Origin of the sequence: Candidatus Nitrosopumilus salarius BD31 (assembly GCF_000242875.2) — an archaeon.
Lineage (GTDB): Archaea > Thermoproteota > Nitrososphaeria > Nitrososphaerales > Nitrosopumilaceae > Nitrosopumilus > Nitrosopumilus salarius.
This window is the reverse complement of record NZ_AEXL02000087.1, coordinates 1-54,578: the sequence shown is the minus strand read 5'-3', so window position 1 is coordinate 54,578 and position 54,578 is coordinate 1. Positions and strand designations below refer to the sequence as shown.

At 33.2% G+C, this 54,578-nt stretch carries 65 protein-coding genes and 1 other RNA gene; 29 read left to right on the top strand and 37 right to left on the bottom strand.

Features of this window, described 5'->3' with window-relative positions; genetic code table 11:
* A partial coding sequence (locus BD31_RS04250; RefSeq protein ID WP_008298998.1) for a hypothetical protein occupies positions 1 to 187 on the bottom strand: 187 nt, incomplete at its 3' end.
* A gap of 102 nt (positions 188 to 289) precedes the next feature.
* Between BD31_RS04250 and BD31_RS04245 the strand changes: the two genes are divergently transcribed.
* Positions 290 to 1,144: a DUF6775 family putative metallopeptidase gene (locus tag BD31_RS04245; protein WP_306459941.1), complete on the top strand. Its 855-nt coding sequence runs from the start codon at positions 290 to 292 to the stop codon at positions 1,142 to 1,144.
* Here the strand turns inward: BD31_RS04245 and BD31_RS04240 are convergent.
* A complete protein-coding gene (locus tag BD31_RS04240) occupies positions 1,141 to 2,049 on the bottom strand; it encodes a lactate/malate family dehydrogenase (protein WP_008298926.1) in 909 nt (302 codons plus the stop codon). The genes BD31_RS04245 and BD31_RS04240 overlap by 4 nt on opposite strands.
* Before the next feature lie 13 nt (positions 2,050 to 2,062).
* Positions 2,063 to 2,494, bottom strand: coding sequence for a universal stress protein (locus BD31_RS04235; RefSeq protein WP_052319562.1), 432 nt, complete (start codon positions 2,492 to 2,494; stop codon positions 2,063 to 2,065).
* A 157-nt stretch (positions 2,495 to 2,651) separates the two neighbouring features.
* Between BD31_RS04235 and BD31_RS04230 the strand changes: the two genes are divergently transcribed.
* Positions 2,652 to 3,506 (top strand): CBS domain-containing protein, encoded by an 855-nt coding sequence (locus BD31_RS04230; RefSeq protein WP_008298919.1) that lies wholly within the window; start codon positions 2,652 to 2,654, stop codon positions 3,504 to 3,506.
* Between the two features lie 47 nt (positions 3,507 to 3,553).
* On the opposite strand, the gene BD31_RS04225 is transcribed toward BD31_RS04230, so the two are convergent.
* Positions 3,554 to 3,985 (bottom strand): universal stress protein, encoded by a 432-nt coding sequence (locus tag BD31_RS04225; protein ID WP_008298977.1) that lies wholly within the window; start codon positions 3,983 to 3,985, stop codon positions 3,554 to 3,556.
* A 110-nt stretch (positions 3,986 to 4,095) separates the two neighbouring features.
* Here BD31_RS04225 and BD31_RS04220 point away from each other — a divergent pair, with 110 nt between their 5' ends.
* The 3 genes from BD31_RS04220 (at position 4,096) to BD31_RS04205 (ending at position 6,302) form a co-directional block, all read left to right on the top strand.
* Positions 4,096 to 4,533 (top strand): CBS domain-containing protein, encoded by a 438-nt coding sequence (locus tag BD31_RS04220; RefSeq protein ID WP_008299024.1) that lies wholly within the window; start codon positions 4,096 to 4,098, stop codon positions 4,531 to 4,533.
* 47 nt (positions 4,534 to 4,580) lie between these two features.
* Positions 4,581 to 5,582, top strand: a complete 1,002-nt coding sequence (gene trxB / locus BD31_RS04215) for a thioredoxin-disulfide reductase (RefSeq protein WP_048097436.1) — start codon at positions 4,581 to 4,583, stop codon at positions 5,580 to 5,582.
* A 246-nt stretch (positions 5,583 to 5,828) separates the two neighbouring features.
* Positions 5,829 to 6,302 (top strand): hypothetical protein, encoded by a 474-nt coding sequence (locus BD31_RS04205; RefSeq protein WP_008299043.1) that lies wholly within the window; start codon positions 5,829 to 5,831, stop codon positions 6,300 to 6,302.
* Positions 6,303 to 6,304: 2 nt separating this feature from the next.
* Here BD31_RS04205 and BD31_RS04200 read toward each other — a convergent pair whose 3' ends face one another.
* From BD31_RS04200 to serB, 6 genes are all read right to left on the bottom strand, one after another.
* Positions 6,305 to 7,297: a cysteine synthase family protein gene (locus BD31_RS04200; protein ID WP_008298952.1), complete on the bottom strand. Its 993-nt coding sequence runs from the start codon at positions 7,295 to 7,297 to the stop codon at positions 6,305 to 6,307.
* A 7-nt stretch (positions 7,298 to 7,304) separates the two neighbouring features.
* Positions 7,305 to 7,541 (bottom strand): sulfurtransferase TusA family protein, encoded by a 237-nt coding sequence (locus tag BD31_RS04195; RefSeq protein ID WP_008298931.1) that lies wholly within the window; start codon positions 7,539 to 7,541, stop codon positions 7,305 to 7,307.
* 134 nt (positions 7,542 to 7,675) lie between these two features.
* The gene (locus tag BD31_RS04190) at positions 7,676 to 7,924 is read right to left on the bottom strand and encodes an Lrp/AsnC ligand binding domain-containing protein (RefSeq protein ID WP_008299014.1); all 249 of its coding nucleotides are present in this window, start codon (positions 7,922 to 7,924) and stop codon (positions 7,676 to 7,678) included.
* Between the two features lie 73 nt (positions 7,925 to 7,997).
* Positions 7,998 to 8,933: a PHP-associated domain-containing protein gene (locus tag BD31_RS04185; protein ID WP_008298950.1), complete on the bottom strand. Its 936-nt coding sequence runs from the start codon at positions 8,931 to 8,933 to the stop codon at positions 7,998 to 8,000.
* A gap of 25 nt (positions 8,934 to 8,958) precedes the next feature.
* Positions 8,959 to 9,684, bottom strand: a complete 726-nt coding sequence (gene cofE / locus BD31_RS04180) for a coenzyme F420-0:L-glutamate ligase (RefSeq protein ID WP_008298946.1) — start codon at positions 9,682 to 9,684, stop codon at positions 8,959 to 8,961.
* A 35-nt stretch (positions 9,685 to 9,719) separates the two neighbouring features.
* Positions 9,720 to 10,370: a phosphoserine phosphatase SerB gene (serB, locus tag BD31_RS04175; RefSeq protein ID WP_008298969.1), complete on the bottom strand. Its 651-nt coding sequence runs from the start codon at positions 10,368 to 10,370 to the stop codon at positions 9,720 to 9,722.
* Positions 10,371 to 10,474: 104 nt separating this feature from the next.
* Here serB and BD31_RS04170 point away from each other — a divergent pair, with 104 nt between their 5' ends.
* Together BD31_RS04170 and proS are read left to right on the top strand one after the other, a co-directional pair.
* Entirely contained in the window at positions 10,475 to 10,765 is a 291-nt protein-coding gene (locus BD31_RS04170; RefSeq protein WP_008298923.1) for a hypothetical protein, read from the top strand.
* Between the two features lie 60 nt (positions 10,766 to 10,825).
* Positions 10,826 to 12,268: a proline--tRNA ligase gene (proS, locus tag BD31_RS04165; RefSeq protein WP_008299035.1), complete on the top strand. Its 1,443-nt coding sequence runs from the start codon at positions 10,826 to 10,828 to the stop codon at positions 12,266 to 12,268.
* Between the two features lie 7 nt (positions 12,269 to 12,275).
* Here proS and BD31_RS04160 read toward each other — a convergent pair whose 3' ends face one another.
* Complete coding sequence (locus BD31_RS04160) at positions 12,276 to 12,632, bottom strand: DUF6659 family protein (RefSeq protein ID WP_008299002.1); 357 nt, start codon at positions 12,630 to 12,632, stop codon at positions 12,276 to 12,278.
* Between the two features lie 92 nt (positions 12,633 to 12,724).
* Here BD31_RS04160 and egtB point away from each other — a divergent pair, with 92 nt between their 5' ends.
* Positions 12,725 to 14,035 (top strand): ergothioneine biosynthesis protein EgtB, encoded by a 1,311-nt coding sequence (gene egtB, locus BD31_RS04155; protein ID WP_008299022.1) that lies wholly within the window; start codon positions 12,725 to 12,727, stop codon positions 14,033 to 14,035.
* Here the strand turns inward: egtB and egtD are convergent.
* Entirely contained in the window at positions 14,032 to 15,054 is a 1,023-nt protein-coding gene (gene egtD / locus BD31_RS04150) for an L-histidine N(alpha)-methyltransferase (protein ID WP_008299048.1), read from the bottom strand. The two genes, egtB and egtD, sit on opposite strands and share 4 nt — an antisense overlap.
* A 94-nt stretch (positions 15,055 to 15,148) precedes the next feature.
* Between egtD and BD31_RS04145 the strand changes: the two genes are divergently transcribed.
* Complete coding sequence (locus BD31_RS04145; protein WP_008299000.1) at positions 15,149 to 16,114, top strand: ABC transporter ATP-binding protein; 966 nt, start codon at positions 15,149 to 15,151, stop codon at positions 16,112 to 16,114.
* On the opposite strand, the gene BD31_RS04140 is transcribed toward BD31_RS04145, so the two are convergent.
* Entirely contained in the window at positions 16,111 to 19,635 is a 3,525-nt protein-coding gene (locus BD31_RS04140; RefSeq protein ID WP_008299031.1) for a chromosome segregation SMC family protein, read from the bottom strand. The genes BD31_RS04145 and BD31_RS04140 overlap by 4 nt on opposite strands.
* A 177-nt stretch (positions 19,636 to 19,812) precedes the next feature.
* Here BD31_RS04140 and BD31_RS04135 point away from each other — a divergent pair, with 177 nt between their 5' ends.
* Positions 19,813 to 20,550 (top strand): carbon-nitrogen hydrolase family protein, encoded by a 738-nt coding sequence (locus tag BD31_RS04135; RefSeq protein WP_008298992.1) that lies wholly within the window; start codon positions 19,813 to 19,815, stop codon positions 20,548 to 20,550.
* Here the strand turns inward: BD31_RS04135 and BD31_RS04130 are convergent, their stop codons facing one another.
* Positions 20,551 to 21,645: an inositol-3-phosphate synthase gene (locus tag BD31_RS04130; protein WP_008299016.1), complete on the bottom strand. Its 1,095-nt coding sequence runs from the start codon at positions 21,643 to 21,645 to the stop codon at positions 20,551 to 20,553.
* A gap of 103 nt (positions 21,646 to 21,748) precedes the next feature.
* On the opposite strand from BD31_RS04130, the gene BD31_RS04125 reads away from it, so the two are divergent.
* The 3 genes from BD31_RS04125 to BD31_RS04115 are packed head-to-tail and all read left to right on the top strand — an operon-like array spanning position 21,749 to position 24,119.
* Positions 21,749 to 22,696 carry a deoxyhypusine synthase gene (locus BD31_RS04125; protein ID WP_008298943.1) on the top strand — a complete coding sequence of 316 codons (948 nt, stop codon included), beginning with the start codon at positions 21,749 to 21,751 and terminating at the stop codon, positions 22,694 to 22,696.
* 41 nt (positions 22,697 to 22,737) lie between these two features.
* On the top strand, positions 22,738 to 23,451 hold the full coding sequence (locus BD31_RS04120; protein WP_008299006.1) for a proteasome assembly chaperone family protein: 714 nt from the start codon (positions 22,738 to 22,740) through the stop codon (positions 23,449 to 23,451).
* A gap of 47 nt (positions 23,452 to 23,498) precedes the next feature.
* Positions 23,499 to 24,119, top strand: a complete 621-nt coding sequence (locus BD31_RS04115; RefSeq protein ID WP_008298917.1) for a LysE family transporter — start codon at positions 23,499 to 23,501, stop codon at positions 24,117 to 24,119.
* Between the two features lie 216 nt (positions 24,120 to 24,335).
* On the opposite strand, the gene BD31_RS11645 is transcribed toward BD31_RS04115, so the two are convergent.
* The 9 genes from BD31_RS11645 to BD31_RS04075 form a co-directional block, all read right to left on the bottom strand.
* Positions 24,336 to 24,989 carry a DNA-binding protein gene (locus BD31_RS11645; protein WP_238536063.1) on the bottom strand — a complete coding sequence of 218 codons (654 nt, stop codon included), beginning with the start codon at positions 24,987 to 24,989 and terminating at the stop codon, positions 24,336 to 24,338.
* 50 nt (positions 24,990 to 25,039) lie between these two features.
* Positions 25,040 to 25,279 carry a hypothetical protein gene (locus tag BD31_RS04100; protein WP_008298956.1) on the bottom strand — a complete coding sequence of 80 codons (240 nt, stop codon included), beginning with the start codon at positions 25,277 to 25,279 and terminating at the stop codon, positions 25,040 to 25,042.
* An 82-nt stretch (positions 25,280 to 25,361) separates the two neighbouring features.
* Positions 25,362 to 26,078, bottom strand: coding sequence for a peptidase (locus tag BD31_RS04095; RefSeq protein ID WP_100222184.1), 717 nt, complete (start codon positions 26,076 to 26,078; stop codon positions 25,362 to 25,364).
* 44 nt (positions 26,079 to 26,122) lie between these two features.
* Positions 26,123 to 26,950 (bottom strand): hypothetical protein, encoded by an 828-nt coding sequence (locus tag BD31_RS04090; RefSeq protein WP_238536062.1) that lies wholly within the window; start codon positions 26,948 to 26,950, stop codon positions 26,123 to 26,125.
* A 320-nt stretch (positions 26,951 to 27,270) separates the two neighbouring features.
* Positions 27,271 to 28,743 (bottom strand): thrombospondin type 3 repeat-containing protein, encoded by a 1,473-nt coding sequence (locus tag BD31_RS04085; protein WP_008298963.1) that lies wholly within the window; start codon positions 28,741 to 28,743, stop codon positions 27,271 to 27,273.
* Positions 28,744 to 28,970: 227 nt separating this feature from the next.
* The gene (locus tag BD31_RS10040; protein ID WP_008298978.1) at positions 28,971 to 29,147 is read right to left on the bottom strand and encodes a hypothetical protein; all 177 of its coding nucleotides are present in this window, start codon (positions 29,145 to 29,147) and stop codon (positions 28,971 to 28,973) included.
* A gap of 1,060 nt (positions 29,148 to 30,207) precedes the next feature.
* Positions 30,208 to 31,458: a hypothetical protein gene (locus BD31_RS04080; RefSeq protein ID WP_158641223.1), complete on the bottom strand. Its 1,251-nt coding sequence runs from the start codon at positions 31,456 to 31,458 to the stop codon at positions 30,208 to 30,210.
* Positions 31,459 to 31,578: 120 nt separating this feature from the next.
* On the bottom strand, positions 31,579 to 31,716 hold the full coding sequence (locus BD31_RS10285; protein WP_008298990.1) for a hypothetical protein: 138 nt from the start codon (positions 31,714 to 31,716) through the stop codon (positions 31,579 to 31,581).
* 62 nt (positions 31,717 to 31,778) lie between these two features.
* Positions 31,779 to 32,420, bottom strand: coding sequence for a hypothetical protein (locus BD31_RS04075; RefSeq protein ID WP_008298932.1), 642 nt, complete (start codon positions 32,418 to 32,420; stop codon positions 31,779 to 31,781).
* Positions 32,421 to 32,609: 189 nt separating this feature from the next.
* Between BD31_RS04075 and BD31_RS04070 the strand changes: the two genes are divergently transcribed.
* Together BD31_RS04070 and dinB are read left to right on the top strand one after the other, a co-directional pair.
* A complete protein-coding gene (locus BD31_RS04070; protein WP_008298985.1) occupies positions 32,610 to 33,245 on the top strand; it encodes a Snf7 family protein in 636 nt (211 codons plus the stop codon).
* A gap of 179 nt (positions 33,246 to 33,424) precedes the next feature.
* On the top strand, positions 33,425 to 34,519 hold the full coding sequence (gene dinB, locus BD31_RS04065) for a DNA polymerase IV (RefSeq protein ID WP_008299039.1): 1,095 nt from the start codon (positions 33,425 to 33,427) through the stop codon (positions 34,517 to 34,519).
* Here dinB and BD31_RS10715 read toward each other — a convergent pair.
* The 5 genes from BD31_RS10715 to BD31_RS04045 all read right to left on the bottom strand — a co-directional run bounded on the left by BD31_RS10715 (position 34,516) and on the right by BD31_RS04045 (position 37,046).
* Positions 34,516 to 34,779 carry a hypothetical protein gene (locus BD31_RS10715; RefSeq protein ID WP_238536061.1) on the bottom strand — a complete coding sequence of 88 codons (264 nt, stop codon included), beginning with the start codon at positions 34,777 to 34,779 and terminating at the stop codon, positions 34,516 to 34,518. The two genes, dinB and BD31_RS10715, sit on opposite strands and share 4 nt — an antisense overlap.
* A gap of 11 nt (positions 34,780 to 34,790) precedes the next feature.
* Positions 34,791 to 35,444 carry a thaumarchaeosortase gene (gene artG, locus BD31_RS04060; RefSeq protein ID WP_008298954.1) on the bottom strand — a complete coding sequence of 218 codons (654 nt, stop codon included), beginning with the start codon at positions 35,442 to 35,444 and terminating at the stop codon, positions 34,791 to 34,793.
* Between the two features lie 238 nt (positions 35,445 to 35,682).
* Positions 35,683 to 36,162 (bottom strand): hypothetical protein, encoded by a 480-nt coding sequence (locus tag BD31_RS04055; protein ID WP_008298968.1) that lies wholly within the window; start codon positions 36,160 to 36,162, stop codon positions 35,683 to 35,685.
* Complete coding sequence (locus BD31_RS04050) at positions 36,163 to 36,819, bottom strand: DsbA family protein (protein ID WP_008298983.1); 657 nt, start codon at positions 36,817 to 36,819, stop codon at positions 36,163 to 36,165.
* Between the two features lie 32 nt (positions 36,820 to 36,851).
* Positions 36,852 to 37,046, bottom strand: a complete 195-nt coding sequence (locus BD31_RS04045) for a hypothetical protein (protein WP_008299025.1) — start codon at positions 37,044 to 37,046, stop codon at positions 36,852 to 36,854.
* 50 nt (positions 37,047 to 37,096) lie between these two features.
* On the opposite strand from BD31_RS04045, the gene BD31_RS04040 reads away from it, so the two are divergent.
* On the top strand, positions 37,097 to 37,384 hold the full coding sequence (locus tag BD31_RS04040; RefSeq protein ID WP_008299008.1) for a hypothetical protein: 288 nt from the start codon (positions 37,097 to 37,099) through the stop codon (positions 37,382 to 37,384).
* On the opposite strand, the gene BD31_RS04035 is transcribed toward BD31_RS04040, so the two are convergent.
* Positions 37,381 to 37,749, bottom strand: a complete 369-nt coding sequence (locus tag BD31_RS04035) for a C2H2-type zinc finger protein (RefSeq protein WP_008298971.1) — start codon at positions 37,747 to 37,749, stop codon at positions 37,381 to 37,383. The genes BD31_RS04040 and BD31_RS04035 overlap by 4 nt on opposite strands.
* An 83-nt stretch (positions 37,750 to 37,832) precedes the next feature.
* Between BD31_RS04035 and BD31_RS04030 the strand changes: the two genes are divergently transcribed.
* From BD31_RS04030 to BD31_RS04020, 3 genes are all read left to right on the top strand, one after another.
* Positions 37,833 to 38,219 (top strand): hypothetical protein, encoded by a 387-nt coding sequence (locus BD31_RS04030; protein WP_008298989.1) that lies wholly within the window; start codon positions 37,833 to 37,835, stop codon positions 38,217 to 38,219.
* Positions 38,220 to 38,237: 18 nt separating this feature from the next.
* On the top strand, positions 38,238 to 39,110 hold the full coding sequence (locus tag BD31_RS04025; protein WP_008299027.1) for an NAD(P)-dependent oxidoreductase: 873 nt from the start codon (positions 38,238 to 38,240) through the stop codon (positions 39,108 to 39,110).
* Between the two features lie 66 nt (positions 39,111 to 39,176).
* Entirely contained in the window at positions 39,177 to 39,938 is a 762-nt protein-coding gene (locus BD31_RS04020) for an SDR family NAD(P)-dependent oxidoreductase (protein ID WP_008299029.1), read from the top strand.
* Here BD31_RS04020 and BD31_RS04015 read toward each other — a convergent pair.
* Both BD31_RS04015 and BD31_RS11010 read right to left on the bottom strand, forming a co-directional pair.
* Positions 39,927 to 40,514, bottom strand: a complete 588-nt coding sequence (locus tag BD31_RS04015) for an endonuclease dU (RefSeq protein WP_238536060.1) — start codon at positions 40,512 to 40,514, stop codon at positions 39,927 to 39,929. The two genes, BD31_RS04020 and BD31_RS04015, sit on opposite strands and share 12 nt — an antisense overlap.
* Positions 40,492 to 40,617 carry a hypothetical protein gene (locus BD31_RS11010; protein WP_008298949.1) on the bottom strand — a complete coding sequence of 42 codons (126 nt, stop codon included), beginning with the start codon at positions 40,615 to 40,617 and terminating at the stop codon, positions 40,492 to 40,494. The genes BD31_RS04015 and BD31_RS11010 overlap by 23 nt, the downstream gene beginning before the upstream one ends.
* 104 nt (positions 40,618 to 40,721) lie before the next feature.
* Between BD31_RS11010 and BD31_RS04010 the strand changes: the two genes are divergently transcribed.
* The gene (locus tag BD31_RS04010; RefSeq protein ID WP_048097438.1) at positions 40,722 to 40,931 is read left to right on the top strand and encodes a hypothetical protein; all 210 of its coding nucleotides are present in this window, start codon (positions 40,722 to 40,724) and stop codon (positions 40,929 to 40,931) included.
* Between the two features lie 50 nt (positions 40,932 to 40,981).
* Entirely contained in the window at positions 40,982 to 42,199 is a 1,218-nt protein-coding gene (locus BD31_RS04005) for an NAD(P)/FAD-dependent oxidoreductase (protein ID WP_008299046.1), read from the top strand.
* Here BD31_RS04005 and BD31_RS04000 read toward each other — a convergent pair.
* On the bottom strand, positions 42,192 to 45,101 hold the full coding sequence (locus BD31_RS04000) for a hypothetical protein (RefSeq protein WP_008299034.1): 2,910 nt from the start codon (positions 45,099 to 45,101) through the stop codon (positions 42,192 to 42,194). The genes BD31_RS04005 and BD31_RS04000 overlap by 8 nt on opposite strands.
* 442 nt (positions 45,102 to 45,543) lie before the next feature.
* Between BD31_RS04000 and BD31_RS03990 the strand changes: the two genes are divergently transcribed.
* Positions 45,544 to 46,173 (top strand): class I SAM-dependent methyltransferase, encoded by a 630-nt coding sequence (locus BD31_RS03990; protein WP_048097437.1) that lies wholly within the window; start codon positions 45,544 to 45,546, stop codon positions 46,171 to 46,173.
* A 34-nt stretch (positions 46,174 to 46,207) separates the two neighbouring features.
* Positions 46,208 to 46,488, top strand: an RNA gene (gene rnpB, locus BD31_RS09670) — RNase P RNA component.
* A 27-nt stretch (positions 46,489 to 46,515) separates the two neighbouring features.
* On the opposite strand, the gene BD31_RS03985 is transcribed toward rnpB, so the two are convergent.
* A complete protein-coding gene (locus tag BD31_RS03985) occupies positions 46,516 to 47,883 on the bottom strand; it encodes a hypothetical protein (RefSeq protein ID WP_008299012.1) in 1,368 nt (455 codons plus the stop codon).
* Between the two features lie 117 nt (positions 47,884 to 48,000).
* Between BD31_RS03985 and cofD the strand changes: the two genes are divergently transcribed.
* A complete protein-coding gene (cofD, locus tag BD31_RS03980; RefSeq protein ID WP_008298975.1) occupies positions 48,001 to 48,921 on the top strand; it encodes a 2-phospho-L-lactate transferase in 921 nt (306 codons plus the stop codon).
* A gap of 1 nt (position 48,922) precedes the next feature.
* Complete coding sequence (cofC, locus tag BD31_RS03975; protein WP_008298961.1) at positions 48,923 to 49,558, top strand: 2-phospho-L-lactate guanylyltransferase; 636 nt, start codon at positions 48,923 to 48,925, stop codon at positions 49,556 to 49,558.
* Positions 49,559 to 49,593: 35 nt separating this feature from the next.
* Here cofC and BD31_RS03970 read toward each other — a convergent pair whose 3' ends face one another.
* On the bottom strand, positions 49,594 to 49,797 hold the full coding sequence (locus tag BD31_RS03970) for a hypothetical protein (protein ID WP_008298925.1): 204 nt from the start codon (positions 49,795 to 49,797) through the stop codon (positions 49,594 to 49,596).
* Positions 49,798 to 49,947: 150 nt separating this feature from the next.
* On the opposite strand from BD31_RS03970, the gene BD31_RS03965 reads away from it, so the two are divergent.
* Positions 49,948 to 50,856, top strand: coding sequence for a transcription initiation factor IIB (locus tag BD31_RS03965; protein ID WP_008298945.1), 909 nt, complete (start codon positions 49,948 to 49,950; stop codon positions 50,854 to 50,856).
* Here BD31_RS03965 and BD31_RS03960 read toward each other — a convergent pair.
* Positions 50,845 to 51,834, bottom strand: coding sequence for a CPBP family intramembrane glutamic endopeptidase (locus BD31_RS03960; RefSeq protein WP_008298995.1), 990 nt, complete (start codon positions 51,832 to 51,834; stop codon positions 50,845 to 50,847). The genes BD31_RS03965 and BD31_RS03960 overlap by 12 nt on opposite strands.
* Positions 51,835 to 51,840: 6 nt before the next feature.
* Positions 51,841 to 52,149, bottom strand: coding sequence for a stress response translation initiation inhibitor YciH (yciH, locus tag BD31_RS03955; protein ID WP_008298941.1), 309 nt, complete (start codon positions 52,147 to 52,149; stop codon positions 51,841 to 51,843).
* A gap of 101 nt (positions 52,150 to 52,250) precedes the next feature.
* Here yciH and BD31_RS03950 point away from each other — a divergent pair, with 101 nt between their 5' ends.
* Together BD31_RS03950 and BD31_RS03945 are read left to right on the top strand one after the other, a co-directional pair.
* A complete protein-coding gene (locus tag BD31_RS03950) occupies positions 52,251 to 52,583 on the top strand; it encodes an Sjogren's syndrome/scleroderma autoantigen 1 family protein (protein ID WP_008299020.1) in 333 nt (110 codons plus the stop codon).
* An 84-nt stretch (positions 52,584 to 52,667) separates the two neighbouring features.
* A complete protein-coding gene (locus BD31_RS03945; protein WP_008298965.1) occupies positions 52,668 to 53,723 on the top strand; it encodes a hypothetical protein in 1,056 nt (351 codons plus the stop codon).
* Here BD31_RS03945 and BD31_RS03940 read toward each other — a convergent pair.
* Complete coding sequence (locus BD31_RS03940) at positions 53,710 to 54,234, bottom strand: hypothetical protein (RefSeq protein ID WP_008298987.1); 525 nt, start codon at positions 54,232 to 54,234, stop codon at positions 53,710 to 53,712. The two genes, BD31_RS03945 and BD31_RS03940, sit on opposite strands and share 14 nt — an antisense overlap.
* A 50-nt stretch (positions 54,235 to 54,284) precedes the next feature.
* Here BD31_RS03940 and BD31_RS03935 point away from each other — a divergent pair, with 50 nt between their 5' ends.
* Positions 54,285 to 54,470: a hypothetical protein gene (locus tag BD31_RS03935; RefSeq protein WP_008298958.1), complete on the top strand. Its 186-nt coding sequence runs from the start codon at positions 54,285 to 54,287 to the stop codon at positions 54,468 to 54,470.
* The last annotated feature ends 108 nt before the right edge of the window (positions 54,471 to 54,578 follow it).

The following is a 54,578-nucleotide window of genomic DNA, read 5'->3' as shown; positions in this document are numbered from 1 at the left end:
TTTCCGGAGTATCAGAAATAGTACGTACAGGTTCTGTTTCTAAAGGCGGAGTATCATCTAGAGCAGTTGGAATATCATGTGAGAAATCATCATCAAATGTCACTTCATTAATAGTCGGATATGCAATTACCCCCATTAAGAAGACAGTTATCGAAATTCCAGTAATTATCAATAGTCTAGTTTTCATTTTTCCGAATTAATCATCTCAAATAAGACATGTTCCTATGACTTCTATTTTAGTTGAATTATCTGAAAATGCTATTTGCAATGTTCTGTATGTGGAAGGGGTTTGGAAGTTGTTTATATACAAAATTCGTCTAATCCTTTAAAAAAATTAGACGTTAGAAAGATAAATCATCAAAACGTATCTTTTTTGTTGAAAATTTCTAAAATTATTCTGTATGATGAGCCCACTGTTCCCGAAATTCAGATAGTAGAAATAAAGAAATTCATCATCAACACATTTCCAGTAACAGTGGAAATAAGAGACAATTTCTTCAAAAATCTTGATGAAAGAAAATTCGAAGAGATTGCAAGTACCAGAATATTTGATTTGAAAAACCCATTTCAAAAACACACACCAACAGTGGAGGAAATAAAAATTGAAATAGAAAATACAGACATGTCAGAAAATGAGGAGAAGATACTATATGATGGATTTGAATTCCATAAGAAAGTTGCCGAATTTATCCCAATAAATGAAAATGATCTTTATACGCTCCATATCATTTTTACAAATAAAATTACATGTACATTTGATGATGGTGATTTTAGATATCACGCAAGAGCATTAATTGGATCAAATCCGATGATTATTTCAACGACAGGAATGATAGAGGCACCTGCAAAACCAAAAAAGTACTATTTGGAACTAATGACAGAGTTTACAGACGAAAAAATTGAAGAATTGAAAAAAAAATACAAAGGTGAATTTTTAGAATATCATGATTCGAGATTATCTGAAATTGCAAAGGGGTATATTTTACAGGCAATAATGTATTATGAAACAGGAGATGCATTCTGCGATAATTCAGATTGTAGATTATATAATGCACATTGGCAAAAAGATCTTTTTCATACTCAAATTGAAAACAAAAAATTTTGCAATAAGCATCAGAAACTATTTGAAGAACTCAAAAATTAGATACTCAATGAACTTAGTTGATCTTTAATCTTTTTGGACGATGCCCTAATTAAATTAGATTCAGATTCATCAAGTGTAATAATTTGAATTTCAGAAACTCCATTTTTATCGATTTTAACAGGAATGCCCATCGCAACATTATTTTCACCATATTCACCTTCAAGAACTATAGAAGCAGGAATAAGAATTTCTTTTGAGTTAAGAATAGTTTCAATTACATCATAGGTTTGTTTGGCAATGCCAAATTGAGAACGACTCTTGTAGATTCTTAATTTCTTCCAATAATTCCGAATTTCATTTGTCATGGTAATTTTTTCAGTAGCATCGAGCATAGAGGATAATGCATTACCATCAACAGAAACACCAGAAAAGATAGGAATCATGGAATCACCATGTTCACCAATAACAAGTGCATTAGAAATCAATGATTGAGGCATAGCAAATTTTTTGGAAATCAAGTATCTGAACCTGCTGGAATCTAAACTAGAAGCAATCCCTATTACTTTGAATCGAGGAAATAAAGTTGCTTTTTGAAAAACATATGTTAGAACATCTAGTGGATTTGAAATTAATAAAATTATGGCATTGGGACAATATTGTTTTATTTTTTTTGCGATATCTCGAATAGTATCTACCTGAGATGTCATATTTTCAGATCTATTTTTCAAGTACACACCTGTGCTTGCAGTGATTACAACAATTTTGGAGCCAATAATTTTTGAATAATCAGATGTTCCTCGGATAGAAAACTCAGAATTAGAAGGAATTGCATTGGAGATATCCAATGCTTCACCTATCGCTTTATTTTCATTACGGTTAACTAGTAAAACATCATCTAAAACATGAGACATGCAAAGAAATGCAATAGAACTGCCAACTCGGCCGCTACCTATAATTGAAATCAATTACACCACAGATTTACTTGACAATAAGCACAGGACACCTTATTCTTTGAGATACGCCGTTTGCAACACTACCTAAAAGTAGCTTGTCAAGACCGGTTCGTCCATGAGAGCCAATTACAACAAGATCATGTTTACGAGATTTTGCAAATGTAACAATATCATTAACCACGGATTTTGAAGTAATAATACTAGAAGAGATAGAAACATTGTTTTTAGATGCTAAAGATTCTAGATCTTCAAGGTGTTTTTTCGAGACTTTTTTCTGCTTTTTAATTAGTTCAGAATCAGCTCTTGCATCGTAATATTTGTGATGCCAGGCATCACCCTCAATGCAAGTAAGTAATGTAATTTTAGAATCATATTTTTTTGCAATATCTAATGCCATTTTAAAAGCCCTTGTAGACTGACTAGACAGATCAAAAGGTACAAGGATATTCTTAAACATAATTTTCAACAGACCCTAGGAATGATAATTTTTGAAGATTATTCATATCTATCCCATATAAAATGGAAGTAAATATCTTTTCAATAATTACCAAATATGATTTTCAACAGTGATATCGTTAGTGACATATTTATCAAATTAAAAAAACAGTGTTTTTGTGGACGTAAAAGATTTGAGATTATCGGAGTTTATTTCAAAGCCAATTACCGTAAGTCCAAACGCCACTCTAATGAAAACAAGAGAAATTTTGTTAAAAAACAAGGTAAAACGAGTGATAATTCTAGATAAAAAAACACCAGTGGGGGTAATCACTGAGAGAGACATTGCTAAAAAAATTTATGAATTAGGTACAAAACCGATTAACTCAGTAAAAGCAAAAGAATTCATTCAAAAAAAAATATTTGTATTGACTAAGGAAAATTCAGTCCAAGAATGTGCAAAAATGATGAAAAAACATAGAATTAGTCTAGTAATTGTTGTAAATGAGGATAAAACACTGAACGGGATTGTAACAGAAACAGATCTTGTCAAAGTGTTCCTTACAAAAGAATCCACGCAAATAAAAACTTCAGAAATAATGAAAAAGGAAGTAATCACTGCACAACCAAGTGATCCCATACTTTATGTTGAAAGTTTATTGATAAAGTATGGAATCTCCAGAGTCATCATAAAAAGAAACCAGAAACCAGTAGGAGTAATTACGTTCAGGGATTTCGTACCAGCAAAGATTCCACAATGGATTGCAGAATCTGCAGACCCAAAAGAAGTGCAGGAATATAAATTCAAAAAAGGTTTAGAAGAAATACATTCAAATCAAATGAGTTACTTGTTTCCATTTCATGCCACAGACATAATGTCACCAAACCCAATTACAGTAGAAATGAACAAGGACGTAAAGATTGCAATAACACTGATGATCAAATATGACATTAGTGGACTTCCAGTAGTCAACAAATCAAAACTGGTGGGAATTATCACCAAATCAGATATTGTGAATGTCTTAGCGCAATAATGTTATGACGCATCAAGGAGAAAAATCAAGTCAATATTGCGAAATACTTATTTTACAATCAATACAGGTTTTTTGGATTTATGTAAGACATAATTAGAAACACTACCTAAGAATAGTTCTTTGGCAGATCCAAGTCCACGTGCACCAATCACAATTAAATCGATTCTGTTTTTAGAATTGTTTGCAAAACGAGCAATGTCATATCCAGGATCCCCCGATATCGCCTTTCCAGTTAACTGAATTCCTTTTTTTGCAGCTCTAACCTTTGCATCTTCAAGTAATTTTTTTACTTCAGTCATAGAATTAAAATCCAGAAATCCTAGTGGATGAATGGCATATATTCCAGGTACGGATTTTACGGCCAATGCAGTAATAGTCCCTTGAGATTGTCGTGCAATATGAATAGCCATATCTAACCCCCGAAGTGAATTTTTTGAACCATCAAGAGGAACAAGTATTTTCTTAGTTTTTATCACCATAAATTACATCAGAATACTTTGAATTTTAAGACTACAGTGATTATCTAGATTGATTTTCAATCATGATAATTTAGAATTTACATCATATAATTGATAAATAATAACACGGCATGCACAGTACATTTGTAAACCAAATAATGAGTAAAAATGTTTTAACTCTGGATAAATCTGTTTCATTACAAGAAGCAGCAGAAAAGATGAGAAGTCTAAAAGTTGGGTGTGTAGTAATTTTAGATGATAAAAGTCCAATTGGGATTATTACAGAGCGGGATTTTGTAACTAAGGTTGCCGCGGAAGGAAGACCATTATTTACAGAAATTTCAGAAGTAATGTCATCACCGTTAATTACAATTGACGGTGAAGAAACAATTTGGGAAGCATCTGAATTGATGAAAGAGAAACAAATTCACAAACTACCTGTCAAAGAAAACGATCAGATTATAGGAATTGTAACCACTACAGACATTGTAAAAATATCTAGTGTAGGATCAGATTCGGAAATGCGTAGAATATGTGATCAGATACTTTTGAGAATGAAAAACGAGTAAACATAAGGGATATTCACTTAAATTATTGAAATTAATAGATCCAACACATGATGGCAGCAGATGCAGGTGCAACAGTGTTAGAAACAAATGATGACAATCCAAAAACACCTGATAAAAGTAAAACAAAATTTGATGTGGTAATCATTGGTGCAGGGCCTTCTGGATACACTGCAGGAATTTATTGTTCAAGAGCAGGTTATGATACTTTAATTTTATCTGGAATACTTCCAGGAGGTCAGCTAGTCAACACAACAGAAGTTGAGAATTATCCTGGATTTGAAAATGGGATAATGGGCCCAGATTTAATGATCGATATGCGAAAGCAATCACAGCGAATGGGAACTACCATTATCGATGATGAAGTAGTAAATGTGGATTTCAGACGAACACCATTCAAAGTTCTAACAGCATCAGAAGAATACGAGGCACGTGCAGTAATAATTGCCACAGGTGCAAACCCTAGAAAATTAGGACTGGAGGGAGAACAAACATTTGGAGGTAAAGGAGTGTCATATTGTGCAACATGTGATGGTCCATTTTTTAGAAATCAGGAAATCGTAGTAGTAGGCGGCGGAGATTCAGCTATTGAAGAAGCAACATTTCTTACAAAATTTGCAACAACGGTTCATCTAATTCATAGACGAAGTGAATTACGCGCTAGTAAAGTGATGCAAGAAAGAGCTCTTAACAATAACAAAATTAAATTTCATTGGGATTCAGCTGTAACAGATATCAAAGGAAATCAGAAGATGCAACAGGTAGTTATAAAAAATCTAAAAACAGGTGAAGAAACAACACTTGATGCAGGAGGTTTATTTGTGGCAATTGGACATGAGCCAAATACTAAATTATTCAAAAGTCAGATAGAGTTAGATGATGAAGGATACGTTGTTTTAAAAAACAAAACTCATACAAACATAGAAGGAGTCTTTGCAGCTGGCGATGTACATGATCGAAGTTACAGACAAGCAATTACAGCAGCAGGATTTGGTTGCATGGCAGCAATAGATGTAGACAAATATCTAACAGAAAGTGCAGACAAACAGTGATGAAAAATGCTCAATGCAAAAAATGCTTGAATAAATTTTATGAGAAAAATATCTACACAATCCAGCAATTCCAATATAGAAAAGAACCCACGTACAAGTGGTCATTAGAATTTTTTAAGAAGTTAGATATTAGTGAATGGGATTCATTTTGCGAGCAATGTATCACATATTACTCAAAAAAATCTAAAGACGCTTGGGAGAAATTTAAAATTTAAACTCTTTATTGGTAGTACTCAAACTAATCTCATGAGCCAAGATCCAGAAAATCTCAGAAAAGCAGTAAAAGAGCATGGCGAAAAATTAGCAAAATTAGGAATGAATCTAGGAGAAATACAATTCAGTTACAAAATAGAAGAAAAAACATCCAAGGATTATTGGCAAAACAGAATTGATGATTTTAAAAAATATCATCAAAAAGCATTAGAATATTACAATCAAGTGTATGCAATGATGAATCTAGTAAATAAAGAAGAATCACAAATGTTTCTATTGCGTACAAGTAAATTTCGTCAGTTGGCAGTAACTTTGATAGAGATTATGGAAAAAATCAAAGAAAATCCATCAATTATAGACCACAAAGACAAACAGCAAAGTCAATGGAGTAGAGAAATTAAAAATGAAATCATTGAACATAGCAACAAATGTTTGAGACATGAAATGGACATGAATTCTTTATTTAGGGAATTTTATGAGAAACAGTTGAAGAAAATGATAGAGTAAAGTCAGTATGCCAATTCAGACATATACTTGGCATCTTTTAATGAATTTTCAAATTCTTCCTCAGTCATAATGTTTTGAGCCGCATAAACACTTTTGAATTTTCTACCATCATCTGCAAATATTCCTACCACACATGCATTTTCTTTTATAGGATATTTTTTCATGCAAGCATAAACAGCCGCTGAAGAAGGACTGATTAATAATCTATCTTTTGCAAAAACTTCCTTTACAACTGAAAATGCTTCAGCGTTATCTACAGAAACCCAATCATCTACAACATTTTCTCTTTTTAGAAATAAGTCAGGTTTTGCAGATTCCTCAAAATTCCTCCACCCTTGAATCAAATGGTTCTGTTGTGGTTGGCATCCAATAATCTTAACATGAGGATTTTGTTCTTTAAGAAAAGTTCCAATTCCAGTGATTGTGCCACCAGTACCAACACCAGTAAAAAAATGAGTTACTTTACCATCAGTTTGTTTCCAGATTTCAGGTCCTGTTCCTTTGTAGTGACCCATAAAATTTGCTTCATTTGCATATTGATTTGGAGAATAATATGTGTCAGGCCTAGAAGATGCAATGGATGTTGCAAGTGCAATGCTTTGGTCAGTACCAGCCCCAACTTTTGGACATAGATCATCACTAGTTTCAAAAACCTTAGCACCTAAATTCCGAATAATGTCCTTAGTTTCATTACTAGCTTTTTCAGGAATTACTATCTCAACTTTATAGCCTAACAAATTTGCAATTCCAGTTAACGCAATACCGGTATTTCCAGAAGTGGGTTCAATTATGATACTTTGACCTTTTTTCAGAATTCCTTTTTCTTCACCGTCTTTGATCATCCAATATGCTGCTCTATCTTTAACAGACCCAAATGGATTATGACCTTCTAATTTTGCAAAATATTCTACATCGTCATGGGAAAGAGAATCTAATTTAACAAGAGGGGTGTTGCCAACACGATTTAACACGTCGGTATCACTAACAGTAGTCATAATTTGGTTATTTCACCTTTTTAATTTGAAAAGTAATAACATCTCCATTTTTAGACATGTTTACTAACTCATGACCATTTCTTGTGACCCATCTAGAGATGTCATCTTCAGCTGCAGGATCATCTGCAGATACAGTTAGTGTTTCACCTACTTGCATTCTTTCAATTTCAATTTTTGTTCGAAACACAGGTTCAGGGCAAAACAATCCAGTCGCATCTAATTTTTTTTCAGTTGATTCAGACATTGATATCTATTTCATCAAAGACGTTTTGTCATATTAAAATCTATACAGATTTTATACAAAGTGTGGATTTATCTAAGTACGTGTTCTTAAATTTTGAAAAATATTGAAACATGAAATGATTCAAAAATTTGAATTTAATCGTCGATTGACCCACCTTGACCATATAATATAGGTATGGTGTATGTGCTAGTGATATTTTCTACACGACGTAACGTTTCAATTATTTTGTCTAAACCAGATTCTGCATCATGATGTACTTTGAGAAAAATATCATATTTGCCCCAAATACCATTCACTTCAATTACACTATCCAAACTTTTTAGATGAGTAATAATTTCTTTTTCATGACCAGGTTCACATGTTAGTAAAATGTAAGTTTGCAATTCTAATCAGTATAGACATATCATGGATATAACTAATCTGGATTTTTAATTCATTAATAACACATTTTAGTTTTTACAATGCCATTTTGAACATTGTAGCGAGATTTCGGTCCCTCATAAAACTAGGATCATGATTTTGGAAATTGATTTTTTGTGAAATTCGTTTCATCAAATAGATTCCAATCTTATAAAATAAAGACCACATTGGACTGTTTTGATTTGAATCATAAATTCTCAACAATAGTGCAAAAAGCCATTTTTCATTTGGATAGTGTTCAGAAATGTAATCAGCCATGTATTCTCTGGATGTGTTAATTTTGTATCTAAGATGCTCAAGTGTTTCTGTTTGTTGTGCGTAACCTGTTTGAGATATTTTGATTTTACTACTTTTCATTGCAGATAAAATATCATCAAGATTATTTTCAGAATCAATTACATTCACACATCTTCCTAAAGTTGACAATACATGTGAATCACTTCCTGCAACTTGAGTCATATTATTATTTAATGCAAATTCGGTTGCACGGGCATTTGATATCACATCGATATTATTACTATTGAAAACCTCAACCATGTCACATTTTTTGGCATTATCACGTAATGCATCAAGTAAACTAAATGGATGTGGAGCAGATGATATACCACCTTGTTTTTTTACTTCGTCAATTACTTCTTCAAGTGAAAGTCCAGGTACAATAGCATCATGAATTCCATATGCCAAGATATGAGCGCCAGTGTCAATTGTAATCTCTTCTGCAGGGAAAACACCAATATTTTTGAATTTTGCATGATCCTTTTTGTATTCTAATAATTGATCATATCCATCAAGAGTATTATGATTTGTTACAAAAATTGCATCTAATCCTAAATCATGTGAGCGCACTAATTGATCTCGAATAGAAACATTACAATCGTAAGGAGGGTCTTCATTCCCAACATGAAAATTTGAAAAAGAATTATGGCAGTGTAATTCAGCATTGATTGGCAATTCAATTAAAATACGCTTCATTAGATAATAATCTTATTGAAGAGAATCATCTAAAGAGATCTTCATTTTCAGGGCGAATTAATTCATCTGTTATGTGTTCCTCAATGTTAAATTGATAATCACGTATGATTACGAAGGGACATTTCAGGGATTTGCCCATTACTAATTCTGCTGCAGAAGCAAGTTCATCAGCTATTGCAATTGCAGTTACTCGCAAAACTTTATCAAACGAATCAAAGGTTCCGGCATAATCTAAAATAGGATTCAGACCAGAAACTCCGATTGCACAATTTGTTTGGCCCATTCTAAATGGACGACCAAAGGTGTCAGAAATAATTACTGCGACATGTTTCTGAGTTTGTTCTAAGATTTTATTGCGAATATTTTGTGCAGATATATCAGAGTTCTCAGGCAACAAAGTAGCATAACCATGTTCCACATTACTTTCATCCACACCTGCATTTGCACAAATGAAACCATTATTTGTTTCAACAATAAGTATACCATGCCCCATACGGATTATTCGTTTGGACTCAGACAAAATTAATTCAGTTATTCTAGGATCTTTTTGATATTGAGAGCTTATGCCTTCTGCAAGTAATGAAGGGGTAACAGTAGACAGTTTAATTGACCTCCCCTCTTGTTTAGAAATAATTTTTTGTGCAACAACTATGATATCCCCCTCAAGAATTTTTTCAGAATTTAAAATCAAATCAGAAAGATCATCGGATGGAACGATCTCTTTTTCTACATGAATTGGAATAATTTGCAAGTAAAATATCTCATCAGAATGGACTAAAAAATCGTTTAGGCAGGGGTGGGAGTTTCTAATTCTAATTTGTAATGTTTGTTAATAATATCAAGGATCTTTGAGAGATCTTTTTCTTCCAAAGTAGTAGTAGCCAAATCTTTGACAATATCTTGAGCACGATATGCTATACCCAATCCACAAATGTCAAACAACTTTACATCATTTGCGCCATCTACCACACACACAATATCTTCTTTCTTCTCACCCCATTCAGCAATTTTGATTTTTGCAGATTTTGATTTGTCAGAATCAACATGAATTGTCACTCCATCAAGTTTTCCATCTTTAAAGATCAGATCATTAGAGTAAACATAGTCCAATCCCAATTCTTTTTGTAATCTATCCATCATTAATCCAAATCCACCTGAAACTGCCATGAGTTTCCAGCCAGCTGCTTTTAGAATTCTGCATGCTTCCTTTGCACCGGTCATAATAGGTAAAGAATCAGATACATCTTGACAAGTTTTCATGTCAAGACCTTTCAAGGCAGCAACTCTAGTTCGAAGCCCCTCTTCCCAGTTAATTTTACCTTGAATTCCTTGTTTAGTAATTTCCCAAATTTCATCTTCTTTGTGGAGTTTTTCTGCCAAAAGCGGCAAATATTCTTCGTCATACAAAACACCTTCAACATCAAAAATTATTAGCAATAGACTTCTGATTTGGAAAAAAATTGCTAATTATATTAAAGTTTAAACTTTTTTTAGATCAGAAAAACGCTAATAATAAATCACCGAGTGTTTTGAGAATACATATGGACGAGCTCGAACACAAATACGAAGTAGTAATCAAAGAAACGGAAGACAAGCAAAAACTACCAGAAGACGTCAAAGAAGAATTAAAAGCATCAGGAATGATGGATGACAAAGGTAAATTGAAACTAAAAGGAGTTAGCCCAAAAATGCTTAAAAAAATGAAACAAGAATTTGTAGAATGTCCAGTTTTAAAAGAAAATATTCAATTCATTCAATGTTTTGTATGTCCAAATTTCCAAAGCAGGGTTATGGGAAAAGTACTCTGTAAAGGCGACAAACTAAAACCATAAAACTCCATCCAAAATCATCACGAAAGGCTCATTAGTTAAATTAAATCTTGGAATTTTAGTTTGAGTAAGGAAGATGTTGGGATTACAGTTTCAAAAGAAGAGGATTTTAGCGAATGGTACACACAAGTAGTTCTTAAAGCAAAACTAGCAGATTATGCACCAGTTAAGGGTCTCATAGTTCTCAGACCAGACGGATATTCTATTTGGGAGTCATTAAGAAGCACATTTGACAAAAAATTTGCAAAGAATGGAATTAAAAATGGATTTCTCCCAGTATTAATTCCAGAATCATTACTAGGTAAAGAAAAAAAACATTTTGCAGGATTTAATCCAGAGGTATTTTGGGTCACTCATTCAGGTACCAACGAAATAGGGGACAGATTGGCATTAAGACCTACATCTGAAACATTAGCATATACGATGTATTCCAAATGGATTCAAAGTTGGAGAGATCTTCCACTAAAAATTAATTTTTGGAACACAGCACTAAGAGCAGAGATTAAAGCTACAAAACCATTTCTTAGAACATCAGAGTTTCTATGGCAAGAAGGTCACACAGTACATGCAACACAAGATGAAGCAGAAAAAGAAGTGATGAAGATTTTAGAGATTTATAAAAATACCGTAGAAGAGGAATTGGCAATTCCAGTCATCACAGGAAAGAAAAGCGAGAAGGAAAAATTTGTAGGGGCAGTATACACAACTACAATGGAATCAATAATGCCAGACGGCAAAGCTCTTCAAATGGGTACATCTCATTTTCTAGGACAAAATTTTTCAAAACCATTTGAAGTGAAATTTGCAGATAAGGATAATGTAGAGCATTTTGCATGGCAAACTTCATGGGGAGTATCATGGAGATTAATAGGAGCTATGATCATGGTACATGGAGATGACAAAGGTCTAGTATTGCCACCAAATGTAGCCCCAGTTCAAGTGTTAATTGTTCCAATTTACAAAAACGATGAGGGGAAGAACACAGTATTATCAAAAGTAGAAGAGATTAAAAAAATTCTTGAAGCAAAAAAAATCAGAGTACATGTTGATGACAGGGAAGGATTATCCCCAGGGTACAAATTCAACGACGGGGAATTAAAAGGAATTCCACTACGCATAGAAATTGGGCCTAAGGATATTGAGAAAGAAAGCATAGTGATAGCAAAAAGACATAATCGTGAAAAATCAAATTTAAGGTTTTCAGAAATAGAAACAATTGGGACAATTTTAGATGAAATCCAAAAAAAGATGCTTGAAAATGCAAGAGTCAAAGCTAAAACAAATTCAATAGATATTTCAAACTATACAGAATTTAAATCAAAAATTGAGAAAGGAGGTTTCTTCAATGCTCCATGGTGCGGAAAAATAGAATGTGAGGAAAAAATCAAAGAGGAGACAGGTGCGGACATCAGAGTATTGCCATTTGGCAGTGAAGACACCAATCAAAAATGCATCTACTGTAATGAACAGAGTATTTCAATCCCAATTTTTGCAAGAGGGTATTAAGACAATATTAAACAGAGCATAAATTCAATATTTTATTTGCTGTTTTATCAATATCAACATTAGGCTCTGCTGAGACAAAGAGAACTTTGTTATCAACTAAAAAAGTAAATGTCACAATATTCTTTCGTCTGGCAGCAGCATATGTTACAGGCCCAAGATTTTCGTCAAAATCTTGTCTTGTTCTAATTCTTAATACAGCTTCAACAAACATTTTTTTTCGTTCGGTTTCATTTTTTAGAGGTTCTAACCCCTTACGAAAAGAACCAACTACAAGATTACCCATCATATCCAAAAATCCAGCAAAACGAATTTCAGGTTCTTTTAACAACAAATCACATTTTTGATTCAAAGATTCATCAGACATGTATCAAAGTACAAATCAGCCGATAAAAAACATTGTGGGATATCAATAAAAAAAGGATCAAACATAATAATGGAAAAAAATAATTTGAATTATTGACAACTACTCCCCAATTAGAAGAAAAGAAATCACTTTTGGAACAATTTAAAGAAACAAGAAGTAGAACACTCGAAATAGTCAAAAATTTAGAAACCGATGATTTTGTGGTCCAAACAGCATTTTTTATGAGCCCGCCAAAATGGCACATAGGACACGTAAGTTGGATCTATGAAGCAATCATGAGTAAAATCGATAAAAATTATAAGTTTTATTCAAAAGAATTTTCCGAGTATCTAAATTCCTATTATCAACAGTTTGGAGTACCACATGACAAAGGATTACGAGGAGTAGTTTCAAGACCAACAGTTGATCAGATTTTTCAGTATTTTAACACGATCAATCAAAGAGTTGAAAAATTCATTCAAACGAACACATTGAATGATGAGCAGATAAAATTGATCACAATGGGATTTCATCATGAATGTCAACATCAAGAGCTTCTTGTATATGATTTACAACATTTACTAGCTGAACAATACAAACCACTAAGAAAAAATGAAATTAAAAATCAACATAATATTGAAAAAAAATCAATCCACATAACAGGGGGGCTATATACAATGGGGTATAATGGAAATGGATTTTGTTATGATATCGAATTACCTCAACACAAAGTATACCTCAATGATTACAAAATTGACATGTATCCAATTACAAATCAACAGTATCTAGAATTTATAGAAGATGGCGGGTATGATACTTACAAGTATTGGCTATCTGACGGATGGGAGAGAGTAAAAGATAATCAATGGAAGGCCCCAATGTATTGGGAAAAAATAGAGGACAAATGGAACATAAGAGACTTTTTAGGAATCAGAGATATCAATCCAAATGAACCAGTATGTCATGTAAGTTACTATGAAGCAGATGCATATTGTAAATGGGCTGGGAAAAGATTGCCGACAGAGGCAGAATGGGAAAAAGCTGCATGTTGGAATGAAGAAAGACAAGAAAAAACAATCTATCCATGGGGAAATGATTATCCAACAATAGAAAAATGTAATTTATTTGAATCACATTATTGGGGATGTACCGAGATTGGAACATTTCCTGAAAGTAGCAGTCCATGTGGATGTCAACAAATGATCGGAGATGTTTGGGAATGGACTTCCTCAGAATTTATGGGGTATCCAGGATTCAAATCAGGATTTGATGAGTATAATGATAAATGGTTTACAAATCAAAAAGTCTTGAAAGGAGGATCATTTGCAACTCCAAACATGTCAATTAGAGGAAGTTATAGAAACTTCTTCAGGCTAGACGAAAGATGGTTATTCTCAGGGTTTAGATGTGCTGAGGATGTTTAGTTTTTAGATACTAGAGTTAAAGAAAAATAATTATTGTCATCTAACCATGTATGTTTTATTTCAAATTTTACGTCATTCAATAAATTATGAATTTGATCTAATCCATACTTGTGAGAGTGTTCAGTATGAATCAATTCGTCTTTTAACAAATTAAGCAAGAGATTAGATTTTGAAATTACAACAGATTGATTTACCAATGATTTAAGATACATCTCAATTCTTTGATCTTTTGAATTGTAAACTGAATAATGTGAAAAATCATTTAGATTAAAATCAGCATCAAGTTCATCATTAATTCTAGAAAGAACATTAAGATTGAATTCGGAAGTAACTCCTTGTGAATCATTATACGCAGATTCTAGAATTTGTTTGTCTTTAACTAGGTCCAACCCAATTAGAAACAAATCCCCAGGTTTCATCATAGAATGAATTGTTTGTAAAAATTTACGTCCTTCATCAGGGGTGAAATTTCCAAAACTTGAACCTAAAAACAAGATTAAATTTTTTTTATCATCATAATTTTTGAGGAATTCCAAACCTCCTTCATAAGTATCAATAATCCCAGTAATGTGGAGACTATCATAATCTTTGAGTAATAATTCAGAGCTTTCGGTAAGAATTTCAGATATATCTATTGGAAAATATTCAGTTTTCGTTTGCAGTTTAGTAAAAATATCAAGCACTAAGCGGGTTTTAACAGAGGCACCACTCCCAAGTTCTACCAATTGAAAAGTATCATCAAGAAAGTTAGGTAATTCAGACTGTAATTTTTCCAGAATACTGATTTCAGTTCGTGTGGGGTAGTATTCAGGTAAGGAACAAATTTTTTCAAACAAATCTGAGCCTTTTTTGTCATAAAAAAATTTAGGACTGATAAATTTGGGATCTTGACTAAGACTGTAAGATATTTCTTCTGCGAAAGTTTTTTCAACTGCACTAGAATGAGGTTTAAAGTATTGAAGTTTAGAATCTAGAATGTATTTTTTATATTGAAGATTTTTTTGAATTGTGTCGTTCAAGTATTAAACAGGTCTTTATTTAACATAAATGCTTTATCCCATATTTCACGCATGAATCATTTTCTTGATATACTTCTATTTTCAACGATATTCAATGAGTGAGGTATTAAGAGTAGAACATTTAAAAAAATATTTTACAAAAAAAGGAATTTTTGGATCAGAATCTTCAACAGTTAGAGCAACAGATGACGTATCATTTTCTGTTAAAAAAGGGGAAGTTTTTGTTCTAGCCGGAGAATCAGGTTCTGGAAAATCAACAATTGCAAAACTAATTCTAAAATCAATTAAATTAGATTCTGGAAAAATCTTTTTTGAAGAACAAGAGATTGATAACGAAAAAAAGAATTTAGATAAAATTAGAATGAATTGTCAAATGATTCAGCAAGATCCTTACGATTCAATAAATCCAAGAATGAAAATAGGAGATATTGTATCAGAACCCCTAGAGATTCATAGTTTTGGAAACAAGGATGAAAGACTGAAAAGAGTAATTGAGGTATTACACGAAGTAAAACTAGAACCTGCTGAAGATATTATTAAAAAATATCCTCACATGTTATCAGGAGGGCAAAGACAAAGAGTAGTTTTAGCAAGAGCTTTGGCATTAAAACCAAAAGTGATTTTAGCAGACGAACCAGTGTCAATGTTAGATGTATCAATCAGAGCAGAAATGTTAGAGTTGATGCAAGAGTTACAAAAAAAACACAATATTTCATTCATCTACATTACTCATGATTTAGCGACTGCGAGATATTTTGGTCAAAGGATAGGAATACTGTATATGGGGAAAATTGTAGAGATTGGGCCTGTTGACCAAGTCTTATTGATGCCCAAACATCCATACACTCAAGCATTAATTGATGCAATTTCAGAGCCTGATCCAGAAAACATACACAGAGAAAGAAAAATCAGAATAAATATGCCAGTAGACGTGGATGTTTTTCAAGGGTGTAGATTTAGGGCAAGATGTCCTTATGTCATTGAAAAATGCATTCAAGAGCCACACTTAGAAAAAGTAAGCAATGAACATTATTCTGCATGTTATGTAAAACTAGATTAGGTTGTTCTTACAGATTGCATGCGTTTATCTTTGTAAGTAACAACATTAGAAACACCATTCTTTGGAAAAACACCATAAATCAATTTAGCTTTTTGTATAACAGAGTCTTTTAGAGATACCATAATGAATTGGCTTTCTTTGGATCGTTCTTCTAAAATATTAGCAAGGCGCTCAGAGTTTGGTGCATCAAGATGAGCATCCACTTCGTCGAAGAGATAGAAAGGTGAGGGTTTTAGCTTTTGCAATGCAAGAACAAATACAATAGCAGCTAATGTTTTTTCACCACCACTGATTGATGTGGATTCTCTTTTAGGTTTATTTGGGAATTGAATTAGATATGAAATTCCAGAATTAAATATGTCATCTTCATTTTGTAATTCTAACCAAGCATTTCCCCCAGTCATTTTGTTGAAAATTAGTCGTATTTCTTTATCTACTTTATCAAATGCATCCAAGAATGTTTGTCGTTTATCTTTTTCAATATCCTCGATGAATTTTACAATAGAGTTTCGTTCTTCCTCAAGAGAGTTCTTTCTAGTAGACATTGACCGATAACCATAAGATACTTCAAGATATGTTTCGGGAGCTTTTGCATTTAATGCGCTAAGAGAAGATAATTCTGTGCTCAAGCCTTGAACAATAGGTTCAACATCAAAAGTTTCCATATTTTTATCAAATCCAAAAGCAGTAAGAATTTGCTGTAACTTAGTTTCGTTTTCAACCAAATCATGAAGATCACGATTTAATGAATCAGATTGACGTTCCAAAACATTGATTTGTTTTGTAAGATCAGATGTTTGTTCTCTAAGAACACTCAGCTTATCATCAAATTCTTTAAGGTGACCAATGGAAGAACCAGATGTAGAAATAAGTTCTTGTTCTTTTTCTCTTAATTTGACAAGAACTTCACTTTTTGCTTCTTTTTGTTTTTCTAATTCTTGAATCTTATTTTCCAATTCTCTATGCTCCAAATTCAAAGAATCTATTTCGTTTGAAAGACGATTGGATTGAGATTGTTCTCTATTGTCTTGAGTTTGTAAGGTAGTTTGCTGTGAGGATTTATCACGATATTCATTCATGATTGTGGTGTACATTTTTTCAATGTCAGATTTTTTTACGTTAATTCGAGACAATTCATTTGCAATACGATCCTGTTCACCGCTTGCATAATTTTCCTCAACTATTGTAATACGTTGTTGTAGTGATTCGACATGAGATTCAGTTGTTTTTATCTCCGACTCTATAGAATTATTTCTAAAAGTTAATTCTGAGATTCGTTTTCGGAGTTGCTCCTTCATGGCAATTGCAGATGTAATTCTAGATTTCAAATTGGAATAATTTTCATTTGTAGATGTTAACGAGTTTTCAGAAATTGAAAGTCTCTCATTGTAAGATTGAATAGAATCATCCAGTTTTTTTAAGGAGTGCTTTTTCTTTTGAACATATTTTTTGATTAAACTGATTGATTGGAATAAACCATCAATATCACTACTCATCGAGATTAGTTTTGTGAGTTTGGAAATTTTTGAATTAATGTCAATAATTACAGTACCGCCTTTCGCTTCAAAATATTCACCATTCATAGTTACTGTTTTGTAACCCATTTGGGAGACTTTGTATGCGGTTTCTCGAGTGTCAGCAAGCACAATATTTCCAAATAGAAACGTTTTGAGGGCAGAATATTCAGCATCACAGTCAACATAATCTGAAAGGACACCCACAATTCCAGATATTTTTGGAAGAGTTAAATTGAATTTTGGAATGGCATCCAACGGAATTATTTTTAGTTTTGGGAGATTTTTACTTCTTGCAAATTCCGCAATTCCAAGTAATGTTGCAAAATCTTTAACAACAATTGCTTTAATCCAATCTGAACTTACTGCCAATATAGAGCGCTCGTATTGTTTATCCCATGAAATCATTTCATAAACCAATCCTTCAATACCAAGTTTTTCAGAATCTTCTTTTAATTTTGCAACAGTGTAATCTTCATGCATGAATCCTTTTACAGTTTTAATTTTTGATTCATATTGATTTGCAGCTGTACTAGATTTTTCAAGTATCAATCCCAATTCATCCATATCATTAATGATTTTAGATTTCCTTGAATTTAATTTTGATATTCTGGATTTTAATTCAGATATGGTATCAGTATGATTTTTTAACATTGACTCTAATTGAGATTGGTATCCAGTAAGTTTAACAATATCATTTTCTAGTTCAGTTAGTTTTACAGAATTGCTATGAATTTTAATTTTAGATTCTTCTTCCTCATGTTCAAGTTTAGAAAGTTTTAGATTTGCTTCATTTAGTTGATTTGTTAATAATTTAATTTTGTTATCTATTTCAGATTTTTTAGCAGCTGCCTCTGATTGCTCAAGTAGGATCTTATTTCTTTGTGTATCGATTATTTGCAAATCATCATTAATTTTATTTTTCTTTAGATTTGTTTCGTCTATAGATTCTTTTATTTTTTGAAGCTGTGTATTAATATCACTTCTTGCAACATTAATCTCTTCTAGCTCAACCTGAATTTCTGGAAGTCTAGAATCAATTTGTTGTAATCTTTTCTTTGATGCCGATATTGCACTATTGTCAATCTCATATTGTTCCATGGCAGAGCTAATTTCTATATCCAAGGAAGCTTTTGCCTGATTGTAATCATTGGCTTCAGCCATCAACTTTGTTTTTTCAGTATCAAGTTCGTTGATTTTGGTCTTTAATTCATTACGTTCACTTTCAAATGCTACAATTTCAGCAGTTATTTTGTGCAAATCAGATTGTTTTGACTCTTTTTGACTTGAAATTACCTTCATTTTATTGGCTGCAGATATTGCCTTGTAACGATTTAACTCTCGCTCCAAGATATCATGACGTAGTTTTTGATTTCTTTCTTCTTCAAGTTCATCTATTCTTTTTTTGATCTCACCCATTTTAGCCAGGGCAATTTCCAATCTCCTGTCTGCATCCTCTAATTGTTTTATGGATTCAGTTTTTTTCTCATCAAAATAGGACAGACCAATTAAATCTTCAATTGTATGTCTTTTTTCTTCAGAAGTAAATTCTGAAATTCGAGTAACGGTTCCTTGTTGAACTGCATTTAATTGTCCTAGACCGGCATTTGCCATGTCAAGAAGATCAAGAACATGGTTTCGCTGTGTTTTCTTTTTATTTAGATAGTATGTATTTTCACCATTTTCATCCATCTCCCGGGTGATTTCAACAACATCAGAGTCTACAGGAATCTTTCTGTCAGAATTATCAAAGTGTACACTGGATCTCGCCATTTTTGGGCCACGATGATTTCCATCAATGTCATGAATTAAAGATCGTAATTTATCAACCCTCATAACTTTGGGTTTGTTTTCACCCATTGCAAAAATTATTGCATCTAAGATGTTACTTTTTCCAGAACCATTTGGACCAGAGATCGATACAAGACCTGGTTCAAACTGTACAGTAGTATTCTTAAACCCAAATGATTTGAAACCATAGATCTCAACTTTTTTAACATGAACCAATTACAAATATTTCTCATAACGTTGGATAATCGATGGTTAACAAGTTTAGTTGACATAATTGCGCAATTTTTCTTGTTGTGTTATGATATTTTTCGTAGGGGTAATTACTTGAATGAGGTGTAAAAATGATCGTGTGTTTACGCCTACCTATAATTACTATAGAATAATTCTACATTCATGGTCAAATTAGGATTAGTTCAAACTACATCATGTAATACAAATGAGGAAGGAATTTTTCGTGTTTCAAAGATTCTTAAAAAATTAGGCAGAAAAGATGCAGATATTGTTTGCCTGCCAGAACAGTGGCTAAAAAATAACGAGTTCAGTGATTTTGATTCAGAATTTGCAGAATTTAAGAAAATTGCTAAAGAGTATTCCATGACGATTATACCAGGAGCATTCTATGAAACTGGAAAGAAAAAACCAGCAATAATTTCACCCATAATTGGCCCTGAAGGAGAAATAATAGGCAGACAAGAGAAAATTCACCCATTTGGACTTGAAAGAGATAACGTGAAACCTGGAAATGAGGCTAAAATCTTCAATACCGCCTGTAAATTTGGAGTAATGATTTGTTACGACATGGTATTTCCCAAAGTTGCAAATACTTTTGCAAGAAAAGGAGCACAAGTTCTATTTTCACCAAGCAGGATTGTAAAAAAAGGCATAGAGCCATGGCAGATTTACGTTCAGGCCAGATCTCTTGAAAACAGAATTCCAATCCTAGCTGCAAATGTGGAAAACATACGATTTGGAGGAAATAGTATCGTTGTAGATTTAACTGAAAAGAGTAACATAGTCACAACAAAAGTCATAAAATTAAATGGGGAACGTGGGATCATAAGAGAATTTATGCTTGAAAAATATGAAAAGAGCAGAAAGAATAGATTTTCAGATTCAAACAAGTTTCAATAGTTAGTCACCAGCAACAAACTTTTCACATGCGACTTTTGCTGCAACATCAGATGTTTGTTCTATAGGGTGCTTCATCAAATAAGCACTTGCAGGTTTGATAGGCCCTCCTACACCTCGGTCAAGAGCAATTTTTGCCAATCTGATTGCATCAATTACAATTCCTGCAGAGTTTGCCTTATCATCCACCTCTAATCTAACCTCCATGTTGTATGGAACATTAGCCCATTGGCGACCTTCAATTCTCATAAACATTAGTTTAGTATTACCCAAAAACGGAATGAAGTCAGAGGGACCAACATAGATTTGATCATCATCTAGTCTTTCCTTAAGTTGACTTTGAACGCTTTCAGTTTTAGAAATTTTCTTTGACACTAGTCTATCTTGTTCTTTCATGTTAAGGAAATCAGTATTGCCACCAACATTGATTTGGTATGTTTTTTCAATTTTTGTTCCTCGATCACTGCATAATTTAGCTAAAGTTCTATGAACAATGGTCGCTCCAACTTGTCCTTTAATATCATCACCAATACATGGAATGTTCTTTTCTTCGAATTTTTTTGCCCATTTTTCATCAGACGCAATAAATGATGGGATACAATTTACAAATGCAGTGTTAGTATCAAGGCAAATTTGAGCCCAAAATTCAGTGACTTTATCAGACCCAACAGGCAAATAAGATACGATAATTTCAGCACCAGTGTCTTTGAGTATTTGTTTTACCTCTTCAGCTATTTGTTCAGGAGTTTTTGTGCTTGTAATAGGTTTGATTCTGTTTTCAACCCATAATCCAACGCCATCCAGTATTGGACTTTCATAGACTTTGGCAGAATTTTTTGGTAATTCATCTTTAGGAATCCAGTTAACCATATTTGGAAATTCATAAATCGCTTCATGTAATAATTTTCCAACTTTGTTTTCACCTACATCAAATCCACATACAAAGTCAATATCATGAATTCCATATCCAGCTAATTTATCATGAATAATTCCAGTAACCTCTTGAGAGGGGTTTTTTCTATAATATTCAATTCCTTGAATCAATCCTGAAAAACAATTTCCTATACCTACTAATGCAACTTTAATTCTACCAGTCAACCAAAAAATGGTATTATTAGGCGGGTTTAAAGTTTTCTTAAACAATTAAAAAAATTGTTTCAATTAAGGCAGAATTTTATACTTGACGTCGACGAATACAATCATGATAAAGCCAGGTCGTCCAGTTAAAGACATAGAAATTGATTCAAACACATCTATTGAAAAAATTTTTCATGAATTGTCCCAATCAGGGGGATTTGAGTCAGTAAATCTATCAGATGGCTTAGAAATTCTATCAGAGATGATTGCGGATAAACAGTGTTTAAGATTTATTTCGTTTGTAGGAGCTGTTGTTTCAACTGGATTAAGAGGAATAATAAAAAACATGATCAAAGACAAATGGTTCGATGTAGCTGTTACAACGTGTGGTGCATTAGATCATGACATTGCAAGACATTTTTCACATTACAAAGAGGGTTCATTTACAATGGACGATATGGAATTAGCAGACCAAAACATCCACAGATTGGGCAACGTACTCGTTCCGATGGATAGTTATGGTCCACTTATAGAAGAAAAGATGCAGGAGTTTTTAGAAAAAGAATATCAAAACGGAGTAAAAGAAATGACTACTGCCGAAATATGTAAAATGATTGGAAAGCATCTAGGTGAAGATTCATTTCTTTATTGGGCATACAAAAATGACGTCAATGTTGTAGTGCCAGGAATTATGGACGGTGCGGTAGGTAGTCAAATTTGGCTATTCACACAAAAACATAGTGATTTTAAACTAAACATGACAGGGGATGCAAATCTATTATCAGGGTTAATTTTCAAAGCTGAAAAATCAGGCGCATTTATGATTGGCGGTGGAATTTCAAAACACCATACCTTGTGGTGGAATCAATATAGAGAAGGATTAGATTTTGCTTTCTACATTACAACAGCACATGAGTTTGATGGTAGTCTTAGCGGGGCATTAGTAAGAGAGGCAATTTCATGGGGCAAAGTAACACAAAAAGCAAAACAGGCAACTCTTCATGCAGAAGTAACAACAATTTTACCATTTATCTATTCAGCACTTGTTTCAAAATTGAAAAACAGTTCATAATTAGATAAAAGCTATTATTTGATCAATACAAAAAATTATCAATGTTTCCAAAAATTAAAGTTAGAGAGTTAATAAAGATGGATTTAGAGGGAGGTTATCTGATAGATGGTTTTCCGTCTATGGGTTTTAGTAGTGCAATAGCAACGGAATCAATGATTCATACATCACAATTTGAATTAGCAGGAGTAATTGATTCAGAGAGTTTTCCTCCAATCAGCATAGTAAAGAATGGGAAGCCAAATTTTCCAACAAGGGTTTTCGTAAATAAAGATTTGAAAGTTGCTGTGTTTTTATCATATCTTACAATTGATCAACCATTACAAAGAATTACTGCTAAAACAATGCTAAACTGGGCAAAAAAACACAAAGTTGGATTAATTGTCAGCAGTGTTGCAGTAAAATCATCAAACGGTGAAGGAGAAATCATCGGAATTGGAAGTACTAATTCAGCTAGAAAAAAAGTAAAAGACGCAGGTTTAAAAGTATTAGAAAACGGTACAGTTCCTGGAATCCCCGGCATGTTGCTAAATGAAGGAAGTATTTTAAATCAAGATGTAATTGTAATTATTTTTCATACTGAAGGAACAGGTCCAGACTTTAAATCAAGTGCAGATCTTTGTATGGCAATGTCTAAATTAATACCAGGTGCAGTATGTGATATTTCATCATTACAGAAGGAAGCAGAAAAAGCAGAGATATTGATTAAAGAAGCACAAATAGAATCCAAAGATCTCAAAGATTCAATGTATCAATAAAAGTCAATTATACATAATTCATCATTGATAAAATACCAGGATCGAAAATGGCAGAGTTCATAGAATTTGCAATTCTAGTTATCATAATTTCAGCATCAGGGGTTATGATGCCAGGTCCACTTTTTGTGGCAAATATCTCATCAGGACTACACGGAGGAACAAAAACAGGAATTAAAATGGCAGTAGGACATACCGTTGTTGAATTTCCATTAGTGATATTACTTGGAATTGGGGCGTTTTCATTAGAAGTATTTCCAGAATTCAGAACAATGATATCCATTTTGGGGGCAATCACACTTTTTATTTTTGGAGCACTGCAATTCAAATCAATATTTGAAAAGAAGGAATTCCCTAAATCAAAAATAAGCAGAGATCCAGTATTTACAGGAATTTTGTTAAGTGCATTTAATCCATTTTTCATTATATGGTGGATAACAGTAGGATTGAAATTAATTTCAGATGCTGTACTAATTTGGGCATTTGCAGGCATACTAATTGTATTTGCTCTACACATATGGATGGATTTTGCATGGTTAGGAACAGTGTCATTTCTAGCATCAAAAAGTTTTAAAATTTTATCAAACAAAAATTACAAAATAATGATGGCGGGGTTAAGTGTGATGTTAATTTATTTTGGAATAAAATTTTTGACAGAAATTCCTACTTAGCCACAATCCAAAATTTCAATTTTTGGTTCACATTCGTCGTTAAATGAATTAATTTTTTCAACAATTATTTCACAGAACTCTGGATCTAATGATTTTTCATATAAAGAAATGTCATTAATGAGTATCATGTGTTGCGGAGCGCATGAATAATCACTAAAATTAATTAAAAGCCCAATAACCAAAATTCCAAATGCAATAATAATTAAATTCCTTAAATTAATTTTTTGAAATGTCAATTTCCATTGTAGAGACATTCCGTTGTTTTCCATCCTGAGAAGTTAAAGAATCAGATGAAATTCGCACATCACTTACAAAATATCCTACAGAGTCCATTCGTTTAACAATCATTTGTGAAACATCAACAGCTTGTGTAATTCTTTTTCCACGAGCTTTAATTGTAACTGTGGGTCTCGTTGAAAGTTGAGTCAAAGTTGCCGAAACATAAGTCATTATTGGTTTCGTACCAACAAAAATCACATCACGTTCTTCTGTAGAATGAGGAGAGTCTGAAAAATAATTCTTATCATGATGTTTGGTAGAGTCATCCTTAGTAGGTTCTGGTGCAGCTAATTGTGGTTCAGGTTCTGGTGCAGCTAATTGTGGTTCAGGTTCTGGTGCAGCTAATTGTGGTTCAGGTTCTGGTGCAGCTAATTGTGGTTCAGGTTCTGGTGCAGCTAATTGTGGTTCAGGTTCTGGTGTTGGTTCAGGTTCTGGTGTTGGTTCAGGTTCTGGTGTTGGTTCAGGTTCTGGTGTTGGTTCAGGTTCTGGTGTTGGTTCAGGTTCTGGTGTTGGTTCAGGTTCTGATTTAATTCTAGAACCAAATTCAGATAAAATATCTTCTGCATCTTTTGATTTTTTATTGTCGCTCAATTTCAAATTCCTGTTATAACAAAATTCTCTTTGGCTTTTATTTAATTTTATCAGGCATTTCCCTTAAGATAGTCATCAAATATTTTTTCAAGATCGTCATCATCGCTACATTTTCTAATTTTATCGACTAAATCCACTTCTTCGATTTCATAACAGTTTAGAACATCTTGAGAATCTTTGAATACCAACATTACTTTATTCTTAAAAATACAATGATAGAGTTTTTCTTTTTCCATTTTTTCAGGTTTTAAATTTACGCCATTTTCATCAGCTGAGACTGGATATTCCATGAAAAAAGTGGGTATGGACAGTATTTAGATGTAGAAACTCAATTATTCGCCAGTATTTTTTATCAGGATGGGGGTTTAGAATCTAATTAACTCCAATAATACCTGATCTGACTAAAAATTCAATCCCTTTAAGAAAATCATCTTCAGCAATATTACCATCAGCCCACCACTTTGCATTATTTTTAATCCAATTTGGGATATTGCTAGAAGTTTCTGAATTATCTGACATAGTATTTGTAACAGTAATGATTTTTTCTTTAATCAAATATTGAATACCTTGTACAAAAGAATCATCATCAATCTGATCATCAGCCCACCACTTTGCATTATTTTTAATCCAATCAGGAATCTTATTCATGTCTGGATTTTTTTCTATCGTTTCAATTTTAGATGTTAATTCAAATTCAAGATTTTTTATCACACCAGCAAAATTGATAGAAGGAACTCCGATTTTATCTGGAGTATATTTTGCAGTATACACTCCCAGTTTTTCCCGGGATTCTTCTAACACCAATCTAGTTTTAGAATTATCAATTTTGATATACGCCTCAGTGGAATTGGTCAAATCTGAAAGATGAGTATTGTTTGGTTTGTCATCTGAATCATTAATTTTATTAAAAAATATCATGTCATTGAGTAATTTATCGGATTCATCAGCTAAAGTTACTGTGAATATAACAGAATTGGCAATACCTACTAACGGTGGTTCTTTTTCCCATCCTATGTCTATTTTAAAATCGCCTACAACTTTTGCAGTATGAGCATCTGCTGTAGAGGCTGTTCCAAATAATACAAGCAAGATAAAAAAAATAAGAAAAAAAGGAGATTGCCTGTGAATCAAAATTATTGATGCGGAACTGCCCAATTATTTTCAATTAGCACTGTTGATTGGTATTCGCTGACACAGACAGGACTCATATTAGATGCTCGCAACAAACGTACTTGTCCTGTTTTGCATTCAATTTCCTTGTTAATTTGATCTACAGGTGACTCAACTGTAGTTAATTCCATATGTTTGCTATCAGAACTTTGGTCTATTGATGTCTCAGAATTAGCCAGTAAAACAGAAGGATTGTCCGAAATTATATTCAATGCATTATGAAAATAATTCATGCTTGCATTTCTCTTCTGATCCCACATCTTTACAACTATGGTGTTTGCATCAAATTCCTGAGTTGGAGTAAATGTGAACTTTATTCCAATGATGGGGGAATTATCCACAACAGAAACACTGATGTCTTTAACTAGACTTTGCTTGTTAAATTCAGTTACAGTGGTCATTCCATCAAAAGTCTTTTCCCATTCAATAGTTACAGAATTGGATGGAACAAGTACTCCCGAAAGAAATTTTTCTTCATAACCCAAAGATAATTCCACATGTTTTAATGCATCGTATCCTGCATCATCATATACCTTGAGAGTGATTTCTGCAGGTTCACCAACTTTAAGAATTTCAGGATTGAGATCTTGTTTGAACATATCAACATCATATGTTTGATCTACAATAGTAATTCCACCTGAAACAATTTGCTTCCCATTTGCATCAACCCCTAAAGTTGGAGGAGTGCAGCTTGAACAGCCAGATCCATTTTTATGGTTGTGACCGTTGTGAGCATATGCATCAAATGGGGCAACCATTAATGCAATAGAACACAAGAGTGGCAATACCAATAAGATATTTTTCGTCATTAGGTGAAAAATATGAATTTTAGATATAATCAAATTGGTACATTTGAGAATTGAACTGGTACAATTATCATATTTGGTGAAATCAGATTCCTGTCCACATAATTAGCAAGTTTCAATATATAAAAAAAGTTGAATCCATATACGCTTGAATGATTTTTAGATACAATTTAGATGTAGAAACTCAATTATTCGCCAGTATTTTTTTTACATTAAGTTAAGGTTCAACTTTACGGGACTAGACCATCATTTCGTGGATGAAAATAGATACGGATAGATGTGAAATTCAATTGGGTACAGACAGATTATTGCACAGGAGTGATCAAGACGGTACCAGATTGGTTTGGCACGAAACTTATCATCGCCATCTCTTTTCCTAATAGATAGTCTTGCGATTTCAAATCCATTGGAATTTGACCATTAACAGTGACCAGCATTTTTGAGGCAACAAACTCACTTGGAATGTATAGTATAACATATTGAGGTTTGTCTATTGAAAATGAAATAACTCCAACTTCTTTCATGACTTGGAAGTCTGAAATTATTGCAGGGCTTCTAATGTCTATAGATTTAGATCCTTCAATGAATTGTGGCTGGAATTTTTCTCTGATATCTTCAGTTAATGGGTTGCTCTCATATTTCTCAGAGTCTTGAATCTCTAGTCGTAATCCCTCAATACAGTAATTTCTAGAATCTGCATCTTCGATCATATTGCAGAGTTCTTTGCCTTTTTCAAAATCATGGTTTGTAAAAAATGCGAGTGTGGTTCCAGTAGACATACTACATTCAACATTATCAAATCTTTCTAGTTGTTCTGAATCACATAGATTAGAAAGTACATCCTTAGACATTCCATTTCTTGTAATAACATTATCAGTATATTGCATCATGACACCTTTGACACACAAGATATTTTGATAAAAAGACAAATCATGACATGATTCCAGTGAAGAGTTTAGATCATCACCAAAATAATGAACAAAACCATGTCCCAAACCATGCACACAGTCTTGATAGTTTGAAGAGCCTATCAAATCATCACATATTGTTTGATATGAATCTGGGAAAGATTTTCCTAATTCTTCAATATTATGGAAGTAAGACGAAAGCACTCCGTGAAAATAACCTCCCCTACACATTGTACCATCCATCCCTTGCAGACTTTTTGTTACATCAGTAGTCATTTCGTAAGAAACATGACCAATTTCATGAGAGACAAAATGACAATCATCTATTGCACCTATTTTTGATAACGCAATAGACAATTCCAATGCATCAGAGTTGTTCTTTTCGTTCTCAGTTAGAGTTCCAAAAAATTCCGAATAGCAAACAAGACGCATTGTACCATCATTCATTTCAGCACAAGTCTCGATATTGTCAAGATATTTTGTAGCCAAGATTTCAGAAGCGGTCATTGGATACGAATCGTTAGTATCCAAGATTCCGTCATTATCATCGTCTGTATCTTGAGAGGAACCTATCCCGTCAAAATCAAAGTCAGCCCAATCTAGAGGATTGGTATCAAACTGATCAAGAGAATCAGATACACCGTCATTATCATCGTCTGTGTCGCACTCATCACCAACAGTATCATAGTCAGAGTCAGTTTGAGCCAAATTTGCATTTAGAGGACAATTATCATCAGAATCTGTTATTCCATCATTATCAAAATCTGCAAATATTCTATCTTCAGACCATGCCAAAAAGGATAAGCAGATAATAGCACCTAGTAAAGCAAGTACAAGTTTAATTTTTTTATCAATAACAAAATTTGCCATACAGTATGTGTCAGCACATTCTTCCAGATATTTTAACGCATGGTAGAAATCATTCTATCCAGAAGATAAAATCAGATACAGTTGCAGGCGACTTTGCTTTGTGTGATACAAAATTAGAGACTTAATCATTTTCAGATACAATTTAGTCACATCAATAGATTTGTACTATAGATGAATAAGGTCAACTATTCGTAAGTATTTTTCTACTTGAAAAACTCTTCATTATATCAATTGAATGAATATTGTTGTTTTATTAACTTGTTAATCTCATTTTTTACATCTCTTATCAAAAGTAATTTTATATTTTTTGTATGAATAGCGCAAACATACTCGCCTGTAAGACATTGTGGACATACAAATATCTCTTCAAGTATTTCCAATCCAAATTTAGATATAGATAACATGATGTCACACTAAATTCAGTTGCAATGTTAGTTACCAGTAATTACATCCCAGATAAAACTAAAGAATTCCTTAATCATCATCAATCAGGGTTATCATAAGCTCATCATCATCAAAATCATCATCAGTATAATCATCATCAGTATAATCATCATCAGTATCTGCTGTTCTAACTTTATCTAGATCCATAAAGAGTTCCCAGAAAATTTTGTAATAAATATACTTGAAAATGACATATCTTCACTCAAAGAAAAGCAATTGACTTTCAAACCATGTGAGAGCAACTAGATATTGAAAATCCAGTTCAAATCACAATCCAATCATGTTTTATCTTATTAGATAAAGCAGTAGCGGAAGTGACAATATTTGGATAAAAAGAAAAATAATAATAATTTTTAAACTAATTAAAACATAAGATTTTTTTATTTTTATTATTAAGGATTGGATTATTATGTTGCATTTTAGAAGAGGGTGTTAATTGTTCACCAATAATTTTGGTTTGACATGGTAAACAGCCTCAAAATCATCACATTTTGAATGATATTGGATTGAAGTTGTTTGTTTACAGTACACACAGATTTGCTGTACTGTACGATGACAGTCATGACAGATCATGCATGAGTTTAGTCTCATTCCACAGTATCTACACGATTCATCAGGCATACTTATCAAAAAAATCATTATTCTAAGATAATTTTAACCACAAGAAAAATGAGTACAAACTATACTGGAGTAACCAGTTGATTTCCTGATTGTTTAAGTCAATTATCATTTTGTTTAATATTTTGTTTAGAACTATACACTCAAGGTTTAACAAATAATGAGATGTGCTAGTTGTGGAAATCAAGCAAGTTGGAGAGATCCAAATTGCCATAAATGTGACAAACCACTACATCAAAAAAACTGTAAAGGAAAATCTGCTGATTGTAAATGTCATGCTCTCAATGAACAGATATGGGCACAGAAAAAAGTTGTCGCAAATTAACAATACAATTACAAATTTCCAAATGCAATCAAATGATAATATCATTGATCAGAGAGATATAGAAATTTCTGAAAAAATCAGTTTCCAAGAGATTGTAGAATCTTGTTACTGTCTTTGATCATTTTTGATAAAAGATCAGAGGATTGTTCTTTTTTAGTTTCATTTACTAGGTTTTTCATTAATTGAATTTCATATTGTATACCTATCTTTAATCCAATTTGGAATATTTTTGGCAACTTTGACATATTAGATGATATTACAAGCTCTCGTGATTTTGCATGTTTATCATGTTTAATCTCTATAGATTTTTTGACTACTGTTTGGAGCAATTTTTCAAAATTTTCATACAAATTTGATTCTAGTTTTGTCATTGTGAATTTTTTAGACATTGTAACAGTTCTTTTTATATTTAGTAATGCTTGATTAGATTCAATACCTTCAAAGTCTTGAGAAGTCAGATCTACACCATGTGCGTCTTTGAATGTATTTACAATATCCGAGATTGCGTCTTTTCTACATGAAGACAGAGTTTTCCCAAATGGACAATTTTGACAATTTGTAGTGTAGTAACGAAATCCTTTGTTTCCGAAACTTGATAGGACTAATTTGTTTTGATTTCTTAATTTTGTCATTACTCTTGAAACTACAGCCTCATCAACATCAATAATTTGAGAAATTTCTTGATTAGAATATGAACCCTCATCAAGTAATTCCAAAATTTCTTTTTCAATTTCACCAGGGGATCTTCTAGATTTTTCCTCTATTGCATCTGCAATGTAATGTTCTGCAAGTCTTTGTTCAGTACCCATAACAAGTTTTTTACCTTCAGATTTTACATCTAACCCAGAATTTACTTCAGTTTTTATTATTTTTCCTAACAATCTTTCAATATTTGGTATTTTGAAGTTTACGAGTAATAGTTTTAGATCATCAATAATAATTTCGTGTTCTTTAGAAAGTAAAAACAATAATGCCCATCGAATTTTTTTTTCATTACTTGTCTCAATCTTACGAAGTATATTGCAAATCTCAGTAATTTTTTCCCATTTAACATCATCAATCATGTCATCAAGATCATCAACGAGGTGAAGTTTACCTAGAGTTTTGGTAAATGCATAAAAATCGTTTTTTAGTGTATTTGAAATAGTTAGTTTTTGTCTTACTGATTTTTTATATCGTTCAATCAAATCTTTCTTTAAAAGCATTTTTTCATTTCGCAGATCATCTGTATCATATTTAAGAAATTCAAAAAATGAAAACGATGGTGTGTTTAGTATATCAGGTTCTAATGTTTTCAAAGCTTCCATTATTGAAGAGGAGAGGGCCATATTGGACATTCGAGCATGAACATCCCATGATAAAAACTTGCAGAATTAAGATGTTTAAGTTTAAATGCATTCATCTTTTCTGCCTTAAATTGAATCTTGTGTTAAAAACAGAGTTGCCAATTAATTAGAATCATATTTTATATCTTGCTTCATTTCTTTGAATGATTCCAAGTATTGTTTTTTCATCAAGTTTTCAGGCATTTTCTTATTGTTCTTATTTTTTTGTGCTGATTTGGCTTTGTTTGAAGTTTTACTCATCACATAATTATGTAATCACTAGTTAATCAAGTGTGATAGAGTTGATTTCATATTAAATGAAATCAACTTGTTTTGCTATTAGCAATTACCTTATCCAGAGCAAGTTTTGCACTAATCAGAGTTTTATTGTAAACATCTCTAGCTGTTTTCTGTTGAAATTCATACGTTGATTTAGCTTTATCTTGGGCTGTCTCTGTTTTTGCATTCTCTAATGCTTTTTTATAATTAGATTTTATAATTAATAGATACTTGTCATACAAAATCTTTGCATCTTGGATAGATTTAGCATAATCTGTTTTTGCTTTTATAATTTCAGATTTGTCTGGTGACGATGAAGATGTCACAGGATTTGAAGCAGTTGATTTTTTGTATTGTTCATTTGCTGAGGCTAAAGCCTTGTTTAAAACATCGGTTGCAGTTTTAATTGCTTTGTTATAATCAATTTTTGCTTGTTTTAATTTTTCAGGATTACCGTTAGCAAGATCAACTGCATTTGTGTAATTTAGTTTGGCTTTAGAAATAGCATCAGAATAGATTCTTTCAGCATTGTACTGTGCATTAACTTTAACGTTTTGTGCATTATTAACTGATTGTGATGTGTCAGCAAAAGTTAGTTGCTTTCCAACTCCGTTAATTCCTACAGATGATAAAAGTAGGATCGTTGTAAATATAGCTAAATGTGACTTGTTTAATGTTTTAATCATTACAAAGAGATAGTTTCAAATTGGATAAATTAAGTTGGTTAGTTTTGATTCAAACACACATCAAACTAAGTGTTTGATCATACAGGCTGAACAGATCATGTGGAAAAAACAGGAATTGAAAATATTATTCAGTTGGTGTACTTTAGTATACTGATAATAATTTGAGAGAATTTTTTTACACAAAGAATCATGCCAACGTTTCAGGATAATTGGGACAAAACCCAAAAACCAAGATTAAATAATCAGATTCACGGCATGATTAAAAAAGAATCACCACTTAAACCAAGAATCCAGCAATCGATTGGTAAACTCAATCAAACATTTTCAAAAATTGACCATATGCATAAAAAACTACAAGAAAAAGATGCAAAATTATTCAACCGAATTATTGTTGCACAACAAAAGCATGATAAAACCACAGGCAGAGTTCTTGCAAATGAGCTTGTAGAATTAAGAAAGAACGAGAAACTAATAGGCAATCTCAAACTTGCCCTTGAACAAATTCAATTAAGATTATCAACTATGAACGAACTGGGTGATGCAATGGTTACATTTGGACCAGTAATGGAAATGATGCGTTCAATAGGACCAGCATTGAATAGATTCATCCCACAAGCAGATGCTGAATTTGAAGGAATGTCAAATCTTCTGGGTGGAATGATGACAGACTCGTTTGGTGGAAGCTTTGAATTAGATAGCACATCAAATGAAGAAACTGAAAATATTCTAAAAGAAGCAGCTGTAATTGCAGGGAATAAAGTAGGAGGCAAATTCCCATCAACCCCCTCACAGATCAGTAGGGATTTAGGATCAAGAGTTAATTAATTCAGATTCAATCTTATTTCTAATTTCACACTAGCGGGGCAAATACTGTTTATTCCTTTTTTAGCAATTCATTCAAATCTCTAGTTGAAGCATACTCATACTTGGGTTCTTCATACTCTACAGTAAACACAGTAGATGAATACACAATATAGTAATAATCAAAACACCGTAGAACAGTATTGGAAACCAGAGTAGTTTTCCACATAGATTTTGATTATTTTTATGCTCAATGTGAAGAGATGAGATCTCCAGAATTAAAATCCAAACCTGTTTGTGTGTGTGTTTTTTCTGATAGAGGCGCAGATAGTGGAGCCATAGCAACTGCAAACTACACAGCAAGGAAATACGGAGTAAAATCAGGAATTCCAATTTCCTTTGCAAAAAAAAGATTAGAAGAAAGAAAAGATGCAGTATTTTTGCCTGTGGATTTTGACTTTTATTCCGAAATATCTGAAAAAGCAATGGAAATTATGAAAAGCAAGTCAGATGTTTTCGAATATGTAGGAAGAGATGAAGCATACTTGGATGTTACAGAAAGAGTGGGTGGAGATTTTGAAAAAGCAAGTCATCTTGCTCAACAAATAAAAAATTTGATCAGAGACAAGATTAAACTTAGTTGTTCGATAGGAATTTCACCAAATAAACTAGTTTCAAAGATTGCATCTGATTTTCGAAAACCAGATGGGCTTACGGTTGTGACCCCAGATAAAATAAGTGAATTTTTAGAACCACAAAAAATCCGAGTAATTCCAGGGATTGGGAAAAAGACAGATGAGAGATTTTCAGAGATGGATTTAGAGACAATTAGAGATTTAAAAAAATTAGACATCTTTGCTTTGAATAAAGAATTTGGAAGAAAGAGTGGAACTTACATCTACAATGCAGTAAGAGGAATAGATAACGAGCCAGTTAAAGAAAAAGAAGCAAGCATACAATACAGTAAGATTACAACTTTGAAGAAAGATTCAAAAGAATATCAGTTTCTATCAGAAAATCTTGTAGAATTATGTAAAGAGGTACATGAAGTATTAATTAAAAATAATAGAATGTTTAAATCAATTGGGATACACTTTGTACAATCAGATTTATCAAATAGATCAAAATCAAGAATGCTGCGAAGTCACACCACAAGTCTAGAAGAATTAAAAAAAAATGCAGAACAGTTACTAAAAGAAGCATTAGAGAACCAAACAATGACAGTCAGAAGGCTAGGAGTCAAAGTTTCAGAACTCTCAGAAGTTCAAGGTCAAAGAGACATTACAAGTTATTTTTAAGAAGAGGAAGTTTTTTCAAGCCTATTAAGACGCCTAGACTCTATTATCATCACAATGAAGATGAATGCAAATAGCCAAGGTAAGAACATTATCTCTCCAGCAATTTTATGATATTCCTCCCATGCCACTGGATCAGTAGTTACCTTTAGTGCATACCAAGATAAGGAAAAAATTCTAATTAAATTCACTGTTACGGTTCCGATAATTCCTAAAATAAAATAGATGATTTTTCGATTTCTAGAAATGTTCAGTTTTAACATAAATGCCCCGATTACCAAGGAAAAATAATTATGCTGTGAACACCAGCTGATGGCCAAAAAACTTGAAGGGCCATTGAGCCATGTTCGCCACGCAAAAACATAACATTGTCTCTTGCTACAGCAGTCCCAAGATCAAGCATTGTGATCAACCACACATTAGCTTGAACAAAATACGGTACAATGTATTGTAAAGGACCAAGTGTATCGTATGGAAAAAAGGCATCCAGTGAAAGAATGATTCCAGTTCCAATCAAAAAGATGGGGCCAGCAGGTGCAATTCGAATCCAGCGTTTACCAAAGAAAACACTCAAAGCGGCAACTACAAAAATTGCCATTACAATAAAATCCCACATCCATGTCCATGAATAGATTAGTTGTACGTCAAATAATTTTGCAGATTCAATGATATAATCCCTAAGACCAAATTCTAATGAAACAAGGTATGTGATAGTAATAGCAGTCAAAGGTATTACGGACAGTAAACGTTTCTTAGAAATGACAATTTTTAGTCCAACAAGTTCTGCAATTATGAAAACTAATGCAAAGAAATAACCACCTCGCCCTTCATTCCAACTCCAAGTAACTGAGTCAGGAAATGCAATTATTGAGAAAAGAATTGGACTGGAGATTATTAAAATTGCAAAAATTAAATTCCAATTTCTCATTAAATTGATCGTAAAAAAGGCAAATAAAAATCTCGACTTTACAGATTTTGAAAATTAATCAGAACAGAATCAGATCTTTGTAAGAAGTTAGTCTTCGGAGTCTTCAATCTCATCAGCTTCGGGATCTCTTCTACTAGGCCTGATTGGGACATAAATGAATGTCATAATAAGACTTCAAAGGACTGTAAGATACATTTCAAGGTTGTAAAAGTTTGCCTATTTGGTAATTTCTTATACATCAAGAATCAAGATTACATTCAATTTTAAGCGATTTCACAGTGGTAAAATAAGTTACTGTAAGAATTGCAATAGCAGCAAGTCTAATTGGAATCTCATAATTAGTAAGAAACGCAGTAGTTGTCGCTCCAATTGAACCAAATGTGGAGATTACGGCAAATCCAATAGGCCCACAACTGCAAGCACCAGCAATACTACCAACCAAAGAACCAAAAATACTACCACTCATTTTTTGTTTTGAACCTTTAAGAATACTAATTCTAAAAATATTCATAGGAATAACTAATGCAGATAACACTGAAAGTATCACAATAAGAACCAATCCAAATTCAGATCCGGGAGGTAAATGACTTACAACATACGGATCTAAAAAAACATATTCAGATAGAATTAGTAACCCAACAAACATAGATGCAAAGATGATAAATGAAATGGTCAGGTATTTAGAATTTGAAAATACCAGTTTGATTGTTTGTACCATTTAGATCATTGAATCAAATACGTTCACAAATACATCGTATGGTTGTGCACCACTAACTTGTTTTTGTTGATTATCACCTACTATGATAAAAGTAGGAGTAGAATGTACATTGTGTTTTTTTGCTTGATCAATATTATATTGAACACGCTTTGAATATTTTCCTGAATCAAAACAACTGTCAAACAAATCCATATCAAGCCCCAAGCTAAAAGCAAATGCCTTTAGTCTTTCAGAATTTGCCCAACCATCATCTACATTCTCTTGAGAGTTATACAACATATTATGAAATTCCCAATACTTTCCCTGATCTTCAGCACAATATGTTGCCTGAGCAGCTTTCAGAGAGTCTTTTCCCAAAAATGCCAAATCTATGAAAATCAAATTAGCCTTACCAGTATCAATATAATTTTCTACTATCTGAGGTTTCGAAGCATGAAACCATCTATAACACATTTCACATTGATAGTCACCGAATTCAACTATAGTTATCGGAGCATCGGGATTACCAAAAATAGGAGAACCCATAGTTGTGGAGATAGATCCATGAGTTCTACCCATATCCAAGTTAACAGTTTCAGAAGGAGTTGAAGAAGATGCAATAATCGTGATTGCAATTGCAATTACAATCACGCCTAAAATCAGGGCTTTTTTATTCACAATTGAAAACAGTAGAAATTGGTTAAAAAAACTTATTCCAAATTACGAGAAGACTTTCGTTTAAACAAATCTACAAACTTTGCAATCACAGTGTCAATAGGGCACACCTCACAAGTAATACTTGATGAATGACTGGTAAGGTGTTTTTCAAATTTTTCTCGTGATTTAAAAATAAGATCACACTTTTCACAATAAACTTTGGCAATACCATCGCCAGATTTTCCCATAATGAATTTTTGTAGCTGATGCTTATAAAGATCCTGTTGAAAATCACCCCATGAAGAAAATAATTGACAAGTGTGTAACAGCATTTTTTGTAGTGGTACTAGGAATTCTTTGGCACTGTAGTACAAAATATTATGTAAAACCAAATCAATACACAATTATGATTTATGATATTTTTGGAAAAGAAATCAAAATAGAAGGCGTAAGAACCAATTTCAAGATAAAAGAAGTAGCTCAGAGTCATATTTCAGAATACAAAAAAAGATTTCAATACCATACTTTTTCAATAGGAGAAGAAATTCAAACCAAAAGAAAACTAAGAATATTCAAGAAAAACTAAAGATAATGGATTTTCATATGGGCGTTAAGTTCAACCTCATATCTAGTTACAAAACCACAATGAGTACATGAAAACATTTCAGATGGAATTTGATTATCGCGTTCTATGATTCTTCCAGATACAGATGCTATCTTAATCATATTGTTACTAGTGATAACTGCAAAATTTCTTCCTTCATTTATAGAATCCAAAAATTCTTTGATTGCAGAGATAACCAAATTCACATCAAGTATTTCATCATCATCCAATGTAGACAAGGTAAATTGATTGTTTTTCAAAGTAGGAATCGCAGCAACCTGATCGGCAACATAAACTAGCAATTCATTTTTAATAGAAATTACATCCTTGCAGTCAATTGTGAGCATGAAAGTTCACATTCAAATCAATATTTTAGTTTAACATCAATTTGAAAATGATTATTATTGATTGAAATTGTGAGTTTGTGTAGATGCGGGATTCAGAAACATTTGGAGTTGAAAAGGGGCACGGTGAGGAAGTAGTCTCATGGTTGAATGATCAGGCAAAATCTCAATCAATAAAACTTGAAGCAAGATTGTATGGATACAACATATCTACAAAGAATTTTGGTGATTTTGAAATGTTTTCATGGATGGGAGACGTACAGATTGCAAGAAAAATGATAATCAAAGCAAGTAAAAGATTCAAAGTTAAAGTCATAGAGGGAGGGTATAAACCAAAAGAGAAACTCATCAGAATGAAAAAATTTGATTTTGCCAAAGTTAAAAGAGGTGACAAAACAATAGGCCAATTAGAATTTGTTGCATCAAGATTTGGCAACAGTCAATGGGAAATTCAAAATGAGGAACGACATTAAAAGAAGGAATGAAAAACAATGAAAAAAATTGGAGTGATAGGAATCGGGATGTTGGGAAATGCAGTTGCATCACATTTAGTGAATTCAGGATTTAGCGTAACAGCATATAACAGAACAAAAGAAAAAACATTTCAATTAAAAGAAAAAGGAGTAAAGATAGCATCATCTCCAAAAGAAGTTGCAGAGAATTCAGAATTAGTCATAATAATAGTAAGAGATGCAGATGCTGTAAAAAAAATATCATTTGAAAAGGATGGCATTGTCGAAGGAAATCATGATAAATTGATTGTTGCAGATATGAGTACAATTGATCCAACAGAATCCAAAAATATTTCAAAAATGTTTCAAGAATATAATATCAATAAACTAGACATTCCAGTTATGGGAGGACCTAACGTTGCAATTACGGGTAATTTAGTCATGATGGTATCGGGGAATAAAAAAAGTTTTGATGACTGTAAAAATATTTTTGAAATAATCGCAAGCAAAGTGTTTTTCTTAGGAGAAAGCGGGGTAGCACATACAATCAAGTTAGCTATGAATCTGCAAATAACAATGCTTGCACTTGCATTGTCTGAAGGAATCACGTTAGTTAAAAAAGCGAATGTTGACCCAAAAATATTTCTGGAAATTTTAAACACTACATACTTCAAAACAGGTATGAGTGAAAATAAAGCATTCAGGATGATAGATGGAAAATACGAAGTGACATTTACTCTAGCAAATCTAAAAAAAGATATCAATACAATGACGTATGCTGCCAAATCATTAGGAGTGGAATTACCAATGATCAAAAAAGCAGAAGAGATCTATGAAAATGCTGTAAAAGCAGGGTTTGGGAATATGGATTACACAAGCATAGCAGAATATATCAAAAAAATCAATGAGTAGGAATAAACCAAAATTACGAATGGAATTTAACAAAAATTCTATAAGTTACGAATTTATCAACATTGTATGAGATTAAAAGATAAAGTGGCCATCGTTACAGGGGCATCAAGTGACATTGGTAAAGGAATAGTAAAGAGGTTTACCGAAGAAGGTTCCAAAGTAATCCTAATTGCAAGAAATTTAGAAGAATTAGAGAAGACAAGGAAAGAAATTGGAAATGAGGCACTTACTGCATCTATTTCATGTGATTTAACTAACGAATCACAAACATTACAGACAGTTAACCAGATTATGGACACATATGGAAAAATTGACATTTTAGTAAATAACGCAGGAGCAATCAACGATCCCATACACTTTCACGAAATGCAAGATTCTGAAATTAAAAAACTCATAGACGTTAATTTGCTAGGAGTATTTCATATGACAAAGGCAGTACTTTCAAAAATGTCAGATGTTAAAAGCGGGGTCATTGTAAATGTAGGTTCTATTTCAAGTGAACGTGCAATCCCCAGAGTTCATTTGGCAGTCTATTCATCAACAAAGGCAGCAATATCCATGTTTACAAAATCAATTGCAGTAGAATATGCAAGACAAAACATCAGATGTAATTGTGTAAATCCAGGAATTATTAATTCCGGAATGATAAAACCATATCTCGATGATCCGCAAGCTAGAAAAGTTCTTGAAGAAAGATTACCACTTGCAAGAATAGGAGAACCAGTAGACGTAGCAAATGCAGTACTCTACTTAGCATCAGATGAAGCTAATTGGGTTACAGGCACTGTTCTAAACGTAGATGGTGGAAAAACAGCTTCAGAAGGATAATAATTCTTTCTGAAGAATTCTCTTTGCTAATAATTGTGATACACGTACAGGTTCGGGAACAGTTCCTTGTAATGTGATTTTATCCAAAAGGTATTTCACATCACTTATAGTACAACCTTCATTTCTAACGAAAATATCATATGAGGTGCTAAGAGTAATTTTTTCACGTCTGCCTAATTTTTGGTATGCATTAATTTTAGAGGCATATGAAGTTGGAAAATGATGTTTTAGCGATTCTTCAATTCCTAACGAATCTTTGTAGGTAACACTAATTATTGGAATTTTTAGAGAACGAAATAACTTTTCAATGTCTATGATATTATACATTGAAATTATCAATCCAGAAATCAAAATATAATTAATATCAGTTCTGCCAAGTTTTGCATACATCTTTAAGATCATATCGGTTGCATCATTACCTTCTAACGTCGTGTATCCAAATACAAAATCATCAATCATGAAATCTCGACGCATGACAATTCCAGATAGAATAGACATGGTTGAATTGGGTTTGAAGCTTTCTGCAATTGCTAGTCCGCGTATACCTTTTTTCTCAAGATGAAGGGATCTCATCATTCTTTTTCCCCAAGTATGCCTTATAGCTAAGACCAGTGACTATCATAATAATTCCGGTTATTGCAAACCACATAGTAAAAGATAGTAATTCAGATTCATCCATATAGGATTATGGTTTGCTTAACATCTAAAGTTTAGGATAAAATTGCCCAAAACAGCAACCAAAGAACCTGAAACATCTAAATAGATTTAATGATGACTGAAATTATGCCTGAATTAATATGTCCAGATTGCGGAAAACGCCTATTTCATGAAAATGAGACTACATTGAAGATAGAAGAGACGATTCATTCAAAGTTTTGCAGAAAAACTGAAGGTAAAACTCATAGTTTTATGCATAGAGATCCTCAACATATGGAAACTTTTGATTCTGAAAGAGAAAATGACAGTGAAGGCAATCCAGTGTTAAAAAAATAATAGATCACATACCTCAAAATTATATCCTAGACAATTATGATTTAGATTAATTGTCTGAAGAATATCATTATGATTTAGTAATTGTTGGAGCAGGGCCTGCAGGATCATCAGCAGCTTTGGCAGCAGCTAAAAATGGAGTTAAAGTAGCCTTACTTGAAAAAGAAAATTCAATTGCAGAAACCGTTAGAACCAGTGGGGTCACTTGGATTCAAAACATCAAAGAATTTGGAATTCCTGATGATTGTTACAATCCAATCAGAAAATTTTCGTTTTGTTCTCCAAATAACGAAGTAACAATTAGTGATTCAGTAGCAAGAGCTGCAGTGCTGGATGTAAGGAAAACATACCGATGGTTAGCACATGAAGCAGAAAAAGCAGGGGCAGATATTTTTGTTAAGATGAACGTAAATGATGTCATCAAAAATGAGACAGGTGATATTGTAGGAGTGAGAGGTACAGGCCCAAAAGGAAAAACTACATTTCATTCCAAAATGGTGATTGATGCTAGTGGGTTTACTTCATCAGTATCTAAAGCAATGGGTTTTGTTACACAATGGAAGAGATTTGGTGCTGGGGCTGAATACGAAGTAAAAGTCGAGAAAGTGGATTCAGATACATGGTGGTTGATGGTAGGCGAACAGTATTCACCAGCAGGATATGCGTGGATTTTTCCATTAGGAAACAATATTGTGAGGATCGGAGTAGGCGTGGGAAAACCAGAATCAAATGTAGACCCCACGCAGAGACTCAAAGAATTAATGGAGGAAAAAACGGGTCCAATAAAAAAACTAGGGAAAATAACTCCAATAGAATTTCATTATGGGCTGATTCCGAATGATGGATTGTCAAGAAAAACTGTTTTTAACAATCTAATTTTAGTTGGAGATTCAGCAGGACAAGCAAATCCTCTGGTACTAGAAGGGATCAGATACGCAATAAAATACGGAAGAGTTGCAGGAAAAGTATCATCAGACGCAATAAAGTCTGGGAACACAGATGAAAAATCTCTTTTTCCGTACGAAGCAACTTGGCGAAAAGAAATCGAATCCAAAATCAATTCAGCAGGAAAAGTTCAAGACAGATGGATAGGGTTAACTGATAGTGATTGGGATAAAGAGTTAGACATCATAAAAGAACTGAAACCTGAAGAGTTTCTCGATTTTATCAAAGCAGAGTTTGGGTTATCAAACATGATCAAACTGGCAACACATCATCCAAAACTTGCAGTGAGACAACTATTCAATCTAGTTAAAGGGAAAACTACTTGACAATAAAAAAGTCAGTTACTACCACATCATGATATTGCAATTGTACCACATATACCCCAGATTCAAATGATTTTGATATAACTTCATTAAACAAACCTGAAGAGTTATCCTTTAGTGCAATCTCCTCTACATGTTCGCCTTTTTGATTATATACATCAACAAACAGATCTTCTCTGAACGCAATAGCCTTTTGAACTGCTCCAGAAACCATTAGTTTATCATCGTCATAGTTTGCCTCTATTATTGCAACACGAGAACGAATTGGAAGATACCTATCGATATCGTGTTTTAACTCACCTAGTTTTTCATTAACATTTTCTGCATCTCGATTCGCAAATCCGATTTCAAGATCATTAATCACATCTGAAAATCGCGGATTCTCATCAAAACTTTCACCCCCAAATCTTTTTGCGAAAGATTCAAGGTCTTCAAAATCACGAGCCAGATCAACCATGTTCAGATTTGCTTTGTCATATTGGAAATCAAATTTCTCCTTAACATGAACAATTTGAGTTGCCTTAGAGTCTTTGTATTGTAACATTACAACATACAGACCAGGATCTGCTGGTGCAACCCATTGTGTAAAAAAGTCACCTTGTTTAGTATCAGTAAATTTCATACTACTATGTTTTGTTCCATCCATGTTATACACAGTAACATAGAGATTCTCCCTTCTATCAAAGATTGATTTTTCAGTAGCGCCAGTAATCACCCAGATATTTTTTTCAGGGTCAAATGAGATATCGTAAATTATGCTAGGATCCCTTAGAACCAAATATTCACTTAGGTAATTACCAATTTCGATAATTTTATCCTCAGCATCAACAAAATTTGCAATCTCAATTAGCCTGTATGCCTCATCCATCATTTGATTATACTGGTCAACATACTCAGAGAACCCTGCATTGTAAAATGTAGATACAGTGTTAGAAAAGCCATCAAGTTTCTTTCTAAACTCAATTCGTTTTATTTCATCAGCCGTGTATCCAACTTCTGAACCATATGGATCCTTTGCATAGGCACCAGAAACTTGAGTCCATTCGTCAAATAATTGGCGTACCAAATCATCAGCTTCTTCTAAATCATTTTGAATAACAAGATCTCTCACTCTATCAATTTTTTCATTAAAGGTTTCAGTAAATTCTAGATAGTTAGGTAAGAAACGATTCTTTGTAATACTTAGATCCACAAGATTCTCTATCGACTTTGCTCTCTGTAAAATATCACTTGCACGAATTTTAAAGGCATCCTTGTCATAGGAATCAAGATCTGCTTTGATTTGTGGCGCTTTTTCACTAACCCATGTTAGCAAAACTTCAATTCTATCAATTCTAGTAATTGAGGGATTCCCTGACTCCATTTGTTTTGCAGTGTTCAAAATTTTCAAAGCATTGTCAATCAAATACAAATTTTGATAATCTGCCTGAAGTTCAGCTTTTTCTTTCATAGCATTGTATTGATATTCCAAAACTATCAGAGGATTACGTTTTTCTCGCAGAGCCGTCATGGATTTGTCAAATTCGGATACAATTTCTAAAATCTCATCAATTGAATCCGAATTTTCTATTCTATCTAACAATAGTCTCCAATCAGAAACTAAGCCGGAGTCGATTCCAGTAGATTGTGAAATTTCTACACTTTTGTTAATTCTATTAGAAATGTCAATGACCTGAGCCATAACAGATATTTCAGATTCAGATTCAAGAATATCATCAACTGAAGTTGCCAATGCTAAATCATTCTCCAAAGTCTTCCAGCCAGGCATGATTAGGTTTGCTAATTCACTATTGTCAGTAGAATTTGACGAAATAAAGCGCTCAACATCATCTAGTTCTCTCAGTAAAAGAGATGCAGAGTGCAAGTCACTTACACGTTGATGAGATTGCAAGAGTTCTTCAATAGATTCTTTGCTCATCAAAGAGATTTTGAGGGATTCCCAATCACTTTGAACTAATCGGTACAGATCACTCTGCTTTCTAGATACAATATCAAGATAACGTGATTTTGACAATACATCAACTAGTTGTGTAATCTCATCTGCATAAACAGGTGCTGTGCCCCTTGCAAAGATAAAACCAATCTCAGTCTTTACAGGTCTGCTCATAACAGTATCTGATTTTGTCATTAAGTTGAGTAACGTATCTTCTAATTCATCAAAAGTTGCAGTTCTCTGTACGATTTTTTCAGGATTCACATTTCGAATATCGATAAATGCGTCTGTAAGTAAGTCAATCGCTTTAGATTTATCATCAATTTCATAATAAAAGATTGCAGCAAAAATAGTTCTATCAATGGATTTTGCAATATCAAAAGATATTTCACCTTGTTCTAACAATTTCTCAACTGAATCAAGTGATGATGAAATACCCGGTCTAAGGACAGGATTTATTTCAAAGATTAATTCTTCGTCAAAAAACTCATCCCATAAATCAACATAATCTTTTTCTAATTCAGATAAAGTATTTGCAGTTTGGTTTGATAATGGGGTGGATAAATTAAATACATCATTGATAATCGAGGATTGTTTTTCTAGAAGATGTTTTGCCAAAGTAATTTTTTGGTCTTCAGGGATTTCCGAAAATGAATTACTAGAAACTTTGAATGATGTCGTTTTTGAATTGTCGCCATAGAACAGTTTCACCTCATAGGTACCAGGAATTCCACATATTCGACCCTTAAGAGGGATAGTATCTGTAATAAAATCACCGTCAGGTAAGGGCAGTAGTTGCTGGATTTGACACATGTCACCTTGTGGATTGATTATCTGCATAATGAGAAAAGAGTCATCTGAGACTTTGGCTACTTTGCCAAAAATGAATATAGGTTCGCCATTATCATAAGTCCCAAAATTATCAAGAATCGTAATTCTGTCAGAGCTTTGAGCAGATGCATAGACTGGCATAAACAAGAGGGCAATCAGGCTGAAAATTAGCAGAATTTGCCCCATAGAGATCAAAATCTGGGCTCATCTTTAATAAAATTTAGGTAGCTATGATACTGAAAATAGATTTTTTATTAAAATCAAGCCATGGCAATTACCATACGATAATCACCAGACTTGATTTTTGGCACAGCTATGGTCTGGTTGGTCGATTTGTACATGCAAATAAAATGGAATTGCTCAGTTGTGCAATGGGCACAAGACAGACAAATCATGCTGATAGGTTGCATACAATGAGAACATTTGATATTCTCGCTTATTTTTCCGCCACACTTACGACATGATTCATCAGGCAATTCTATTCAAACAAAATAAATCAAAAATAGATATAAGCAGTACGTAGAAGTCGTTCATACAAAAGATCAGTGAGATGATTAAATTGCAAAACAAAAAACAACAAGAAATGGACGGTGTAAGAAAGACATTCGATGAATGGGCAGTAAACGGCAGAGCAGAACTAATGGAAATAGAACATGGGAAGAATGTATCTAAATTTTTAGATGAAATTTCATTTGATAAGTCATTTACGTTTTTAGATTTTGGTTGTGGTAATGGTTGGGTAGTAAGAAAAATCTCAAATCATATAAATTGTAAAAAAGCAGTTGGAATTGACAAAAGTAAAAAGATGATCGTTCAAGCAAAAAAGAAAGTAGCGAATACCAAAGAGATTTTCATTCATACAGACATTGATTCATGGAAGTATAGAGGAAAATTCAATTATATTTTTTCAATGGAGTCACTATACTATGTTGATTCTATAGAAAAATCATTACAAAAAATTTACAAATTATTAACTCCAGGAGGAGTATTTTTCTGTGGAACTGACTTTTACACAGACAACAAGGCAACTGCAAGATGGGCAGTCGTCATGAAAATTAGGATGCATTTGCATTCAGAGAAAGAATGGAAAAAGTTTTTTGAAAACGCAGGATTTAATGTTAAAACAAAACACATCAAAGACTTGAAAAGTAGAAAGAAATGGAAGAGAGAGTTTGGAACTTTATTCCTAATAGGCATAAAACCTGTAAAGTAATATTCAAATTCAATCGATATATTCAATAAATCATGTGAGCTGGAGCACGAAACGCTGCTACGGCAGAGGAAACTCCTCCCTCCTTACAGGAAATGTGATTTGGAGATAAATAATCAGAGATGATTGGCAACGGAGCAGAAAAAAAATCCAATATGGCGCACAGTGATGGCAAAACCTGAGGTTTCCATAAAAGGAATGAAAAAAGCCGACCCACATGGAGCAAGGCCAAACAGAACTCAAAGTGCCTGTACTAAGTTCAGGTAGGCTGCAAAGCGAAATATCGTGAAAACAGAAGGAGGGTTACTCCCAGCACACATAATTTTTTTAAAAAACCTTGAGAGTCTAACTCATTGAGCGAACTTGCTCTTTACATAAATCCGCATTACATCTACAAGTTCCATCACAAAGACAGGAACCGTGCATTACACAGTCACATTCTGAACCAATTTCAGCAGATGCGGCACAGCCACATGCGGCCTCATTCTCAGATGATGATGGTGCCGTTTGTGGCGGTGGACTTTGTTGTTGAGATTCTTCATAGACACTTCGTGTTTTTTGATAATCAGATTCATCTCTTAATTGAGCTTCACCTCTGTTGGTTTGATAACCACCAGACGATGCACTGGTTTGATATCCCACCAACCTGCTAGGATCAATTCCTTGCTGACCTTGTTCTGCATTTTTCAATGATCTGCTACTAACAAAGAAGAATGCAATTCCTGCAATAGCAGCCATACCTGCCATTCCATAAACTATGAAAATTGGAAAGTCACCAGTGGACGTGGTAGCATAACCTTGTGGAGGTGTTGGGGTTACACCTGCAATTTCTACACCATCTAAAATATCTAATGCGCCAAAACCAATTGCAGCCAAGTTTCCTTGATCTGCAGACTGTACTGTTCTAATAGAATATTTTTGATCAGCGTTAACTTCAGCCTCAAATACTCGTTCAACTTGTCTTCCTTCTCTAAGACTACTTTCACCCATAGTCCAGCTAGATACAACAAATCCAGAGATAGATTCATCTAAACCAAATGTGCCAGCATCAACGTTGATTCCTGTTGGATCAAACAAAAAGTGCCAGTTAGTTAATGGTTGTTCTGCAATATAATCAGCATTAATCATATTGTTACTTAAAATCGCTTCAGCATCAGTTCCAACTATCGTGTTGTATAGAAGTGGTTCCTCTACTTTGAATAAATTAATTGGATGGTTAATATCTACACCGTCAATTTCAATTTGTTGATTTGTTGAGAGTCCTCTCCATCCCAAATCAATAAGGGTTCTAACTTGATCTTTGGTAATTACATATTCAGTCAAAGTCCCTTTGAGGATAATTTTGTAATCAACAGAAGTGTTAATGTTTCTGCCTTTTAGATGAATGTCATATTGGACGTTAAGATCAGAAATTCTTGCTTGGCTTCCGGCATCAGCAATATTTTCATTTAATCTTTTCATCAAGTTCTGCACGCCAGGATTTGAAATATCAGCAGTACCACTCAAAGTCCATGTTTTTTCATGTAATTCATCAAATAATTGACCTCCATTTGGATATTCGATAAAGATAGTCTTTAGATAAGTCATTGAAAATGGTGATGAGTCACTATTAGGATTAATTCTAGCATCTAATTGAGCAGCCCATGCAGGCGTGCTTGTACCTACGATTATGAAAGTTGCAAGTAAAACTGTTAGAATTACAGCCCTAGACACGAGTAAAATTCTGAAAATTAAGGTAATAAACTTATCCTAATTACCTAGATCGGGATTTTTTTGAAAAAGTAATATGGAGTATGATTCACAATATTTTCAGTTTTAGAGGAAAATGATATGATTACAGTCTTAGCAGGTGGAACAGGTTCAGTCAAATTAGTCCGAGGACTAGTAGCACAAGAATCCAAAGTAAACGTAATCAGCAATGTTGGTGATAATTATTGGCTTTACGGACTTTATGTATGTCCAGATATCGACACCATAGTTTATGGTTTAGCAGATTTACTTGATCAGGAAAGAGGGTGGGGAATGAAAAAAGACACATTCAATTTTTTGAGACAGATGGAAGTTTTTGGAGAAGAGACATGGTTCAGAGTAGGAGACAGAGATGCTGCAACACACCTCATTAGAACAAACATGTTAAAGAATGGAAAAAATCTTAGTGACATTACAAAATGGATGTGTGAGAAATTTGCAGTAAGTGCAAACATCATTCCAGTTACAGATAACAGTATTGAAACAAGAATAACTACAGATAAAGGAGAATTACACTTGCAAGAATATTGGGTTAAACATAGAGGAAAAGATCCAGTTTTAGGAATTCAATATATTGGTGCAGATAAGGCTCGTCCAAATCCGGAAGCCGTTAATGCAATACATGATGCAGATATGGTGATCATAGCTCCAGGAAATCCATTAACATCGATAGGACCGATGCTTCAGATCAAAGGAATTAGAAAAGAATTATCAAAAATTAAGAAAAAAGTAGTTGCAATCAGTCCATTAATAGGAGACAATGCAATTAGCGGACCTGCAGCAAAATACATGCAAGCAGCAGGAATAGAATCAAATGCGTATGGATTAGCAAAGATGTATTCTGATGTTTGTTCAAACATCATTGTAGATACAAAAGATAGAATGTTAGTGAAGAAAATTCAGAGTTTGGATATGAAGGTTTTTGAGACAAAAATTACTATGAAAAATAAACTGGCTGAAGATGCATTGGCTAATTTTATCTTAAAACAAGTACACGTATAACTTGAAAATAGCTGCAATTATACCTGTAAAGACATTTTCTAACGCGAAAACACGTTTGAATTTACATCCACAAAAAATTGAAGATTTATGTAAAGTTATGTTAGAAGAAATTTTGCACACCATATCAATATCACCGCAAATTGAAAAAACAATCATAGTAACAAAAGAAAAAAAGGCAATAGAGATTGGGGAAAAATTCAACACCATAACAATTATTGACGAAAAAGAAGAAAGTGTGAATGGGGCAGTTGCACTTGCAGACAAGTATCTTTTAGAAAATGATTTTCATGCATCAATTGTGTTTCCTCAAGACATACCATACATCAAAACTCAAGATATTGATTTTATGTTAAACTACAAAGCACCGCCAAACTTTGCAATTATTGTACCCTCAAGAAGATTTGATGGAACAAATGCGCTAGTAAGAATGCCAGTAGATTTGATGGAGACTCATTACGATGAAGATAGTTACAAAATCCACATGAACACAGCCAAAGAACATACACTAAATGTAGCTATGGTTTTTGTGAAAAGAATAATGTGGGATGTAGACAATAATGAAGATTTAAAATTTCTTTTAGAACAGAAAGAAAAACCAGATGTTGCAGAAAAGATTAGAAAAATTCTAGAATCATAAAAATTGAAGAAAGAGATCAATGTTTCAATTATTTTTCAATACTGTCTTCCCTTAGATTTAGCACCAACAAGAATTAATGTAATACCTACAAAAATTGCAATCCATAAAAGTAAATGGAGTAAACGAATGGTGACACTAAGGTAATCTGCAAGCATTTCAGACAAACCGCCAATTAGAATAGTCAATCCACCAAAAAAAATTAGTAAAATCCCACCTCGAATTAACGTTTGATTAGCCATTATTGCCTTAAATTCACACTTTCATATAATAAAACCCATTTTAGATAATCAGTGAAATTCAATAATTTTTACAAAATCGATCATCAACAAGCTTATAAGTAATGAATTAGCAAACGTTAAATATCATCATAAAAGGTTTTGAGAGAGAAAATGGTTAAAACAATCAATCCAAAAGACAAATGCCCAAGATGCGGCCAAGGGACACTAGTAACGGATGCGAACACAGGTGAGAATTTTTGTGGCAAGTGCGGATTTGTTATTACGGACAAAGTGGAAGAATCTGGACCGGAGTGGAGATCATTTTCAAATGAAGGTGAAAATAAAAGCAGGGCAGGGGTTCCCACATCACTTGCCATGCACGATATGGGATTAGCCACTGTGATTAACCCGCAAAATAGAGATGCGACAGGTAAGCCACTTACTGCAGCAATGAAAAGCACCATCGAGAGATTAAGAACCTGGGACAGCAGAAGTCAAGTTCATGAACCAGTAGACAGAAACTTTAGACAAGCGTTTAGTGAATTAGACAGACTAAAAGACAAACTAGCTGTGGGAGATTCAGTGATTGAGAAAGCAGCTTACATTTACAGAAAAGCACTTGAAAAAGGACTGGTGAGAGGACGTTCAATTTCAGCATTGATTGCATCAGCACTATATGCAGCTTGTAGAGATACAGAAACGCCTAGAACTTTAAAAGACATAGGACAAGCAAGCAACATAAAACGCAAAGATATTGCAAGATGCTATCGTTTATTGTTAAGAGAATTAAATCTGAAGATGCCAGTAGTTGATCCAGTAAAATGCATCTCAAGAATTGCCAGTAAAGCAGGGTTATCTGAAAAGACAAAAAGAAAAGCAACAAAAATTTTACAGACAGCAGAAGAACAAAAAATTTCTGCAGGTAAAGATCCTATGGGGTTAGCTGCTGCTGCATTGTATGTTGCATGTGTTACGAATGGGGAAAATAAAACACAAAGAGACGTAGCAGAAGCTGCAGGAGTAACAGAGGTCACAATCAGAAATAGATACAAGGGTTTGAAGTTAGCATTAAATCTCTAAATGAGATTCTTTTTTAGAATAAAATTTACTTAGAAATATTACGGCTATCGACAAGATGCCTGAAACCATAAACAATATTTCTAGAGAAGACATCAATGAATGTGAGAATGCATCTTCTATAGAAATAAGATTTAGTTGTGAAAGAAAGGTAGCATATGCAAATATGAAATAATTTGTAGCCCAATGAATCAAAAGGGAAGCGACAAATCCATATCTCAAATAAACCCAACCAAGTATAATTCCACTAATAGAGGCTTGAGCAAATTTTCCTTCGCTCCAAGATTCACCAAATGCAATATGGGCAAAACCGAAAAGAACCCCAACGAAAACAATCAAGAAGAGAGCTTTTTTGCCATTATGAATATCCAAAATATTTGGTGCCCACAGACATCTCAAAAAATATTTCAGAGAAAATTTGTGAGAATAAAAAATAAACAAAGGAATACCCAATAAAAGTAGACGAAACCCAAATTCTTCCAGTATAGGAGCTAGACTAACATAAAAAAACTGAATCAGATCATTATTTGCCAAAGGTGGAACAATGTCAATTTCAAATTGTTCTTGAATGAAATTAATCAGTATTGACGCTAAAACTAAAATAGAAAGCCACTTGGTTACACCAATCATATAGTTTGAGATATCATCGTATTTTCCAAAGGAGATAATAGAAGACATCGATTTAAGAAATCCATGTCTAGGTCCTAACAGAGCAATCACAAATATTACGATATAAAAAACCCACAAAACAACAAAGACATCACCTATACTAACATCCGTTGGGGATTGATAGAAATCAGTATTCTTAAAAAGTTCTAAATGAGTTAAAGGATATTCAAAATTAATATCATCACCAATATCACTTTCAAATACAACATAAATCCCGATAGGGAAAGAAACAAGCAACAAACCGAAAATCACAGACAAAAAAGCGGTAAACGGAATTCCAATGAGCTGAAGTATTTTATTAGAATTTTGCAATTTGTTCTAATGTAATTCGATAGTATCTTCTGCAAAACCCAAGTGAATCAATGTATCCTTAATGGTATCCCGATGATCGCCTTGTAAAAAGATGTATCCTTCTTTAGCAGTTCCACCGCAAGCATATTTGTTTTTGAGTTCTTTTGCAACTGTTTCCAAATTATTCAATTTAGGATCCAAACCCTCAATCATTGTACCTTTTTTCTTAAATCGTCTAGTCTCCAATCGAATGATGATTTTAGTACTGTCTTTGGCAAGCTCACCACAAGCACATAGATCTTCTGGAAGACCACAAGTATTACAAATTACCGCCATTCGTTCGAAATAATTTCAATTATACGCACTATTAAGCCTTGTTTGCACAATAAATATGAAAAAACAAACGGATTTTTTAGATAGAAGATTTGAGAAATATAGTGTCAAAAGATCTCACAAAAAAAGCTGCAGACATGTTATTGAATGGGGCAACATTGCTTAGCGAGCCTTGTCCGTATTGTTCAGGGGTACGAGTTATGAAAGAAGGGCATGCATTATGCATTAGTTGTGGGCGTGAACCTGAAAAAAAAGAAATTCATGTTGAAAAGGTACCAGATAAAGAAAAATCATCAATTGAAAAAATTTTAGAAAAAAAGTTAGAGAGATTATCAAAAGAGTTAGAGATTGAGGTCGATCATGAAAAACAACAAGATATTCTAAAAACCATCAATTCAGTCTTAGAAACGATTAAGAAAATTAAAGATAAACAATAAAGGATTTCTTGACAAAATGGTGTTAAACCATCTCAAGTGATTTCCTATGCATTGCCATTAAAACGAGTTAATGAGTTCAAGAGTGTGCAAAGAAGCCTAGTTTTGTTTGAAAATGCTATCGATTCTAAAGCTACTTTGAAGTTGTATGTAGGAGGTTTGAAAAACTACATGAAGTTTGTAGGATTTGAAACAAGATATGATGATTATGTAAATTTAGACCCTAAACTAATTGATAGACATTTAGAAGATTTTGTAATGTTTCATGCAAGTAGAGGTGTAAAGGGTTCAAGTGTTAGAGGCTATCTAAAACCTGTCTACTTGTTTCTTGATGTTAATAGAATTCAGTATTATCCTAAAGCTATTAATCGATTAATCCCAAAAGACAAGACAAAGAAAGGAGGAGAGAAACCATTTACAGATGAAGAAATTCAAAACATGATTGATTATACAAACGAATCAAGAACTAAAGCTTTGGTTCTTTTCTTTGCTTCTATTGGTGGTCGTTCTGCTGTTCTTACTGACCCGATATTAAAATTCAAACATCTTTTCTCAATGCCTTATGGTTGTAAAGCTGTATTGTGTTATGCTGGTTCAGATGAAGAATATTGGGCATTTCTAACACCAGAATCTTCTAAAGCATTAGAAGTTTATCGTGATGAAAGAATCAAGAATGGAGAAAACATAACGCCTGAAAGCCCATTATTTGTAATTAGAAAGAAAAATCGATTCAAAGATGAAACTTACTTATCAATTCCAGCATTGAATTCTATTTTCTTTAATTTAGAAAGAAAAGCTCCACTAGAACGAATCAAAACAGGAAATCGTTATGATAAAGCCATGATGTATGGTTTTCGAAAACGATTCAATACAATATTGAAAATCAATAATGAAGTAAATTCCAATATTGCAGAAAAACTCATGGCACACAAAAACGGTCTAGATGGGGTATATCTCAAGCCTACTCGTGAAGAATGTTTTGCAGAATTCATTAAGGCTATTCCTGAATTGACAGTATCAAAAGCCGAGAAATTGAGCCTAAAATTGAACAAAATTGAATCTGAAAAGGATTTGAGAATTCAAGAACTAGAGTCGAAAATGTCAGAAGTTTTGAAATTACTTGAAAGGGTTAATCATGAATAGTTCCTTTGAATTCGTATGAACCTATTCTGAATTTTCTATCATGTAATAAGTCAGATTTGATAGAGGGTTTTAGTTTGATTGTTATTTGATTTCCATTCATTTCAAATCTTCCGATGTTACACATCTTAGGAGATTCATTGTGGTTATACACGAGTTTCTTATAATCGGGTTTTTGTGGATAACTTCCAAAGTTTCTTTCTAATCGATATTTTTCTTTTTGATTAACTATTGATGGAGTTCCTAGTCTCTCACAACTAGGGCATTTAGTAGGTAAATCAATAGGACATTTTTCCACTCGAATATCATCAATTTTCTTACGATTTAGTTTTACAAATTCTTCTTTTTCATCTTGTGAAAAGAAATAAGGTATAGGTTGTCTAGCATTTGGTATTTTCTTAGAGCCTTCTGTAAATTCTAAAGGAATTGAAATTCTGAATAATTCAACAGGAAGAAATGCATTGCCTCCCATTATGCTTGCTTTTGGCTTTCTTCCAGCTCCTTTTTCATTCATAGTTAATTTCCTATGCATTTGGTCTTTAAGTCGTTTTCTCATCGTATAATATGACAGATAAGATTCAAGCAAATCTTTCACCTTCAACAGTTGAAAGAGTAGCTGGTATTGCAAATAGTCGAAAGACTCGTGGCATTGACAAAATGATTAACGAATGTCTTGACAACTTGCAAGAACTAAAACGAAATTGTGGACAGGAACCACAGCAAGAAGAGGGTGAAAACGAAAGTGAGTAACTCAGACAATTTTTTTCCATTTGAGGATATAGACCCAAAGAGAAAACCCGATAGACCTGAGCCAATAGAAGATGATTGGACAGCAGACGATTATGATGAAAAATGCTC

Bases quoted from the DNA above. Each gene is read 5' to 3' on its own strand.
- BD31_RS04020 (WP_008299029.1), top strand. From the start codon at position 39,177: ATGAGATTAAAAGATAAAGTGGCCATCGTTACAGGGGCATCAAGTGAC.
- BD31_RS04000 (WP_008299034.1), bottom strand. From the start codon at position 45,101: ATGCCAGTCTATGCATCTGCTCAAAGCTCTGACAGAATTACGATTCTT.
- BD31_RS04220 (WP_008299024.1), top strand. From the start codon at position 4,096: ATGCACAGTACATTTGTAAACCAAATAATGAGTAAAAATGTTTTAACT.
- BD31_RS04145 (WP_008299000.1), top strand. From the start codon at position 15,149: ATGAGTGAGGTATTAAGAGTAGAACATTTAAAAAAATATTTTACAAAA.
- BD31_RS04100 (WP_008298956.1), bottom strand. From the start codon at position 25,279: ATGGAATATCCAGTCTCAGCTGATGAAAATGGCGTAAATTTAAAACCT.
- BD31_RS10715 (WP_238536061.1), bottom strand. From the start codon at position 34,779: ATGTTAAAACTGAACATTTCTAGAAATCGAAAAATCATCTATTTTATT.
- BD31_RS04040 (WP_008299008.1), top strand. From the start codon at position 37,097: ATGAAGAAAATAATTGACAAGTGTGTAACAGCATTTTTTGTAGTGGTA.
- BD31_RS04225 (WP_008298977.1), bottom strand. From the start codon at position 3,985: ATGGTGATAAAAACTAAGAAAATACTTGTTCCTCTTGATGGTTCAAAA.
- BD31_RS03990 (WP_048097437.1), top strand. From the start codon at position 45,544: ATGGACGGTGTAAGAAAGACATTCGATGAATGGGCAGTAAACGGCAGA.
- BD31_RS04160 (WP_008299002.1), bottom strand. From the start codon at position 12,632: ATGTCTGATGAATCTTTGAATCAAAAATGTGATTTGTTGTTAAAAGAA.
- trxB (WP_048097436.1), top strand. From the start codon at position 4,581: ATGATGGCAGCAGATGCAGGTGCAACAGTGTTAGAAACAAATGATGAC.
- cofD (WP_008298975.1), top strand. From the start codon at position 48,001: ATGATTACAGTCTTAGCAGGTGGAACAGGTTCAGTCAAATTAGTCCGA.
- BD31_RS04125 (WP_008298943.1), top strand. From the start codon at position 21,749: ATGATAAAGCCAGGTCGTCCAGTTAAAGACATAGAAATTGATTCAAAC.
- BD31_RS04055 (WP_008298968.1), bottom strand. From the start codon at position 36,162: ATGGTACAAACAATCAAACTGGTATTTTCAAATTCTAAATACCTGACC.
- BD31_RS03935 (WP_008298958.1), top strand. From the start codon at position 54,285: ATGACAGATAAGATTCAAGCAAATCTTTCACCTTCAACAGTTGAAAGA.
- yciH (WP_008298941.1), bottom strand. From the start codon at position 52,149: ATGGCGGTAATTTGTAATACTTGTGGTCTTCCAGAAGATCTATGTGCT.
- BD31_RS04075 (WP_008298932.1), bottom strand. From the start codon at position 32,420: ATGATTAAAACATTAAACAAGTCACATTTAGCTATATTTACAACGATC.
- BD31_RS04010 (WP_048097438.1), top strand. From the start codon at position 40,722: ATGCCTGAATTAATATGTCCAGATTGCGGAAAACGCCTATTTCATGAA.
- BD31_RS04035 (WP_008298971.1), bottom strand. From the start codon at position 37,749: ATGCTCACAATTGACTGCAAGGATGTAATTTCTATTAAAAATGAATTG.
- BD31_RS04070 (WP_008298985.1), top strand. From the start codon at position 32,610: ATGCCAACGTTTCAGGATAATTGGGACAAAACCCAAAAACCAAGATTA.
- BD31_RS04205 (WP_008299043.1), top strand. From the start codon at position 5,829: ATGAGCCAAGATCCAGAAAATCTCAGAAAAGCAGTAAAAGAGCATGGC.
- BD31_RS04045 (WP_008299025.1), bottom strand. From the start codon at position 37,046: ATGGGAAAATCTGGCGATGGTATTGCCAAAGTTTATTGTGAAAAGTGT.
- BD31_RS04015 (WP_238536060.1), bottom strand. From the start codon at position 40,514: ATGATGAGATCCCTTCATCTTGAGAAAAAAGGTATACGCGGACTAGCA.
- BD31_RS04085 (WP_008298963.1), bottom strand. From the start codon at position 28,743: ATGGCAAATTTTGTTATTGATAAAAAAATTAAACTTGTACTTGCTTTA.
- BD31_RS04195 (WP_008298931.1), bottom strand. From the start codon at position 7,541: ATGTCTGAATCAACTGAAAAAAAATTAGATGCGACTGGATTGTTTTGC.
- BD31_RS03965 (WP_008298945.1), top strand. From the start codon at position 49,948: ATGGTTAAAACAATCAATCCAAAAGACAAATGCCCAAGATGCGGCCAA.
- BD31_RS10285 (WP_008298990.1), bottom strand. From the start codon at position 31,716: ATGAGTAAAACTTCAAACAAAGCCAAATCAGCACAAAAAAATAAGAAC.
- BD31_RS04025 (WP_008299027.1), top strand. From the start codon at position 38,238: ATGAAAAAAATTGGAGTGATAGGAATCGGGATGTTGGGAAATGCAGTT.
- BD31_RS04120 (WP_008299006.1), top strand. From the start codon at position 22,738: ATGTTTCCAAAAATTAAAGTTAGAGAGTTAATAAAGATGGATTTAGAG.
- BD31_RS03940 (WP_008298987.1), bottom strand. From the start codon at position 54,234: ATGAATGAAAAAGGAGCTGGAAGAAAGCCAAAAGCAAGCATAATGGGA.
- BD31_RS04170 (WP_008298923.1), top strand. From the start codon at position 10,475: ATGGACGAGCTCGAACACAAATACGAAGTAGTAATCAAAGAAACGGAA.
- BD31_RS04115 (WP_008298917.1), top strand. From the start codon at position 23,499: ATGGCAGAGTTCATAGAATTTGCAATTCTAGTTATCATAATTTCAGCA.
- BD31_RS04135 (WP_008298992.1), top strand. From the start codon at position 19,813: ATGGTCAAATTAGGATTAGTTCAAACTACATCATGTAATACAAATGAG.
- BD31_RS04080 (WP_158641223.1), bottom strand. From the start codon at position 31,458: ATGGCCCTCTCCTCTTCAATAATGGAAGCTTTGAAAACATTAGAACCT.
- BD31_RS03970 (WP_008298925.1), bottom strand. From the start codon at position 49,797: ATGGCTAATCAAACGTTAATTCGAGGTGGGATTTTACTAATTTTTTTT.
- BD31_RS10040 (WP_008298978.1), bottom strand. From the start codon at position 29,147: ATGTTATCTATATCTAAATTTGGATTGGAAATACTTGAAGAGATATTT.
- BD31_RS04185 (WP_008298950.1), bottom strand. From the start codon at position 8,933: ATGAAGCGTATTTTAATTGAATTGCCAATCAATGCTGAATTACACTGC.
- BD31_RS11010 (WP_008298949.1), bottom strand. From the start codon at position 40,617: ATGGATGAATCTGAATTACTATCTTTTACTATGTGGTTTGCAATAACC.
- BD31_RS04200 (WP_008298952.1), bottom strand. From the start codon at position 7,297: ATGACTACTGTTAGTGATACCGACGTGTTAAATCGTGTTGGCAACACC.
- BD31_RS04235 (WP_052319562.1), bottom strand. From the start codon at position 2,494: ATGTTTAAGAATATCCTTGTACCTTTTGATCTGTCTAGTCAGTCTACA.
- artG (WP_008298954.1), bottom strand. From the start codon at position 35,444: ATGAGAAATTGGAATTTAATTTTTGCAATTTTAATAATCTCCAGTCCA.
- BD31_RS04030 (WP_008298989.1), top strand. From the start codon at position 37,833: ATGCGGGATTCAGAAACATTTGGAGTTGAAAAGGGGCACGGTGAGGAA.